The 56159-nt window shown below is 66.3% G+C and carries 52 protein-coding genes, 4 pseudogenes and 1 riboswitch (1 of these 57 running past the window's edge); of the genes and pseudogenes, 33 read left to right on the top strand and 23 right to left on the bottom strand.

Annotated elements, in window-relative coordinates:
- The 3 genes from ACP26O_RS16325 to ACP26O_RS16335 all read left to right on the top strand — a co-directional run bounded on the left by ACP26O_RS16325 (position 1) and on the right by ACP26O_RS16335 (position 3367).
- Positions 1-1551, top strand: a complete 1551-nt coding sequence (locus ACP26O_RS16325; RefSeq protein WP_175663784.1) for a sensor domain-containing diguanylate cyclase — start codon at positions 1-3, stop codon at positions 1549-1551.
- A 256-nt stretch (positions 1552-1807) separates the two neighbouring features.
- Positions 1808-2083: a hypothetical protein gene (locus tag ACP26O_RS16330; RefSeq protein ID WP_105831075.1), complete on the top strand. Its 276-nt coding sequence runs from the start codon at positions 1808-1810 to the stop codon at positions 2081-2083.
- Positions 2084-2329: 246 nt separating this feature from the next.
- The gene (locus ACP26O_RS16335) at positions 2330-3367 is read left to right on the top strand and encodes a succinylglutamate desuccinylase/aspartoacylase domain-containing protein (RefSeq protein ID WP_175663783.1); all 1038 of its coding nucleotides are present in this window, start codon (positions 2330-2332) and stop codon (positions 3365-3367) included.
- A gap of 9 nt (positions 3368-3376) precedes the next feature.
- Here the strand turns inward: ACP26O_RS16335 and ACP26O_RS16340 are convergent, their stop codons facing one another.
- Complete coding sequence (locus ACP26O_RS16340; protein ID WP_425100461.1) at positions 3377-4435, bottom strand: hypothetical protein; 1059 nt, start codon at positions 4433-4435, stop codon at positions 3377-3379.
- 240 nt (positions 4436-4675) lie between these two features.
- On the opposite strand from ACP26O_RS16340, the gene ACP26O_RS16345 reads away from it, so the two are divergent.
- The 7 genes from ACP26O_RS16345 to ACP26O_RS16375 all read left to right on the top strand — a co-directional run bounded on the left by ACP26O_RS16345 (position 4676) and on the right by ACP26O_RS16375 (position 12751).
- Positions 4676-5599 (top strand): recombination-associated protein RdgC, encoded by a 924-nt coding sequence (locus ACP26O_RS16345; RefSeq protein ID WP_175663782.1) that lies wholly within the window; start codon positions 4676-4678, stop codon positions 5597-5599.
- 308 nt (positions 5600-5907) lie between these two features.
- Complete coding sequence (locus ACP26O_RS16350; RefSeq protein ID WP_175663781.1) at positions 5908-6468, top strand: GNAT family N-acetyltransferase; 561 nt, start codon at positions 5908-5910, stop codon at positions 6466-6468.
- Between the two features lie 66 nt (positions 6469-6534).
- Positions 6535-7476, top strand: a complete 942-nt coding sequence (locus ACP26O_RS16355; protein WP_175663780.1) for an ABC transporter substrate-binding protein — start codon at positions 6535-6537, stop codon at positions 7474-7476.
- Positions 7477-7515: 39 nt separating this feature from the next.
- Positions 7516-8565 (top strand): LLM class flavin-dependent oxidoreductase, encoded by a 1050-nt coding sequence (locus ACP26O_RS16360; protein ID WP_175663779.1) that lies wholly within the window; start codon positions 7516-7518, stop codon positions 8563-8565.
- A gap of 7 nt (positions 8566-8572) precedes the next feature.
- Positions 8573-9931, top strand: coding sequence for an LLM class flavin-dependent oxidoreductase (locus ACP26O_RS16365; RefSeq protein WP_175663778.1), 1359 nt, complete (start codon positions 8573-8575; stop codon positions 9929-9931).
- Between the two features lie 59 nt (positions 9932-9990).
- Positions 9991-11775, top strand: coding sequence for an amino acid ABC transporter permease/ATP-binding protein (locus ACP26O_RS16370; RefSeq protein WP_175663777.1), 1785 nt, complete (start codon positions 9991-9993; stop codon positions 11773-11775).
- A gap of 34 nt (positions 11776-11809) precedes the next feature.
- Positions 11810-12751 carry an ABC transporter substrate-binding protein gene (locus tag ACP26O_RS16375; protein ID WP_175663776.1) on the top strand — a complete coding sequence of 314 codons (942 nt, stop codon included), beginning with the start codon at positions 11810-11812 and terminating at the stop codon, positions 12749-12751.
- Between the two features lie 110 nt (positions 12752-12861).
- Here the strand turns inward: ACP26O_RS16375 and ACP26O_RS16380 are convergent, their stop codons facing one another.
- Positions 12862-13956, bottom strand: coding sequence for an LLM class flavin-dependent oxidoreductase (locus ACP26O_RS16380; protein ID WP_175663775.1), 1095 nt, complete (start codon positions 13954-13956; stop codon positions 12862-12864).
- Positions 13957-14008: 52 nt separating this feature from the next.
- Positions 14009-14974 (bottom strand): aliphatic sulfonate ABC transporter substrate-binding protein, encoded by a 966-nt coding sequence (locus tag ACP26O_RS16385; protein ID WP_175663774.1) that lies wholly within the window; start codon positions 14972-14974, stop codon positions 14009-14011.
- Between the two features lie 371 nt (positions 14975-15345).
- Here ACP26O_RS16385 and ACP26O_RS16390 point away from each other — a divergent pair, with 371 nt between their 5' ends.
- The 3 genes from ACP26O_RS16390 (at position 15346) to ACP26O_RS16400 (ending at position 18633) form a co-directional block, all read left to right on the top strand.
- On the top strand, positions 15346-16263 hold the full coding sequence (locus tag ACP26O_RS16390) for an alpha/beta hydrolase family protein (RefSeq protein WP_175654742.1): 918 nt from the start codon (positions 15346-15348) through the stop codon (positions 16261-16263).
- Positions 16260-16691, top strand: coding sequence for a MarR family winged helix-turn-helix transcriptional regulator (locus tag ACP26O_RS16395; protein WP_011658874.1), 432 nt, complete (start codon positions 16260-16262; stop codon positions 16689-16691). The genes ACP26O_RS16390 and ACP26O_RS16395 overlap by 4 nt, the downstream gene beginning before the upstream one ends.
- Positions 16692-17190: 499 nt before the next feature.
- On the top strand, positions 17191-18633 hold the full coding sequence (locus ACP26O_RS16400; RefSeq protein WP_175663773.1) for a sialidase family protein: 1443 nt from the start codon (positions 17191-17193) through the stop codon (positions 18631-18633).
- A 64-nt stretch (positions 18634-18697) separates the two neighbouring features.
- Here the strand turns inward: ACP26O_RS16400 and adhP are convergent, their stop codons facing one another.
- Positions 18698-19726, bottom strand: coding sequence for an alcohol dehydrogenase AdhP (gene adhP, locus ACP26O_RS16405; RefSeq protein ID WP_426356354.1), 1029 nt, complete (start codon positions 19724-19726; stop codon positions 18698-18700).
- A 439-nt stretch (positions 19727-20165) separates the two neighbouring features.
- On the opposite strand from adhP, the gene ACP26O_RS16410 reads away from it, so the two are divergent.
- The 7 genes and pseudogenes from ACP26O_RS16410 (at position 20166) to otsA (ending at position 27683) form a co-directional block, all read left to right on the top strand.
- The gene (locus ACP26O_RS16410) at positions 20166-22250 is read left to right on the top strand and encodes a TonB-dependent receptor (RefSeq protein ID WP_244098962.1); all 2085 of its coding nucleotides are present in this window, start codon (positions 20166-20168) and stop codon (positions 22248-22250) included.
- A 324-nt stretch (positions 22251-22574) separates the two neighbouring features.
- On the top strand, positions 22575-23243 hold the full coding sequence (locus tag ACP26O_RS16415; RefSeq protein ID WP_244098961.1) for a hypothetical protein: 669 nt from the start codon (positions 22575-22577) through the stop codon (positions 23241-23243).
- 10 nt (positions 23244-23253) lie between these two features.
- Entirely contained in the window at positions 23254-23805 is a 552-nt protein-coding gene (locus tag ACP26O_RS16420; RefSeq protein ID WP_175663771.1) for a PAAR domain-containing protein, read from the top strand.
- Positions 23792-24469 (top strand): M35 family metallo-endopeptidase, encoded by a 678-nt coding sequence (locus tag ACP26O_RS16425; protein ID WP_175663770.1) that lies wholly within the window; start codon positions 23792-23794, stop codon positions 24467-24469. The genes ACP26O_RS16420 and ACP26O_RS16425 overlap by 14 nt, the downstream gene beginning before the upstream one ends.
- Positions 24466-24954: a hypothetical protein gene (locus tag ACP26O_RS16430; RefSeq protein ID WP_244098960.1), complete on the top strand. Its 489-nt coding sequence runs from the start codon at positions 24466-24468 to the stop codon at positions 24952-24954. The genes ACP26O_RS16425 and ACP26O_RS16430 overlap by 4 nt, the downstream gene beginning before the upstream one ends.
- 336 nt (positions 24955-25290) lie before the next feature.
- Positions 25291-25727 (top strand): annotated as a pseudogene (locus tag ACP26O_RS16435) (methyl-accepting chemotaxis protein); the annotation flags it as partial.
- A 549-nt stretch (positions 25728-26276) separates the two neighbouring features.
- Positions 26277-27683 (top strand): alpha,alpha-trehalose-phosphate synthase (UDP-forming), encoded by a 1407-nt coding sequence (gene otsA, locus ACP26O_RS16440; protein ID WP_006753584.1) that lies wholly within the window; start codon positions 26277-26279, stop codon positions 27681-27683.
- A 91-nt stretch (positions 27684-27774) separates the two neighbouring features.
- Here the strand turns inward: otsA and ftsH are convergent, their stop codons facing one another.
- A complete protein-coding gene (gene ftsH, locus ACP26O_RS16445) occupies positions 27775-29742 on the bottom strand; it encodes an ATP-dependent zinc metalloprotease FtsH (RefSeq protein WP_175663769.1) in 1968 nt (655 codons plus the stop codon).
- Positions 29743-30173: 431 nt separating this feature from the next.
- Here ftsH and ACP26O_RS16450 point away from each other — a divergent pair, with 431 nt between their 5' ends.
- Positions 30174-31838, top strand: coding sequence for an acid phosphatase (locus tag ACP26O_RS16450; protein ID WP_175663768.1), 1665 nt, complete (start codon positions 30174-30176; stop codon positions 31836-31838).
- A 455-nt stretch (positions 31839-32293) separates the two neighbouring features.
- On the opposite strand, the gene ACP26O_RS16455 is transcribed toward ACP26O_RS16450, so the two are convergent.
- Both ACP26O_RS16455 and ACP26O_RS16460 read right to left on the bottom strand, forming a co-directional pair.
- Positions 32294-34159, bottom strand: a complete 1866-nt coding sequence (locus ACP26O_RS16455) for a phosphoenolpyruvate carboxykinase (GTP) (protein ID WP_175663767.1) — start codon at positions 34157-34159, stop codon at positions 32294-32296.
- A gap of 527 nt (positions 34160-34686) precedes the next feature.
- A complete protein-coding gene (locus ACP26O_RS16460; protein WP_244098959.1) occupies positions 34687-34899 on the bottom strand; it encodes an SDR family oxidoreductase in 213 nt (70 codons plus the stop codon).
- A 21-nt stretch (positions 34900-34920) separates the two neighbouring features.
- On the opposite strand from ACP26O_RS16460, the pseudogene ACP26O_RS16465 reads away from it, so the two are divergent.
- Positions 34921-35151: pseudogene (locus tag ACP26O_RS16465) on the top strand (EthD domain-containing protein); the annotation flags it as partial.
- Between the two features lie 52 nt (positions 35152-35203).
- Here the strand turns inward: ACP26O_RS16465 and ACP26O_RS16470 are convergent.
- The gene (locus ACP26O_RS16470) at positions 35204-36790 is read right to left on the bottom strand and encodes an isocitrate lyase (protein WP_105831094.1); all 1587 of its coding nucleotides are present in this window, start codon (positions 36788-36790) and stop codon (positions 35204-35206) included.
- 385 nt (positions 36791-37175) lie between these two features.
- On the opposite strand from ACP26O_RS16470, the gene ACP26O_RS16475 reads away from it, so the two are divergent.
- The 4 genes from ACP26O_RS16475 (at position 37176) to ACP26O_RS16490 (ending at position 39734) form a co-directional block, all read left to right on the top strand.
- Positions 37176-37697: a YbaK/prolyl-tRNA synthetase associated domain-containing protein gene (locus tag ACP26O_RS16475; protein ID WP_175663766.1), complete on the top strand. Its 522-nt coding sequence runs from the start codon at positions 37176-37178 to the stop codon at positions 37695-37697.
- Positions 37694-38332, top strand: a complete 639-nt coding sequence (locus ACP26O_RS16480) for a helix-turn-helix transcriptional regulator (protein WP_175663765.1) — start codon at positions 37694-37696, stop codon at positions 38330-38332. Before ACP26O_RS16475 ends, ACP26O_RS16480 begins: the two co-directional genes overlap by 4 nt.
- 48 nt (positions 38333-38380) lie before the next feature.
- A complete protein-coding gene (locus ACP26O_RS16485) occupies positions 38381-39355 on the top strand; it encodes a threo-3-hydroxy-L-aspartate ammonia-lyase (protein WP_175663764.1) in 975 nt (324 codons plus the stop codon).
- Positions 39356-39485: 130 nt separating this feature from the next.
- Complete coding sequence (locus ACP26O_RS16490; RefSeq protein ID WP_175663763.1) at positions 39486-39734, top strand: hypothetical protein; 249 nt, start codon at positions 39486-39488, stop codon at positions 39732-39734.
- Between the two features lie 54 nt (positions 39735-39788).
- Here ACP26O_RS16490 and ACP26O_RS16495 read toward each other — a convergent pair whose 3' ends face one another.
- Positions 39789-40082 carry a hypothetical protein gene (locus ACP26O_RS16495; RefSeq protein WP_244098957.1) on the bottom strand — a complete coding sequence of 98 codons (294 nt, stop codon included), beginning with the start codon at positions 40080-40082 and terminating at the stop codon, positions 39789-39791.
- Between the two features lie 226 nt (positions 40083-40308).
- A riboswitch (cobalamin riboswitch) is annotated at positions 40309-40501 on the top strand.
- Between the two features lie 209 nt (positions 40502-40710).
- Between ACP26O_RS16495 and ACP26O_RS16500 the strand changes: the two genes are divergently transcribed.
- The gene (locus tag ACP26O_RS16500; RefSeq protein ID WP_175663762.1) at positions 40711-42639 is read left to right on the top strand and encodes a TonB-dependent receptor domain-containing protein; all 1929 of its coding nucleotides are present in this window, start codon (positions 40711-40713) and stop codon (positions 42637-42639) included.
- 62 nt (positions 42640-42701) lie between these two features.
- Here the strand turns inward: ACP26O_RS16500 and ACP26O_RS16505 are convergent, their stop codons facing one another.
- Positions 42702-43340 carry a LysE family translocator gene (locus ACP26O_RS16505; protein WP_175663761.1) on the bottom strand — a complete coding sequence of 213 codons (639 nt, stop codon included), beginning with the start codon at positions 43338-43340 and terminating at the stop codon, positions 42702-42704.
- 114 nt (positions 43341-43454) lie between these two features.
- Between ACP26O_RS16505 and ACP26O_RS16510 the strand changes: the two genes are divergently transcribed.
- Both ACP26O_RS16510 and ACP26O_RS16515 read left to right on the top strand, forming a co-directional pair.
- A complete protein-coding gene (locus tag ACP26O_RS16510; protein ID WP_175663760.1) occupies positions 43455-43916 on the top strand; it encodes an Lrp/AsnC family transcriptional regulator in 462 nt (153 codons plus the stop codon).
- 63 nt (positions 43917-43979) lie between these two features.
- Complete coding sequence (locus tag ACP26O_RS16515) at positions 43980-44378, top strand: VOC family protein (RefSeq protein WP_175655407.1); 399 nt, start codon at positions 43980-43982, stop codon at positions 44376-44378.
- Between the two features lie 50 nt (positions 44379-44428).
- On the opposite strand, the gene ACP26O_RS16520 is transcribed toward ACP26O_RS16515, so the two are convergent.
- From ACP26O_RS16520 to ACP26O_RS16530, 3 genes are read right to left on the bottom strand one after another with little or no spacing between them, the layout of a single operon-like run.
- On the bottom strand, positions 44429-44776 hold the full coding sequence (locus tag ACP26O_RS16520; protein ID WP_175663759.1) for a copper-binding protein: 348 nt from the start codon (positions 44774-44776) through the stop codon (positions 44429-44431).
- 37 nt (positions 44777-44813) lie between these two features.
- Positions 44814-45605, bottom strand: a complete 792-nt coding sequence (locus ACP26O_RS16525; protein ID WP_175663758.1) for a DUF2182 domain-containing protein — start codon at positions 45603-45605, stop codon at positions 44814-44816.
- The gene (locus tag ACP26O_RS16530; protein WP_011658900.1) at positions 45602-46246 is read right to left on the bottom strand and encodes a DUF1326 domain-containing protein; all 645 of its coding nucleotides are present in this window, start codon (positions 46244-46246) and stop codon (positions 45602-45604) included. Before ACP26O_RS16530 ends, ACP26O_RS16525 begins: the two co-directional genes overlap by 4 nt.
- 272 nt (positions 46247-46518) lie before the next feature.
- On the opposite strand from ACP26O_RS16530, the gene ACP26O_RS16535 reads away from it, so the two are divergent.
- Positions 46519-47682 (top strand): MFS transporter, encoded by a 1164-nt coding sequence (locus tag ACP26O_RS16535; RefSeq protein WP_175663757.1) that lies wholly within the window; start codon positions 46519-46521, stop codon positions 47680-47682.
- 23 nt (positions 47683-47705) lie between these two features.
- Here ACP26O_RS16535 and ACP26O_RS16540 read toward each other — a convergent pair whose 3' ends face one another.
- From ACP26O_RS16540 to ACP26O_RS16550, 3 genes are all read right to left on the bottom strand, one after another.
- On the bottom strand, positions 47706-47954 hold the full coding sequence (locus tag ACP26O_RS16540; protein ID WP_012366135.1) for a hypothetical protein: 249 nt from the start codon (positions 47952-47954) through the stop codon (positions 47706-47708).
- Between the two features lie 275 nt (positions 47955-48229).
- The gene (locus ACP26O_RS16545) at positions 48230-48760 is read right to left on the bottom strand and encodes a transferase hexapeptide repeat family protein (protein WP_175663756.1); all 531 of its coding nucleotides are present in this window, start codon (positions 48758-48760) and stop codon (positions 48230-48232) included.
- Positions 48761-48763: 3 nt separating this feature from the next.
- Positions 48764-49168: an FAD-binding protein gene (locus tag ACP26O_RS16550; protein WP_175663755.1), complete on the bottom strand. Its 405-nt coding sequence runs from the start codon at positions 49166-49168 to the stop codon at positions 48764-48766.
- Between the two features lie 107 nt (positions 49169-49275).
- On the opposite strand from ACP26O_RS16550, the pseudogene ACP26O_RS16555 reads away from it, so the two are divergent.
- Both ACP26O_RS16555 and ACP26O_RS16560 read left to right on the top strand, forming a co-directional pair.
- Positions 49276-49407 (top strand): annotated as a pseudogene (locus ACP26O_RS16555) (SDR family oxidoreductase); the annotation flags it as partial.
- 113 nt (positions 49408-49520) lie between these two features.
- Complete coding sequence (locus ACP26O_RS16560) at positions 49521-50318, top strand: alpha/beta fold hydrolase (RefSeq protein ID WP_105831109.1); 798 nt, start codon at positions 49521-49523, stop codon at positions 50316-50318.
- 176 nt (positions 50319-50494) lie between these two features.
- Here ACP26O_RS16560 and infA read toward each other — a convergent pair whose 3' ends face one another.
- From infA to ACP26O_RS16590, 6 genes and pseudogenes are all read right to left on the bottom strand, one after another.
- Positions 50495-50758 (bottom strand): translation initiation factor IF-1, encoded by a 264-nt coding sequence (infA, locus tag ACP26O_RS16565; RefSeq protein ID WP_006751842.1) that lies wholly within the window; start codon positions 50756-50758, stop codon positions 50495-50497.
- 461 nt (positions 50759-51219) lie between these two features.
- Positions 51220-51423, bottom strand: a complete 204-nt coding sequence (locus tag ACP26O_RS16570) for a cold-shock protein (protein ID WP_006751843.1) — start codon at positions 51421-51423, stop codon at positions 51220-51222.
- Positions 51424-51763: 340 nt separating this feature from the next.
- Positions 51764-51901, bottom strand: a pseudogene (locus ACP26O_RS16575) (VOC family protein); the annotation flags it as partial.
- Positions 51902-52123: 222 nt separating this feature from the next.
- Complete coding sequence (locus ACP26O_RS16580) at positions 52124-52540, bottom strand: type II toxin-antitoxin system VapC family toxin (RefSeq protein ID WP_006753827.1); 417 nt, start codon at positions 52538-52540, stop codon at positions 52124-52126.
- Complete coding sequence (locus tag ACP26O_RS16585; RefSeq protein WP_105831267.1) at positions 52527-52763, bottom strand: FitA-like ribbon-helix-helix domain-containing protein; 237 nt, start codon at positions 52761-52763, stop codon at positions 52527-52529. Before ACP26O_RS16585 ends, ACP26O_RS16580 begins: the two co-directional genes overlap by 14 nt.
- A gap of 251 nt (positions 52764-53014) precedes the next feature.
- On the bottom strand, positions 53015-54217 hold the full coding sequence (locus ACP26O_RS16590; protein WP_244098955.1) for a glycosyltransferase family 87 protein: 1203 nt from the start codon (positions 54215-54217) through the stop codon (positions 53015-53017).
- 227 nt (positions 54218-54444) lie between these two features.
- Between ACP26O_RS16590 and ACP26O_RS16595 the strand changes: the two genes are divergently transcribed.
- Entirely contained in the window at positions 54445-55671 is a 1227-nt protein-coding gene (locus tag ACP26O_RS16595) for an acyltransferase family protein (protein ID WP_175663754.1), read from the top strand.
- 12 nt (positions 55672-55683) lie between these two features.
- Here the strand turns inward: ACP26O_RS16595 and ACP26O_RS16600 are convergent, their stop codons facing one another.
- A protein-coding gene (locus tag ACP26O_RS16600; RefSeq protein WP_320206266.1) for a hypothetical protein crosses the window boundary here: on the bottom strand, positions 55684-56159 show its 3' portion. Its footprint extends 178 nt past the window's final position; the window shows 476 of its 654 coding nt (coding positions 179-654); its start codon lies beyond the right edge, outside the window; its stop codon occupies positions 55684-55686.

Raw genomic sequence — 56159 nt, forward strand, 5'->3', positions numbered from 1 at the left:
ATGGCAGTCAAGGCGCGCCTCCTGAACGCCGTTCTCGCCACTCCCCCCAGCGGCAATCACCGCGTGACGGCCGCACTGCGTCCGTCGATGCTCGGCACGCTGTTCGAGGACGTGCGCCCGATGGCGCTGTCCGGCGTCGCCAGCGCGTTCGTCGCGGCGATCGCGCTGATCCGTCTGCAGCAACTCTGGTGTTTCGTGTGGCTCGTCGTCGACGTCGGCTTGCTCGCCGCGCGGCTCGCAATTGCACGCGCGTATGCGGTACGCCGTGCCGCCGGCAACGATCGCGCCGAATACTTCGCGCGGCACTATGCGCCCGTGTCGCTCGCCGCATGCTTGTTGCTCGGTCTCGGCGTGATGGGCTGCGTGGATGCGTCCGATGCCGAGCTCGGCACGCTGTCGGTGATGGTCGCCGGCGGCGTGTTCGGCGGGATCGCGTCGCGCAATTCGGCGCTGCCGCGGCTCGCGATGACGCAGGTCACGCTCGGCGTGCTGCCGATCGGCGTCGGCGCGCTGCTGGCCCGCCGGCCCGACGCGTGGCTGCTGCTGCCGCCGCTCGTGATCTATCTCGCGGCGATGCGCACGGTCGTGCAGCGCCATTACCGCGTGCTGGTCGCGTTGATCGCCGCGCGCCAGCGCAACGCCGAGCTCGTCGCGCGCTTCGATGCCGCACTCACCTACATGCCGCACGGTCTGTGCATGATCGACGGCGAAAGCCGCGTGATCGTCGCGAACCGCCGCACCGCGCAGCTGTTCGGCTCGCCGCGCGAGATCATGCTGGACACCCCGCTGCCCGACGTGATCGCGGCGCTCGGCGCGAACGCTGAGACCGATCCCGGCCAGACTGGCCTCGCCGCGCAGTGCGCGGTGTGGCTGAACCGCGACGAACCCGTGCCGCTCGACATCGCGCTCGCCGACGGTCGCCAGCTCGAACTGACGCGCCATCGCGTCCCGGACGGCAACGCGGTGGTCATCGTCGAGGACGTCACCACGCGCCGCCGCGCCGAGCAGCACATCCGGCATCTCGCGCGGCACGATGCGCTGACCGGCTTGCCGAACCGCCACGAACTACATGCGGAGCTCAGGCGCAGGCTCGCGCATCGGCCGCGCATGCCGAGCCCCGCGCTCGCCGTCATGTATCTCGACCTCGACGGCTTCAAGGCGATCAACGACCGGTTCGGCCACCAGGCCGGCGACGAAGTGCTCACGCAGGTCGCCGAGCGGCTCGGCAAGACGCTGCCGCCCGGCGAGCTGGCGGCTCGCATCGGCGGCGACGAGTTCGTCGTCGCGATCGACGACACGACGATGCAGGCGTGCTCGATCCTCGCCGCGCGCATCATCCGGCAGATTTCGGCGCCGTACACGCTGTCGATCGGCGCGACCGTCAGCCTCGGGATCAGCATCGGCATCGCGCTCGATGACGGACACGGCTCGCCCGACGAACTGATCCGGCAGGCCGACAGCGCGCTATACGACGCGAAGTCGGGCGGCAAGGGGATCTACCGCTTCTATTCGGCGGGAAGCCGCCGCGTGGCGCCCGCGACCGCGAACTGAGCAAGCGCGTCTCCGCATCTCCGTTCATTCCAGCGATTCATTTCCGAAACGCGTTGCATGGGCCGACCCATGTGCGCATGTGTTTCGCCACGCGCGGCCATGTCACGTGACGTGTTCCGTAACATCGGCCCGCGCCGCGCGCCCCGTTCGCCGCAGAAGCCCGCACGATCGCGGCGGTGCGCTGCGGCGCGCGGCATTTCGTCGCTGGCACCCTTATTGCTCCTTGACTGTGAAACACGACGTCGGGGAGCCCAACATGAATACCGTCGAAGTCATCAGCCGCGCGGAAACGATCGATCCACTGGACGTGATCGACGGCGCCGCGCTGATCCGGCGGCTCGTCTCCGAGCACCGGCCGCCCGCCGTCCGTGAGGCCGCGTGCGTCGACAGCCCGCCGCTGACGCTATACGGCGCATTTCGCCAGGGCATCACCGATCACGCGGCGCGGCGCGCGAATCCGTATCGCGCCGGCAGCCGTTTCTGGGCGCTGTGGGAAGAAGGCCGTATCGAAGCTGAAACGTCGGGTCGCTGACGCGAGCACGCGCGCCGGCCCTGTCGCGGCAAGGGCTGACGCGCAACCCCGCGTGCGCGGACGACCCGCTGATACGCCGGCATGCGTATCAGCGCTGCAACATCGCGGGCGGCCGCTCTGGTTGCGCATGTCGCGCCTTCGCGCGCAGGCCGGTCGACGTTGTGCGCATCGCCTGCCCCGCGTCCCGCCGCGCGACGGCCGTTTCCCGATAAGATGGCAGACTCCCGTTCTTCGAACGATGTCGCCATGACCGCCTCCTCTTCGTCACACCGAAATCCCATCCACTGCGAAATCGATCTCGATGCGCAAGGCAAGCATGCGGGCTACCTGCGCCTGCCGCATTCCGTGCATCGCTCCGCGTACGGCTGGCTGCCGATCCCGATCGCGTCGATCCGCAACGGCGACGGCCCGGTCGCGCTCGTGATGGCCGGCAATCACGGCGACGAATACGAAGGCCAGATCATCGTGTCGCAGCTGATCCGCGAGATCGACCCGGAGATGGTCAGCGGGCAACTGATCCTGCTGCCGATGGCGAACTTCCCCGCGGCCGACGCGGGCCAGCGCGTATCGCCGCTCGACGGGGGCAACCTGAACCGCAGCTTCCCCGGCGACCCGACCGGCACGCCGACGCAGATGATCGCCCACTACATCGAGCATGCGCTGCTGTCGCGCGCGCAGTATCTGGTCGACCTGCATTCGGGCGGCAGCTCGTTGCTGTACCAGGGCGGCAACATGCTCGCGATCGACCCGCTCGACGACGACGAGGCAGAGAAGCTCAACGGGCTGCTCGTCGCGTTCGGGTTGCCGAACGCGCTGCTGCACGCGCCGAACCCGGTGCATTCGGCCTCGGCCGCACGGCGACAGGGCGCGATCTCGATCGTCACCGAACTCGGCGGTGCGGGCATGGCCGATCCGTCGCTGATCCGGCTCGGCCGCCACGGGCTGCTGCACTACCTCGGCCATATCGGCCTGCTGCACGGCGCGCTCGTGCCCGACGCGCCGCCGACCGTCACGCGCTTCCTGCGTGTCGACGGCGATCGCCACTTCGTCTATGCGTACGAGCGCGGGCTGTATGAACCGCTCGTCGAACTCGGCGACCAGGTGAAGGCCGGACAGCCGGCCGCGTGGGTGCACTTCCCCGATACGCCGCTGCGCGAACCGGTGCTGTATCGCTTCAAGGGCGACGGTGAAGTGGTGTGCAAGCGCGTGCCGGCGCAGGTGCAGCGTGGCGATTGCCTGTTTCAGCTGGCGGAGGCGTCGACGCCGCCGCGTGTCATCGCGTGATCGCGACCGTCAGCCGGGTGACTCATTTCCCTGCCCAGCACCGCATTGATGGCAATGCGGGAAGAAGAAGAAATTCCGGCCGCCGCATTCGCAGACATTGAAAAGCCGCAATCCGCAATGTACGCAGAACGTGGAATCGCCGCCGCCGAGATTCCATTGTTTGTCGCATGACGGGCAGCGCTTTTTTTCGAGTGACCGAACGGCTTTTTCGTATCCGATCGTGCGCGCGCGTGCGCCCTGATCCTGCTGCAATTCGAGCCGTTTGCGTTCGGCATAGCGCTGAAATGCCTTCATCATGTAAAGGCCGGCGAATACCGTGAGCGCAATGCCGACCAGAACCCGGACATAGCCGCCAAAATTCGGCAGGTACGGAACCAATTCAATGAAAAACGCGCTCAGTGCAAACAGGCCAAAACCATACACGAAAGGCCAGTAGCGCACCTTGCGGTAGCGGATGAACAGCCAGATCGCAACCAGCAGTATCGGTAACGTCAGCGCCAGCCGAAGCCCGAACACTTGCATCTCGTAGTGCCGTGTTGCCTCGTCGAAGCGCCGTTCGGCTGCTGCGTTCGCTTCGGCGATTTGCGTGTCCACTTGAGTCTGCTGCGAGCTCAGTGCCCGTTGCTGGTCGCCGATCGCATCGATCTGATGCTGCCAATTGACCACCACGGCCTGGAGCGTATCAAGCTTGTGCGTTCTGGCCAGAATGTCCGGGTTCCTCGCGCTGTCTCCTGTCACCGAGCGGGTTGCCAGCCAGTTGCGGAAACTTTCCTTCTCGGCCGCGTACTCCTTCGCGGCGCGGCCGCGTGCCACTTCCATTGTGTCGGCCTTCTCGACAAGCGCGTCGTGCTGCGCCTGCAGACCGCGCCGCGCCGCGTCCAGCCGCGCCTTTGCCTGAGTATCGGCGAATTGCTCGATGACCGGCGGACCGCCGCTCGGCGCGAACGCCATGTCGCGGATCACCAGACCGCCGAGCATGTTCAGAAAGACCGCGAAGATGATCGCAATTGCCCATGACGCGAGTCGCAGGAGCCGCGCTGGACTGGTCAGGCCGTCGCCGGAATTCATCATTATTTTTTGCCCTCTGTTGGAATGGCATTCATTGTCGCCAATCTCGATACCGCCTTCAATTGGCTCTTTCTCGTCGATTTCAGCCCGGCGCCGTTCCGATGCTGCATGTCGACGTTGAACGGCCCGCCATTCGCGCAGCGGCTCTGCGTCGGCGATCTTCGCGACGTTGTCGAACGATTGGACTTGGCCGGCAACCGTCACCGTCAGATAGAATGATGCGCTTTGCCCGCCCCCCCTATGTGGTTCAAGAACCTTCAGCTTCACCGTCTTCCGGCACCTTGGGCCGTGACCCCCGACCAAATGGAAAAATGGCTGGCGCCCCACGCGTTCCAGCCGGGCAGCAGCGTCGAAATGCAGCGCGTCGGATGGGCTTCGCCGCGTGACGACGGCGCGCTCGTGTATTCGATCAACCGGCAGATGCTGCTGCTGTTTCGTGCCGAAAAGAAGCTGCTCCCGGCATCGGTCGTCAATCAAGTCACCAAAGCGCGTGCGCTTGAACTCGAGGAGCAGCAGGGTTTCAAGGTCGGCCGGAAACAACTGCGCGAACTCAAGGAGCAGGTTACCGACGAACTGCTGCCGCGCGCGTTCAGCATTCGTCGCGATACCCGCGTGTGGATCGATACGGTGAACGGCTGGCTCGTCATCGATGCGGCTGCACAGGCACTTGCCGACGACGTTCGCAGCCTGCTCATCAAATCGATCGACCCGTTGCCGCTCGCCGGTGTTCATGTGGCCCGTTCGCCGGTGGCAGCGATGACGGACTGGCTGCTGTCCGGCGAGGCGCCGGGCGGCTTCACCGTGGACCAGGACGCCGAGTTGCGCTCGAGCGACCAAGGGGGCGCCACGGTGCGCTACGTCGGCCACGCGCTGGAGGCGAACGACATGCGCCGGCACATCGAAACCGGCAAACAATGCACGCGCCTCGCGATGACCTGGGATGACCGGATCTCATTCGTGCTGACACCGTCGCTGACGATCAAGCGTGTCACGCCGCTCGACGTGATCAAGGAGGCGGCGGATCCCACTGCGCAAAATGACGATGAACGCTTCGACTCGGATTTCACGCTGATGACGGGGGAATTGGGGCGGATGCTGACCGATCTTGTCGATATCCTGGGTGGCGATCGGCACGACTCGATTCATCAGGCGGCAGCAGCCTGACTTCGTCGTCGTCGCGGGCCCTCGCCCCGCGACGGCGGGGCGTCGCGCTGACGCGCGTTCGTCCCACCCCACTCCCGCTGCAAGCCTTCTGACCTCCGCCGCGAAATCCTTATCGAAATTGCTTCGTTCGTCTTTGCCGGCCGCGCCGCTAACGTGTTCCAAACGGCGGCGGCACGCCGGATGTCTCGCAGGATTCCGAGCGGCCGCCGTCATCACGACAACCGCGTCGCGATAACGGAACCGACCGGACGGGCCGTGTGCCCCGCCCCCGCCAGGAATGTCCGCATCGCGCGCCCTTCGCGATGCCCATGGCCACGAACGACCGCATCATCGACACGACACCGCTCGATGTCCGCGCCCAGCCGCTGATCGACGCGCTGATCGACGAATACGCGACGCGCTACGACGCGTACCGCCCCGACAGCCGCGCGTCCGCCCGCGACGAGCTCGCGCGCTACCCGGCCGAGCAGTTCGCGCCGCCCGAAGGCGCGTTCGTGCTGCTGCTGCGCGACGGCGAAACGATCGGCGGCGGCGCGTTCAAGCGCTACGACGCGCAGACGGCCGAACTCAAGCGCATCTGGACCCGCGCGGACCTGCGCCGCCAGGGGCTCGCACGCGTGATCGTCGACGCCCTCGAGCAGCGCGCCGCGCAGCAGGGCTACCAACGCGTGTACCTCACCACCGGCTTTCGCCAGCCCGAAGCGTGGGCGCTGTACGACCGCACCGGTTATACGCGTCTGTTCGATTCGTCGATCGACCCCGAAGCGTATTTCCACCTGCGCTTCGGCAAGGATCTCGCCGATCCGTCGCGCACGTCGACGCTCGCCGATCTGTGGGCGCCGCTCCCCGAACCGGTGCTGCCGCGCTGAACCGGCCGCTTCTTCCGACTCCGCTTCCCTCGACACACAACGACACGACAACGACAGGACGCATCCATGCCACGAGCCGTACCCTTCACGCCGCGCGTGCTGCGCACACTAGCCGCCGCGCTGATCGCCGTGACCGCGATCGCCGCGGCCGCCGCGACCTTCGACCTGAGCCCCGAGCAGCGCGGCCGCCCGCGCGGCACGGCCGATGCGGCCGTCGAACGCGCGGTGCCCGCGTCGTTCAAGTTCGCCGAAGCCGGCACGCTGACGATCGGCGTCGCGCCGAGCCTGCCGCCGATCAGCTCGTATGCGACCGACGCGCGCACGGTGATCGGCTTCGACGCGGACGTCGGCCAGCTCGTGTCCGACAGCCTTGGCCGCAAGCTGAAGATCGTCCCGCTCGCGTGGGCCGACTGGCCGCTCGCGCTCGAATCGGGGAAAGTCGACGCGGTGATCTCGAACGTCACCGTCACCGAAGAGCGCAAGCAGAAGTTCGATTTCTCGACCTACCGCAAAGACCAGGTCGGCTTCTACGTGCGCAACGACAGCAAGATCCAGTCGATCCGCGAGCCGAAGGACGTCGCGGGGCTGCGCATCGTGACCGACGCCGGCACCAACCAGGAAAAGATCCTGCTCGCGTGGGACCGCGAGAACGTCGCGCACGGCCTGAAGCCCGTGCAGGTCCAGTACTACGACGACCAGGCGATGCGAATCGTCGCCGTGCAGTCGGGCCGCGCGGATGCCGTGTTCAGCGTGAACTCGGTGCTCGCGTACCAGAGCGCGCAGCAAGGCAAGACGCGGCTCGTCGGCGCGATCAGCGGCGGCTGGCCGCGCACGGCCGACATCGCGATCGCGACACGCCGCGGCAGCGGGCTCGCCGATCCGCTGACGGTCGCGCTGAACGGGCTGATCAAGAACGGCCGCTACCAGCAGATCCTGGAGCGCTGGAACCTCGCATCGGAAGCGATCGACCAGTCGCGCACCAATCCGCCGGGCTTGCCGAAGATCTGAGCGCCCCCTTCCACGCGTTGCGCAGGAACGCCGAACACCATGTCTTATTCGCTTTCATTGCTGGATAAAAGCCCGATCGCCGACGGCACGACCGCCGCCGACGCGCTGCGCTTCACGACGACCCTCGCGCAGCGCGCGGAACAGCTCGGCTACGAGCGCTTCTGGGTGGCCGAGCATCACGGCGCGCCGGGCTTTGCGAGTTCCGCGCCCGAAATCGTCGTCGCGCACCTGCTCGCGCACACGTCGCGCATTCGCGTCGGATCGGGCGGCGTGATGCTGCAGCACTACAGCCCGTTCAAGGTCGCCGAGTCGTTCAGGCTGCTCGCCGCGCTCGGGCCGGGCCGCGTCGATCTCGGCATCGGCAAGGCGCCCGGCGGGCTGCCGCTCACCACGCGCGCGCTGCAGTGGTTTCACGACAAGGCGAACAAGCCCGACTTCGCGGGCCAGCTCGCGGCGCTCGACGCGTTCCTCGGCTGGGGCGTCGCCGAAGATCATCCGCTCGCCGGCGCGGTCGCGCTGCCGGTGCCGCCGCACGCGCCGGAGCGCATCCTGCTCGGCGGCTCGCCCGACAGCGGCGCGCTCGCCGCGCGCCACGGCTGGCGCTTCTGCTACGCGGGGCACTTCAACGGCGACGACGCGAACCTCGAGCGCTCGCTCACCGCGTATCGCGACGCGGGCGGCACGCGCGCGCTCGTCGCGCTGTACGCGGTCGCCGCGCCGACCCGCGACGAGGCCGAGCAGCTGATCGGGCCGCTGAAGATCTTCCGGCTGCAGTTCTCCGGCGGTCAGAGCTTCAACCTGGCGAGCGCGCAGGCCGCGGCGGAATTCGCGCGGCAAAGCGGCGCGTCCGACTACCGAATCGACGAGCTGCGCCCGACCGTGCTGGCCGATACGCCCGAGCGCGTGCATCGCGCGCTCGACGCGCTGAGCCGGCGGCTCGACGTCGACGCGTTCGTGATCGACTCGCCGGTGACCGATTACGCGGCACGGCTCGCGTCGGCCGAATGGCTCGGCGGCGCGCAGTCGATCACGCCCGTGCAGGCGGCCCTTTCGGCCGAACGTTCCCTTTACCCCGACCAGAACGCGTGACGCCCCCATGACGACCCGACGATCGATTCCCTTCGGCCTGATGCTGCAAGGCGCAGGCAGCCACATGAACGCCTGGCGGCACCCGAGCAATCCGCCGGACGCGAGCATCAACCTCGACTTCGCGATCGGCATCGCGCGCAAGGCGGAAGCCGCCGGCATCGCGTTCGCGTTCGTCGCGGACGGCCTCTACATCAACGAGAAGTCGATCCCGCACTTCCTGAACCGCTTCGAGCCGCTGACCGTGCTGTCCGCGCTCGCGGTCGCGACGAAGAAGATCGGCCTCGCGGGCACGATCTCGACGTCGTACAGCGAGCCGTTCACGGTCGCGCGCCAGCTTGCGTCGCTCGACACGATCAGCGGCGGGCGCGCGGGCTGGAACGTCGTGACGACGCCGCTCGAAGGCACCGCGAAGAATTTCGGCAAGGCGCATCCCGAGCACGCATTGCGCTACGAGATCGCCGACGAATACCTCGACGTCGTGCAGGGGCTGTGGGACAGCTGGGACGACGACGCGTTCGTGCGCGATCGCGCGACCGGGCGCTTCTTCGATCGCGACAAGCTCCATACGCTCGACCATCACGGCCGCTTCTTCCAGGTCGCGGGCCCGCTGAACATCCAGCGCTCGCCGCAGGGGCAGCCGGTGATCTTCCAGGCCGGCTCGTCCGACACGGGCATCGGGCTCGCGGGCAAGTATGCGGATGCCGTGTTCACGCATTCGCCGTCGCTCGACGAAACGGCCGCGTTCACGCGGCGCGTGAAGCAGAGCGCGGTCGAGCACGGGCGGCAGCCCGGCGACGTGAAAATCTTCCCCGGCGTCGGCCCGATCGTCGGCCGCACGGCCGCCGAGGCGGAAGACAAATATCAGGCGATCCGCGACCTGCTGACGATCGACGAGGCGCTCGCCTATCTCGGCCGCTATTTCGATCACCACGATTTCACGCAGTACGCGCTCGACGCGCCGTTCCCCGAACTCGGCGACCTCGGCCGCAACAGCTTTCGCTCGACCACCGACCGGATCAAGGCCGACGCGAAGCGCAAGCAGCTCACGCTGCGCGAGACGGCGCTCGCCGTCGCGACGCCGCGCCCGAACTTCATCGGCACGGCCGAGCATGTCGCCGACGAGCTGATCCGCTGGCACGACGCCGGCGCCGGCGACGGCTTCATCCTCGGCTTCGCGGTGCAGGCGCAGGGCGTCGACGACTTCGTCGACCTCGTGATTCCGGTGCTCGAGGCACGCGGCCGCTACAGCCGCGACCTGCCGGGCAGCACGCTGCGCGACCACCTCGGCCTGCCGCGCAAGGCGAGCCGCCATGCGGCGCCCGGCGCGGTGCAGAAACAGGACGACGCGGCCGAAGCGCACGCGTGACGCCGACGCGCCGCCACACGCGGCGCGTCCGACCGACCCGATCGAGGACCTTCACCGACATGAGCGACACGACCCATCTCGGCGGCGCACTGCCGCCGCTTCCTTCGTCCCGCGTCCGCGACGCCGGCACGCGCCTGCGCATCGTGCCGGCGCGCCACCGCTCGCGCACGGCCGGCACCGTGCTCGCGCTCGTGCTGATCGCGCTCGCGCTGCATTCGATCCTCGGCAACCCGCAATGGGGCTGGCCGGTATTCGCCGAATGGTTTCTGTCGCCGCCGGTGCTGTCCGGGCTCGCGCGCACGCTGGTGCTGACGCTGCTCGGCGCGGTATTCGGCTTCGCGCTCGGCGCGTTCGTCGCGCTGGCGCGGCTGTCGCGTTCGCGTCTGCTCGCCGCGAGCGCGTGGACCTTCGTGTGGCTGTTCCGGTCGATTCCGCTGATCGTGCTGCTGCTGATCCTCAACAACCTCGGCTACCTGTACGAACACGTGCGGCTCGGCGTGCCGTTCACCGACATCGTGTGGTTCGACACGCCGACCACCGACCTGATCAGCCCGTTCCTCGCGGCCGTGCTCGGCCTCACGCTGAACCACGCGGCGTTTTCCGCCGAGGTGATCCGCGGCGGCATTCTCGCGGTCGACCAGGGGCAGCTCGAAGCAGCCGCGGCGCTCGGCCTGCCGCGCGGCCGCCAGACCACGCGGATCGTGCTGCCGCAGGCGATGCGCGCGATCCTGCCGACCGCGTTCAACGATCTCATCTCGCTCGCGAAAGGCACGTCGATGGTGTACGTGCTCGCGATGCCCGAGCTGTTCTATACGGTGCAGGTGATCTATCGCCGCAATCTCGAAGTGATTCCGCTGCTGATGGTCGCGACCGTCTGGTACCTGATCATCCTGACCGTACTGTCCGCGCTCCAGGTTCAGGTCGAGCGCCACTACGCGCGCGGGGCGTTGCGCAACCCGCCGCCGTCGGCACTGACGTTCGTGCTGGCGCGCGTCGGTGCGCTGTGGCGGCGTGCCGCGGCACGCCACGCGACAGCCACCGCAACGGCACGTGGCGACGCCGCGGCAGCGCCGGTGCCGAGCGTCGGCGGCGAAGTCGCTGTGCACAACGTATCGAAGCAGTTCGGCATGCAGCGCGTGCTCGACAACGTGTCGTTCGTCGCGCCGCGCGGCAGCGTGACGGCGATCATCGGGCCGTCCGGGTCGGGCAAGTCGACGCTGCTGCGCACGATCAACCATCTCGAACGCGTCGACGACGGCTTCATCGATATCGACGGCGAGCTGATCGGCTATCGGCGCGACGGCGACGTGCTGCACGAGCTGAAGGAGCGCGACGTGCTGAAGCGGCGCACGGCGGTCGGTATGGTGTTCCAGAACTTCAACCTGTTTCCGCACTTGACCGTGCTCGAGAACCTGGTCGAGGCGCCCGTCGCCGTCGCGGGCGTCGCGCGCGAGGCCGCCGAGCGCACCGCGCGTACGCTGCTCGCGCGTGTCGGCCTCGCGGATAAAGCCGACGCCTACCCGCGCCAATTGTCCGGCGGCCAGCAGCAGCGCGTCGCGATCGCGCGGGCGCTCGCATTGCGCCCGAAGGTGCTGCTGTTCGACGAGCCGACGTCGGCGCTCGATCCCGAACTGGTCAACGAAGTGCTCGACGTGATCAAGGAACTCGCGCGCTCGGGCACCACGCTCGTGATCGTCACGCACGAGATCGGCTTCGCGCGCGAAGTCGCGGACAACGTGCTGTTCATGGAGCGCGGCCGCGTCGTCGAATCGGGGCCGCCCGCCGTCGTGCTCGACGCGCCGGCCCATCCGCGCACGCGCGCGTTCCTGTCGCGGGTGCTGTGATGCACGCCGCTCCCCAGCTGCGAGGCGACCGACGATGATCGACCGACGCCAGTTCATGACGGCCGCGCTCGCGGCCGCATTCGGCCTGCGCTGGCATGCAGCCGATGCGGCCGCTGCAGCCACCGCGACGGCGGACCTCGATCCGCGCCAGAGCGGCCGGATCCGTGCGTCGCGCGACGATGCGGCAATTCGCGCGGCCGGCCACTACCGCTGGGTGCGCGACGGGGCCTTCACGGTGGCGATCTCGCCGCATGCGCCGCCGGTGTCGACCTACGCGACCGACGCGCGCACCGTGGTGGGCGCGGACCCCGACTATGCGCAGCTCGTCGCGGATGCGCTGGGCCGCACGCTGCGGCTGGTGCCGATCGCGTGGGCCGACTGGCCGCTCGGGCTCACGTCCGGCAAGTACGATGCGGTGATCTCGAACGTCGGCGTGACCGAGCAACGCAAGGAGAAGTACGACTTCACGACCTACCGGCTCGGGCTGCACGGCTTCTACGTGCGCAACGCGAGCCCGATCGCGAGGATCGCCGAACCGAAGGACATCGCGGGCTTGCGCATCATCACGGGCGCGGGGACGAGCCAGGAGCGCATCCTGCTCGAATGGAGCCGGCGCAATGTCGCGCAAGGGGCGAAGGCGACCGAGCTGCTCTATTTCGACGACGATGCGGCGGCACGCGTCGCGCTGCTGTCGGGCCGCGCGGATGCCGAGCTGAACCCGAACGCGTCGCTCGCGTACGAGGCCGCGCGCGACGGCAAGATCCGCCGGGTCGGCGTCGTCAACGCGGGCTGGCCGGCGAATGCCGATGTCGCGATCGCGACGCGTCGCGGCAGCGGGCTCGCGCCCGCCCTGACGCTCGCGACGAACACATTGATCGACAACGGCCGCTACGGGCAGGCGCTCGCGCGCTGGGGGTTGCAGAGCGAGGCGCTCGCGCGTGCGCAGACGAATCCGCCGGGGTTACCGTCGTTCTGATTCGACGGGCCGATGCATCGATGCACTGACGCATCGGTACAGGAAATGAAATCGCCCCGGCGGTCCGCGAGCGACATGCCAGAGCGAGACGAAGAATCGGCCGTCGTCTCCTAGGCCGTCACCGACGCATCCTCCCGGTCGAGTTCCGCGATATGCGCGTGAATCGCCGGAATCAGATCGCGCCCATAGGCCAGCGCATCGTCGAGCGGATCGAAACCGCGTATCAGGAACGTCGACACGCCGAGCCGGTAATACGCGCCGAGCGCACGCGCGACTTGCTCGGGCGTGCCGACGAGCGCAGTCGAATTCCAGCGTGCGCCGGTCAGGTTCGCGACGCCCATCCACAACCGCTCGTCGAGCACGTCGCCCTGCGCGGCCGCGGCCATCAGCCGCTGCGAACCGGCATTCTGCGGCGCGTGGCCATCGATCGGCTGGCCGTGCGCGAGCCGTGCCGCGCGCACGCGCGCGCGGATCGCCTCGGCCTTCTCCCACGCGGCGGCTTCGGTGCCTGCGACGATCGGCCGGAACGACACGCTAATGCGCGGCGCGCGTCCGAACGGCGCCGCGGCAGCCCGCACGCGCGCGATCTGCTCGCGCACCGCGGCGAGCGGCTCGCCCCACGTCATGTAGACGTCCGCGTGCTGCCCGGCCACCGCCAGCGCCGCCGGCGACGAGCCGCCGAAATAGATCGGCACGTGCGGCCGCTGCGCGCTTTTCACGAGAGGCGACGCCCCGCGCAGCCGGTAGAACGCGCCGTCGTGATCGACCGGCGCATCGGCGAGCCAGATGCGTTTCAGCACGTCGAGATATTCGCCGGTGCGGCGGTAGCGCGCGTCGTGCGGCACGAAATCGCCGTCGCGCTGCAGGTCGGTATCGTCGCCGCCCGACACGACGTTCAGCGCGAGCCGGCCGCCGCTGAATACATCGAGCGTCGCGATCTGCCGTGCGGCGGCCGACGGCACGATCACACCCGGCCGGTGTGCAAGCAGGATGCGGATCCGTTCGGTCGCGGCGGCCGCGAACGAAGCGACGATGAAGCCGTCCGCCGCGTTGCTGAAATGGCCGACCAGGATCTGGTCGAAGCCGGCGGCTTCGTGCGCCTGCGCGAAGCGCCGCACATAGTCGGGCTGGACGGCGGCGCCGCCCGGTACGTCGACCTCCGCGCCGGGCGTCGCGGTGATCATGCCGATGATGTCGATAGGCATGTCGGGCTGTCCTTCTGGTGGGGAATCGGAATGGGCGGGCTCGGCGGCACCGTCACTGCGCGGCGGCGCTCTTTTGCGCGGGCGCCGCGAACGCGCCCGCATACGAGCGGTCGAGCAGTTTCGCCGTGTCGTACGCGGCCGGAATCACGCCGGCCTTGTGCAGGAAATCGGCGGTGTTCTGCGCATCCTTCGCGGCCGTGTCGTCGACGGGGCCCACCCGCTGGTGCGCGTTGTCGAGCCAGCGGTACGCGACGTCCGGCTCGAGCTTCGCGCGCTTCGCCCACAGGTCCGCGTACTCGCGCGGATGGCTGTCGACCCACTGGCGTGCCGCGACCACGCGCTTCAGGAAATCGGTGATCTCCGCGCGCTTGCCGGTTGCCGCCTGCTCGTTCGCGGCGACGAAGCTGAGTGCGGGCATCAGCCCCTGCGCGGTCGTCACGGCTCGTGCGCCCTGCCGCAACGCGAGCGTGCTGACGAACGGTTCCCACAACGACACGGCGTCGACCGAGCCGTTCGCGAGCGCGTTGGTCGCATCGATCGGCATCAGGTACGCGTACTTGACGGAATCCGCGCGCAGGCCAGCGTGTTCGAGCGCGCGCAGCACGAGCTGCTGGCTCCACGCGCCGCGCCAGACCGCGATGGTCTTGCCCTGCAGGTCGGCGACGGTGCGCACCGGCGAGTGCTTCGGCACGAGGATCGCGACGCCGTCGAGGCTCTGCCGCGACACCGCGACGACCTTCACCGGCGCGCCGCGCGCGGCCAGCGTGAGCAGCGCGGAATCGCCGAGAAAGCCGATGTCGATCGCGTTGCCGTTCAGGCTCTCGGCGACGGGCGCGGCCGCCTGGAAGTGCTTCCACTCGATCGTGTAAGGCAGGTCCTTCAACACGCCGGACGCCTCCATCGACGCCTGAATGTTGAAGTAGTTCTGTTCACCGACGCGCAGCGTGACGGTGTCTTTCGCGATGCCCGGCTGCGCGGCCAGCGCGAGCAGCAGCGCGGTAACGATTCGGCTCAACAACGTGATCTCCCCGGAGGTTGGCGGGCAGCCGCGCGACGGCGGCGCCCTTGGGCCCGCGTGGCCCGACGGCCCGCGGACAGGATGGAACCGGTGAAGATACGTCGATGCGCTTCATGAGACAAACGCAATATTCTGCTTTGCAAAGATGCAAATTGTTTATGGAACGTGCGGCCTTTTCCGTTCCGGCATCGAATGGCATTACCGGCCCGTACCCAGCCGCTCACGGTTCCGAAAAGAGGTCCGTGCCGCCTCGTCCCGCATTCAGCCCGCCAGGAAGTCGTTCGAATGATTCCTCGATAGATATTTCGTGCGCGAAATAATTCCCGCACTATATTTCGCATACGAAATAACTGCCCGGCACGAGGACTGCCATGACGCCAGAACCCATCGAGTTTTCCGCCGCCGACGGCTACCCGCTGCGTGGCACGCTGTGGTCGCCGGACGCGCCGCCGCGCGCGCTGGTGTTGATCCATCCGGCAACCGCCGTGCCGGAGCGGCTGTATGCGGGCTTCGCGCGCTTCCTGACCGAACGTGGCTTCGCGGCGCTGACCTACAACTATCGCGGCATCGGCGCGTCGCGGCCCGCGCGGCTGAGCGCGCTGCAGGCGCGCATGCGCGACTGGGTCGAGCTCGACGTCGGCGCCGCGATCGCGTGGGCGCGCGAGACATACGAAGGACTGCCGCTGCTGGCGGTCGGGCATAGCGTCGGCGGGCATGCGATCGGGTTGTCGGCCGGCACCGCGCACCTGCGCGCGGCCGTGCTCGTCGCCGCGCACGCGGGCAGCACGCGGCTGATTTCCCGCGCGGCGGAGCGGCTGAAGGTACGGCTGATCCTGCGCGTGCTCGGCCCGCTCGCGTCCGCGCTGCTCGGCTACGTGCCCGGCAAGCGGCTCGGGCTCGGCGAGGATCTCCCCGCCGGCGTGTTCCGCGAATGGAGTCGCTGGACCACGCTGCCGCGCTACTTCTTCGACGATCCGACGCTCGGTGCGGCCGAGCGCTTCTCGAAGCAACAGTTGCCGATTCTCGCGCTCGGCTTCGACGACGATCCGTGGGCGAACCCGCCCGCGATCGACCTGCTGGTAAGCTACCTGACCCGCGCGGCCGTCGAACGCCGCCAGATTGATCCGCACGCCGCGGGCAGCGGGCCGGTCGGGCACATGGGCTTCTTCCGCAGCCGGCCCGGCGCCGTGCTGTGGCCCGCGGTCGCCGACTGGCTCGCGCAAGCGCTCGACACGCCGCGCGAGGCGGGCCGCCCGTCCCTTTCCATTGCTGCCGGGAACCAAGCTTGAGCGAAGACCGACGACTATTTTTCCTGTTGAACATCGGCCAGCGGCGCGTGCAGCGCTGGGTCGACCGCAAGGCCGAAACCGATTCGCGCGCCAGCGCCGCGCAGGCCGGCGTGCTGTTCTGCCTCGCGAAGCAGGATGGTGCGCTGATCGGTGAAGTCGGCGCGGCGCTGCAACTGGCGCCGTCCGCGATGACGGGGCTCGCCGACCGGATGGCGAAGGCCGGCCTGCTCGCGCGTCATGCCGATTCGGACGACGGGCGCGCCACGCGCCTGTTCCTGACCGACGAAGGTCACGCGGCGCTCAAGCGTGCGCGCGTGGTGTTGCGCGAGTTGAACGGCAAGCTGTGCGACGGATTTTCCGACGCGGAACTCGACGTCGTCGCGCGCTGGCTGCACGCATTGCAGGACCGCTTTCCGGCGGAGCGCTGAACGGCGCGCGCAACGCATCACGTCAGTCACGCTACATCACATCGCCTCGATACGTCACGCCCCGCACGCCGCGATCGAAAGCGATTGCGATTCGCATTTTCGCTTCGTTTTCCGCACCAATATGGCGGCAAATTTTGCGTTCCGGATGTGCCGCTTCGGCAACGCTTTCCGGCTACGCTCTGTTACAAAAAATTGCCTCCCGCGCCGCATGGGGATCGCCTACATTGCAATCCACTTTGCTGCATTCGCCGTATGCACCGACCTGCCTTCCTGTCGGGTCCGCATTGCAGGCTCTACCCGACAAGCAATGAAAACGAAGAGGAGTCTTGACCGACGTGCTGGCGGCATCCAGCACACGCGGATTGCGATGACCGAAACGGCTTCCTGAACGACCCGACCCGACGCGTTGCACGGCACCCTTTGTCGCTGCGCACCGATGCGCGTCGCGTCGTCGTGCCGTGCCCGGCCATCGCCGCCGCATGTCAACGAGGAGTAGTCCATGCGACGCACGATCGTGTCCCACTCGCTTGTCACCCGCCTGTCCGCCGTGATGGCGATGGCCGCCGCCGCGGCGGCGCACGCCGAACCCGTGGTCGTGTCCGGCCCGAGTCCATTCGCCGCCTGCACCATCGGCGGCCCCGGCACGAACTACGTGAACGCCGAGGTCGAACCGTGGCTGTCGGTCAACCCCGCGAACCCGACCAACATGATCGCCGTGTGGCAGCAGGACCGCTGGTCGAACGGCGGCGCCCACGGGCTCGTCGCGGGCTACACGTTCGACGGCGGCGCGACCTGGGCGCGCACGCCGCAGCCGTTCAGCGCATGTGCGCCGGGCGGGCTCAAGTACGAGCGCGCGTCCGATCCGTGGGTATCGTTCGGGCCGGACGGCACCGCATACTCGGTGTCGATCTCGTTCAACCAGTCGAACAACAGCAATGCGGTCGGGGCTTCGGTATCGACCGACGGCGGACAGACATGGAGCAGCCCGGCCGTGCTGATCGCGAACGACGAGCCGACGACGCAGTTCTTCAACGACAAGGAATCGGTCACTGCAAATCCGGTGAAGGCCGGCACCGCCTATGCCGTGTGGGACCGCCTCGAGCTGCCGAACGGCAACCCGTACGCGAACCTGCACACGGCGGCCTACCGCGGGCCGACGCTGTTCTCGAAGACGGTCGACGGCGGCAAGACGTGGACCAAAGCGAGGGTCATCGTGCACGTGCCAGCGCGGCAGCAGACGATCGGCAACCAGATCGTCGTCGATCCGAAAACGGGCACGCTGTACAACTTCTTCGACCTGATCCAGCCGCCGTTCAACAAGGCCGCCGGCAAGGTCGCGTTCATCAAGTCGACCGACGACGGCGCGACCTGGACGCAACCGCGGGTGATCGCCGGACTGCAGACGGTCGGCGTGACCGATCCGAACACCGGCGAACCGGTGCGCACCGGCGACATCATTCCGGAGCCCGCGATCGATCCCGCATCGGGGCAGCTCTACGTCGTGTGGCAGGACAGCCGCTTCAACGGCGGCAAGTACGACGAGGTCGCGCTCTCGACGTCGAAGGACGGTGGCGCGACCTGGAGTGCGCCGCTGCAGGTGAATACGCCGACCGGGCGCCCCGCATTCAATCCGTCGGTGCGCGTCGACAATGCGGGCTCGGTGATGGTGACCTACTACGACTTCCGCGATCTGCAGGCCGGCAACACGACCACGCTGCCGACCGGGTTCTGGCGCAAGATCTCGCATGACGACGGCGCCACGTTCGCCGACGAGCGGCGCGTCGGCGGCCCGTTCGACATGAAGCTCGCGCCGAACGCTGAGGGCTTCTTCATCGGCGATTACCAGGGGCTCGACGTGCTGCCGTCGTCGTCGTTCCATCCGCTGTTCGTACAGACCAACAGCAACCTGACGAACCGCACCGACGTGTTCTTCGCGCCGTGATGCGCGCGTGAGCGCCGCGCTGCCGCGACGTCCCCCGCGTCGCGGCAGCGTGCCCGAATGCGCGTCAATGCATGTCGGTCAGCACGACGCGACCGTCGATCCTGCCTTCGCGCAGCCGCGCGAATATGTCGTTGATGTTGCCGAGCCGGTCGCGATGGATATGCGCGCGCACCAGACCATCCGCCGCGAAATCGAGCGATTCCTGCAAGTCGCGCCGTGTGCCGACGATCGAGCCGCGCACCGTGATGCCGTTCAGCACGGTCGAGAAGATCGGCAACGGGAAATCGCCGGGCGGCAAGCCGTTGAGTGCCACCGTGCCGCCGCGCCGTACCATCCCGAGCGCCTGCGCGAACGCGCTGCGCGACACGGCCGTGACCAGCACGCCGTGCGCCCCGCCGATCTCCTTCTGGATGACCTTCGCCGGATCGTCGGCCGACGCATCGATCGTCAGCTCTGCGCCAAGCTGGCGCGCGAGTTCGAGCTTCGCGGGGGACACGTCGATCGCCGCGACGTGCAGGCCCATCGCGCGCGCATATTGCACGGCCACGTGGCCGAGCCCGCCAATGCCCGAAATCGCGAGCCACTGGCCCGGACGCGTGTCGGTGACGCGGATGCCCTTGTAGACCGTCAGGCCCGCGCACAGGATCGGCGCGATCTCGTCGAACGCAACCTGCGCTGGCAGAAGGCCGACGTAGTCGGGATCGGCCAGCACGTATTCGGCATAGCTGCCGTTGACCGAATAGCCGGTGTTCTGCTGCCCGTGGCAAAGGGTTTCCCAGCCGGTGTGGCAGTACTCGCAGTGACCGCATGCCGTGTAGAGCCAGGGCACGCCGACGCGGTCGCCCTCGCGTACGTGCGTGACGCCGGCCCCGACCGCCGCGACGACGCCTACGCCTTCGTGTCCGGGAATGAACGGCAGCGTCGGCTTCACGGGCCAGTCGCCGTCGGCGGCATGCAGGTCGGTGTGGCACACGCCCGACGCCTTGATGTTGACGAGGATCTGGCCCGCGCCCGGCGTCGGGATCGGCACTTCCTCGATGCGCAACGGTTCGCCGAACGCGTGTACCACGGCCGCTTTCATTGTTTGTGTCACGGGTCGCTCCTGGGTGGTCGATGATCCGGCCAGTATCCGGACTCGAAACCGGAGCGCCTTGATACGCATCAACGGGGCGGGAAACGCGCGCGATGGTGGCGCATTCGTCGCGGGACATGCGGCGCGGGCGGCCGGTGTCGGTACCGGTGCCGGTTTGACGGCCCGCTTCCGCTTTCGCAGCCATTTCGGCCGTTTGTCGGAAACCCCGCGGGACGCCGCCGTTTCGCTTGGAATTCGAGATGATATAACATATCATTTCGCGATCTCGTCCACCTGAAGTACCTGGACCCGTTCCATCCGGGTGGCCGAGTCATGTCCGGACGGGTCATAGCGGGGCCACTACGCGCCGCTGACGCAACAATATATCGTATCCATTCGTGACCTGCATGGCTCGCTTTCCGACCCACCAATCCAACCAATCCCAACCGATTCACCAACCATGCGCGACCTCCCTCGTCTACCGCTTCGCCCGCTCTCGCCCGTTTCGCTGATGCTGTTCGCCGTCGTCGCGCACGCGCAGACCGATACGGCCGCCCCATCGACGCCAACCCTGACGCAAGCCACGCCGCTCGCGCCGATCTTCGTGACCGCGAACCCGCTGGGCGACACCCAGTTGATCGCACCGACCGCGCAACTGTCCGGCGACGCGCTGACGCGTCGCCAGGCCGATTCGCTCGGCGAGACGCTCAACGGCCTGCCCGGCGTGTCGACCACCACCTACGGGCCGATGGTCGGCCGTCCGATCATCCGCGGGATGGACGGCGACCGGATCCGGCTGCTGCAGAACGGCGTCGCTGCCTACGACGCATCGTCGCTGTCGTACGACCACGCGGTGCCGGAGGACCCGCTGTCGATCGAGCGCGTCGAGATCGTGCGCGGACCGGCCGCGCTGCTGTACGGCGGCAACGCGGTCGGCGGCGTCGTCAACACGATCGACAACCGGATTCCGCGCGAGGCGATCGAAGGCGTGACGGGTGCGCTGGATGCGCGCTACGGCGGCGCGAACTCGGTGCGCGCGGGCGCCGCGCAGGTCGAAGGCGGCAACGGCCGCTTCGCGTTCCATGTCGACGCATTCGACCGCGAGGCCAGCAAGTTGCGGATTCCCGGCTATGCGCGCAGCGGCGCGCAACGCGCGATCGACGGGCCCGACACGCCACAGCCGTACGGCAACGTACCGAACAGCGATGGCCGCGTGCACGGTGGCGCCGCCGGCGCGTCGTACACGTGGGCCGACGGTTTCGCGGGCCTGTCGTACAGCGGCTACGAGTCGAACTACGGTTCCGTCGCCGAGGACGACGTGCGCCTGCGGATGCGCCAGGAACGGCTTGCGTTCGCGTCCGAGGTGCGCAACCTGAGCGGCCCGTTCACGAAGCTGAAGTTCGACTTCGCGTACACCGACTACCGCCACAAGGAAGTCGACAACGGCGAGACGGCGACCACCTTCCGCAACCGCGGCTACGAAGCGCGCATCGAGGCGCGGCATCGCAGGATCGGCCCGTTCGAAGGCGCGATCGGCGTGCAGTTCGGCCGGAACACGTTCTCGGCGCTCGGCGACGAACTGCTCGTGCCGTCGACGCGCACGAACAGCGTCGCGCTGTTCGGCCTCGAGGAATGGCAGGTCGACCCCGCGCTGAAGCTGAGCCTCGGCGGGCGCTTCGAGCACGTGAAGGTCGATCCCGATCCGGCCGGCGTCGAGAAATTCGCGGGCGCGCAGCCGCGCGACTTCAATGCCGGCAGCGTATCGGCCGGCGCCCTCTTCTCGCTGACGCCCGTGTGGTCGGTCGCGGCGAACGTCGCCTACACGGAGCGTGCGCCGACCTTCTACGAGCTGTACTCGAACGGGCCGCACGACGCAACCGGCCAGTTCCTGATCGGCAACCCGAACGCGTCGAAGGAAAAGGCCGTGTCGACCGACCTGTCGCTGCGCTATGCGAGCGGCCCGAACCGCGGCAGCGTCGGGGTGTTCTACAACCGCTTCTCGAACTACCTGACCGAGTACAACACGGGCCGCGTCGTGGACGACGACGGCGAACCGATCGCACCCGGCGCCGATGGCTCGCTCAACGAAGCGATCTATCGCGGCGTGCGCGCCGAGTTCTACGGCGTCGAACTCGACGGCAAGTGGCGCGCGTTCTCGCGGCGCGGCCATACGGTCGATCTGGAACTGACCGCCGACTACACGCATGCACGCAACGTCGACACCGGCCAGCCGCTGCCTCGCATCGCGCCGCTGCGCGCGACGCTGGCGGCCGACTACGGTTATGGTCCGTTCGGCGCGCGCGCGCAGGTCACGCATGCGTGGTCGCAGCACCGCGTGCCCGACAACGACTTTTCGACGGACGGCTACACGTCGCTCGGCGTGATGCTCACGTACAAGTTCCGTGTCGGCGCGACACACTGGCTCACGTACCTGCGCGGCGACAACCTGACGAACCAGGAAATCCGCTACGCGACCTCGGTCGTGCGCGGCTTCGCACCTCAGGGCGGCCGCAGCGTGATGGCCGGGTTGCGCACGACGTTCTGATCGCCGGACGGCCCGCGGCGCTGGCCGCGGGCCGTCCGGCGCGAATGCGCCCGCCGCAAATTTCCCGTTTTATCGGCCATGACCGCACCGCCATCGCGACGCATGCCGACCCCGCATATCGAATCCTTCCTCAATTCGTTCGCAAGAAAATTCCGTTATTCGCCCATAAATCGAAACGGTTCGCAGCCAGGAACTAATCTAGTTGCTACATAGCGCAGTCCTCTCAAAAGGAAAAGAGATTAAATAATCAGACTCATCCTATAGACGAATCTAATCCTGTCGGCGAATGTCTGGGGCACGTCAATACATAAGGTATCCAAGCCTGTGACAGAAAAAGAACATGCCGATTGTCCGTACTTCCTGCATTCATCGATCCACCTTCACGCGATGGTGCAACAGCTACACACGTCGCCGAACGATGAGCCGGATGCAGTTAGCCCCAGATACAGCGGCAACATGCAAATGCTGTTGGTCCGCACGCCGGATCCGTGCATTTCCACCTACCTGTCGCCCCTTGATGCGGTCATTGGGTCCCGAGCGCTCATGCGTGACGACGGCCACTTTTGGCCGATCGACTTTCGGCAAGTCGATACCCGTCGTTTCATAGAACAGCAAGGCCGTTTGTTGGTCGCCGTGAACTATGCCTATGGGGCGTCCGAGGGGCGTCTGGTCGCGTCCGATACGGGGCACCCCTTGATGGTCAACTTCTCGTCGTGGTTCGATGTGCCAGTCGAGCAACGCGATCATTTCGCGATCCGATTCGACGATAGCGCGACCGAGCAAATCGACGACATCTATCGGCGCGCAGGGCTTCCAAGGTTTGCCGAAACGCTTGACATGATGCGGACGTGGACCGCCGAAGAGATAGCCGACGCAGAAGCCGAAGCCCTGGCATGCATGCCACCTACAGTCACCGTCGCAGGTGCGGCGGTCGATCAATACGCGATCTATGACCCCGAATCGGGCGAATGGATCATTACCAACTTCGATTGAGGAAACGACTATGAGCCGACGGGCAGTCAGGAACGGCGACCCCACGACAACAGGCGGCATCGTCATTGCTGCTTCGTCAACGATGACGAATCATCGAAAGAAGGTTGCCCTTGATGGTGACAACGCGACATGCGGAAATTGCGAAGGGACGTTCCTGATAGTTGGGGGCGCACACCGCATGACCAATCGCGGACGTTGCATTGCGTTGGATGGCGATCACGTACTCTGTCCGTGCGGGCAAAACCGCCTGATCGCAGGCAGCGATAGCACTATCTTTTATGGCGGCGGAGGCGGTCACAATACGGCGATGCCGTTCTTCGGTAACGTTGCATACTCTCCCGAGCGATACGAGCCCGCACGGGGCACCCACGATGAACAATACGTGTTGCGCGACGCACACAACGGGCAACCGCTCGCCAATATCCGCTATCGTATCCGTCTATCCTCCGGAAAGGTCTTTACTGGCGTTACAGACGCTACAGGTCACACGCAGCGCGTTTCATCCGCGTATGCGGAGTCGATCAAATTCGAGATTGCGAGGAACAGAAATGCCGAATCCTGACGACGACTATGTGTTGGTACACGACACGGCCACGACGAACACGACGCCCGGCTCCAAGGTGTATGTCGATATCAACACGACACCGATTTGCCCGAACATGAGCAATGAAGATTTTAGAAAGACCGTCATGCGCGCTCGCGATCATGCCGTCCGCCTGATTAACGCCCGCATTGTAGGGCTAGCGCGATGGGACGTAAGCGAACAAGCGCGCGTCACCACCTATTTTGGGCGTGCTAATGCACAGATTCGCAGCACGTTATCTTCCGGCCTTCCCCGATTGCGTTCCGCGATGCAAGAGTTAGTGCCAGAAAAAATTGTTCGATGGGACAGCACGACCAGCAGGAATCTATCTTGTGCAGTCACACCCGACAGTGGCCAAAACCGTGCGGCCGTGTGCAAACCCGACTCCGACAAACGAGTCATTGCCATCTATTCTGCATTTTGCGGCGACCCGTTTGGCGATCTTCGCCGCGAAACGCAAATAAAAACCCTGATTCACGAATGCACCCACTTCACCGACACATTCAATTCAGTTGATGCAATGTATGGAAACTCAGAAATCGGAATGAAGATATTTGCCATGAATAACCCTGAAATCGCCATCACGAACGCGGACAGCATCACAGGGTACGTCGCAACTTTTGACATAAAGATAGAAAAATGAACATAAATTCACTAAAATCAGCCATTTACCTGTTCATAGTGCCCATACTCCTATCTGGCGCTGCGAGTGCATGCACGATAGGCGAAACAGCGGCGCTACATTTTCCATTCAACACAACCACACTTTCCAATGCCGACAGAGTAGCGATAGCGAATAAGGCCATCGAGGCGAAAAGATGGCCAAATGTTGAAATCCGAGCAATAGTAATTGCAGGCGCTTATTTTCAGGAGAGTAATATCGAAAAACTGAAGAATATTCGCGCAATTAACGTTAAATATTATTTACTCGAACTCGGCATCAGTGCCGAAAATATCTATATCGACAAACGAACATTTACCGACGAAGTGGCCTCGAAGCGCCCCGACGGCTCAATCGACATTCAACAGGTGATCGTCGAATTTACGCCGATATGTAAAGGTAGCTGCGCATGGATGTGTGACGATCCCCGAGTGACGCCGCACAGCAGACTCATCAATATCTATTGATCCGCTTAGGGCCGCGCAATGCGGGCCCGCTTCCTCCAGCCCTTCCAGTACCGCCACTCACGATTGGTAGAGGATGCACGTCATCGCCATGACGCTAACGTGGACCATCGGAAGCTGGGTTGCCCTTATTCCTTGTCGGCATCACGAACGGTTCTACCGCCGGAAAAGCAAATGGCTCGCTCGATGGCGGGCCTTGTTCATGCTGCTGTCGAGCCCACTTCACGCGGCGTTCGCGGTGAAGGGAATTACATTCGTATCAACGCGCTCGACGCCGAAAACATAGTCCGCCAATTGTTGTATCAACGGCGCGCGTTCCTCAATCAACGGGTTTCGCATGCGAACGAGGTGCGCAGTCTCGCGCAGCGCTCGTCGACGGCGGCGAAGGAATCAAGGAACTGATCTCCGCGTCGGTGCAGACGATCCAGAACGATTCCGCGCTCGCGGGCGAAGCCGGCAAGACGATGTCGGACGTGACGCAGGCCGTCGCGCGCGTCACCGACATCATGGGTGAAATCGCGGCGGCATCGGCCGAACAGAGTCGCGGCATCGATCAGGTGAATCTGACGATCACGCAGATGGATGCGACGACGCAGCGGAACGCGGCGCTCGTCGAACAGGCCGCGGCCGCGTCGAAATCGCTCGAGACGCAGGGCCGCGAGCTGTCGCAGACGGTGTCCGCGTTCCGCATGCCGGCCGGCGAAGCTGCGACGTCGGCGCATGCGCGCACGCGGGCGGCCGGCAACGCGTCGCACTGGCAGGCGGCTACCGCGTAACGCGATCGCGTGTCGTGCAAGACATGATGCGCGGCCGCGCGATCCACGAGGCCGGCTGCGCATCGCGCGCGGCGTGCGGCGGTCGTTACGCATGCGAACGCGTCTCGCGATACGCTTCACGGGTTCACGGCACGCATCGTCGCGCTCGCATCAACGACGCGCGCCGCAGACGATTCGCGCCATCCCGATCGACATCGCGGGCGTGACCGACGACCCTCGATTCCCCGCGCCTGCAATCCCCGCTCTCTTCCCTCCGCTCCCATTGCCCACACGCCCGCCGCCCCACTGCGCAATTTTCGGTCCCGCCCGCCCAACCCGCGCACTGACGCGCATCGCGCCCGACGCGAGGCCGCGTTGATCTCGGTCATGCACTTTTAAATCAGCCGAATGACGAGTATCCTAAAAAAGCACTCCACGTTCGGACAGCGAATCGCGTGCCCCTGATTCCCGTCCGTTCGTATCGCGGCCCCATCGCGCCTCGCGTCGATGGCGGCGTCCGCTTCACGCCCTGGCCGCACGAACCTTCCCAAACTATTCGCAGGAGAGCTGGTGAGCCGACTCGTCGTCGTATCCAATCGCATCGCAGATCCCCGTAAAGCCGCGGCCGGCGGGCTGGCCGTGGCCGTGAAAGACAGCCTGCAGGAATCAGGCGGCGTCTGGTTCGGGTGGAGCGGCAGGCTGCGCGGTGAAGACGAACGTACCGCCCAGGGCGACGACGTGCAGATCCAGAACGTCGGCGGCATCCAGCTCGCGACGATCGATCTCGATCCGCAGGATTACGACGCGTACTATCTCGGCTACTCGAACAACGTGCTGTGGCCGGTGTTCCACTACCGGCTCGATCTCGCGCAGTTCGACCGGCGCTTCGCGGACGGCTACCGGCGCGTGAACCAGCTGTTCGCGCGCAAGCTGAGCACGCTGCTGCGCCCCGACGACACCATCTGGGTCCACGACTACCAGCTGATCCCGCTCGCCGCCGAGCTGCGCGCGATGGGCTGCAGGAATCCGATCGGCTTCTTCCTGCACATTCCGATGCCGCCCCCCCCGATCATGGCCGCGATTCCGGAGCACGAGTGGCTGATGCGCTCGCTGTTCGCGTACGACCTCGTCGGCTTCCAGACCGAATCGGACCTGCTGCACTTCGAGCACTACGTCGAGGCGGAAGCCGGTGCCGCACGGCTGCCGGACGGCCGCCTGCACGCGTTCGGCCGCACGCTGTCGGCCGGCGCGTTCCCGATCGGCATCAACGTCGACGAATTCGCGGCGCTCGCGGAGAATCGCGACGGAATCGACATGTTCGAGCGGATGCGCGACGAGTATTCGCGCCGCCAGTTGCTGGTCGGCGTCGACCGGCTCGACTACACGAAGGGGCTGCCGCAACGCGTGCATGCGTTCCGTCAGCTGCTCGAACAGTATCCGGAGAACCGCGATCGCGCGACGCTGATCCAGATCGCCGCGCCGAGCCGCGAGGATCTCGGCGCGTACGACGACCTGCGGCGCGAGATGGACAGCCTGTGCGGCGCGATCAACGGCGACTACGGCGAACTCGAATGGATGCCGATGCGCTACATCCACCGCACGGTCGCGCGCAAGCGCCTGCCGGGCCTCTATCGCGCGAGCCGCGTCGCACTCGTCACGCCGCTGCGCGACGGGATGAACCTGGTTGCGAAGGAGTTTCTCGCCGCCCAGGACGAAGCCGATCCGGGCGTGCTCGTGCTGTCGCGTTTCGCGGGCGCGGCCGAGCAGCTGAAGCCCGCGCTGCTCGTGAATCCGTACGACACGCAGGGCACCGCGCAGGCGATCCAGCGCGCGCTCACGATGCCGATCGAGGAACGCCGCCAGCGTCACGACGCGCTGATGGCGATCGTGCGCAAGACCGACGTGCACTGGTGGCGCACGCGCTTTCTCGACGCGCTCACCGAAGCCGCGGAAGTGGCCGCCGCGACCGCGTCCTGACGCACGTTCTCACATCGGTCGTGTCGCGGTCGAGCGCCGCAGCGCTCACCTTCTGCACCGCCACCGGAATCGGAATGCGTTCATCCCCGCTTCAGCGCTCCGGTTCGCGCGGCGGCCCGCATGCGACGAAATCGTGCTCGGCCGCCGACGCCTGCCCCGGCGCATTCGCGCCCGTGCACGGCCCGCAATCTATCATGGAAGGCTCGGACGCAGGCACCTCGCGCCCGTCGATCAGCGCCTGCAACGCGTCGCGTTCCAGCACCTCGCACGCGAGCAGCCGTCGCGCGATCCGCTCGAGCGCGTCGCGACGTGCGCCGAGCGTCGCCGCGACGCGCGCATGCGCATCGGTCAAGAGCGTATGCACCTCGTCGTCGATCACGCGCGCGGTATGCTCGCTGCAGCGGCCCTCGCCCGCATGCCACGCGCCCGGTATGCCGCTGCGCGCTTCGCCGTCGTCGAAACTCATCAACCCGATCTTCTCGCTCATCCCGTACTGCATGACCATGTGGCGCGCCATCGCGGTCGCGCGTTCGAGATCGTTCTGCGCACCCGTCGACACGTCGCCGAACACGAGTTCTTCCGCGACGCGGCCACCGAGCAGCGCATCGATCCGATCGAGCAGTTCGCTGCGCCGCAGAACGTAGCGATCCTCGGTCGGCACCTGCTGCGTGTAGCCGAGCGCGGCCACGCCCCGCGGAATGATCGACACCTTCTTCACCGGGTCGCAATACGCGCGGCTTTCCGCGACGAGTGCATGGCCGGCCTCGTGATACGCGATCGTCAGCTTTTCCTGCGCGTTCATCACGCGGCTCTTGCGCTCGAGGCCCGTCATCGCGCGATCGATCGCTTCGTCGAAATCGTCCATCCCGATCGCCGGCTTGCCGAGGTCGGCCGCATGCAGCGCGGCCTCGTTGACGACGTTCGCGAGATCGGCGCCGACGAAACCCGGCGTGCGCGACGCGAGTTCGCCGAGGTCGACTTCGTCCGCGAGCTTCACGCGCTTCACATGCACGCCGAGAATCTGGCGACGCCCGTTCACGTCGGGCCGATCGATCGCGATGTGACGGTCGAAGCGGCCCGGGCGCAGCAGCGCCGGATCGAGAATCTCCGGCCGGTTGGTCGCGGCCATGATGATCACGCCCGTGCCGGCCTGGAAGCCGTCCATCTCGACGAGCAGCTGGTTGAGCGTCTGCTCGCGCTCGTCGTTGCCCGACATCGGGCCGACGCCGCGCACCTTGCCGAGCGCATCGAGCTCGTCGACGAACACGATGCACGGCGCCTTCTGCTGCGCCTGCTCGAACAGGTCGCGCACGCGTGCGGCGCCCACCCCGACGAACATCTCGACGAACGCCGAGCCGCTGATCGAGAAGAACGGCACGGCCGCTTCGCCGGCCACCGCGCGCGCGAGCAGCGTCTTGCCGGTGCCGGGCGCGCCGACCACGAGCACGCCCTTCGGGATCTTGCCGCCGAGCCGCTGGTAGCGATCGGGGTCGCGCAGGAACGCGACGAGTTGCTGCAACTCGGCTTTCGCTTCGTCGATACCGGCGATGTCGTCGAACGTGATGCCGGTTTCCTGCTGTACGTACACGCGCGCGCGGCTCTTGCCCATCCCGGTGAAGTCCTGCAACCCGCCGCGCCTGCGCAGCATCATGTTCCAGATGAACACGAACGCGACGAGCGGCACCAGCCACGACGCGAGCGACGTGATCCAGCCGGTGTCGGACGCGCCATGAAAACGGACGCCGGCCGCGCTCAGCGCGTCGATCAGTTGCGGGTCGGTCACGCGGTTGGTGGCGAAGCGCGGCGGCGTGCCGCCCGCCTTCACGGCCGCGACTTCGGATGCCGGCAGCATCGCGCCGGCCTGCGGCATCTTCAGCGTGCCGACGATCGACGTCGAACCGATCTCGAGATCATCGACGAGCCGCGCGGCGACGAGCCGGTGGAAATCGCTGTACGCGATCATCGTCGTCTCGGGCCGCAGCATCAGCAACTGCGCGGCGAACAGTACGAAGAAGCCCGCCGCGATCAGTAATCCTGCGTAGTCGAATTTCTTGTCCATGGCATCGAGCCGGCCGGTCGCGCCGTGCGGCGCGCGCTTAATGCGTACCCGCGCGCCCCGCCGGCGCGCGGTATCCGCAGCTACGCGCGCTCACGGACCGCATCCGCGCCATCGTCGCCTCGTTTCGTCGCATGAAAGACACCGCGAACACGCTGCATGGCAGCGCTCGCACGGACATCGCGCCGAAGCGCACAGCCCGTGATTCCAGTCTAGTTCGCGCGCAGGCGTCTCGCATCGTCCGACCAACGCCTTTCACCCACGCGGCGAGCCGCGTTATAGTCGCGTTCGTGACATTTGTATGACAGTTGGCCTCGCCCCGCGCAGCACCCCGCCGGGTGCGATGCCGGCTGTTGCGTCCGTCCCGCGTCGCGGCCAGCCTGTGCGACGCTGCCGCGCATCGAACGACAATCACCCATCGAGGAGCACACGACGTGAACGACACCCCCGATCGCCCCGACGACCTTCCCGTTGATCCCGACCGCCGCCGCATGCTCGGCGGCCTCGCCGCGCTCGGCGCGGGCGTCGCGCTCGGCGGCTGCGAGACGACGCCGGGCAGCGCGCCGCCCTCCGCCGCCGACCTGCGGATCGACGACGCGCTGCGCCGGCAGGTGCGCCACATCGTCGTGATCTATGCGGAGAACCGCAGCTTCGCGAACCTGTACGGCGACTTCCCCGGCGTGCGCCATCCGCTGAGCGAGGTGCGGCCCGAGGATGCGCGGCAGCTCGATCGCGACGGCAAGACGCCGCTGCCGGTGCTGCCGAAGATCTGGGGCGGACTCGTGCCGCGGGCGCAGGAAGTGGACGGCAAGCGCTACGCGATCGCCGAGCGCGACATCGACAAGCTGCCGAACGCGCCGTTCCGGATCGCCGATGCGCAAGGCAAGCCGCTGCCGAACGGCGTGATCACGCGCGACCTGTGGCACCGCTTCTACCAGAACCAGATGCAGATCGCGGGCGGCCGCAACGACCAGTTCGCCGCGTGGGCCGATTCGGGCGGCCTTGTGATGGGCCATTACCGCAATTCCGCCGACACGCTGCGGCTGTGGAACCTCGCGCGCCAATACACGCTGTGCGACAACTTCTTCATGGCGGCCTTCGGCGGCTCGTGGCTGAATCACATGTTCCTGATTTCCGCGCAGCCGCCGATCTATCCGGACGCGCACAAGCATCCGCACGCGGCCAAGCTGCTGTCGAAGGTCGACGGCGACGATCCGACCGGCACGCGGCTGACGCTCGCCGCCGATTCGCCGGCGTCCGCGCTCGACGGCCCGCCGAAGTTCGCGGTCGACGGCCCGCTGACGCCCGACGGCTACGGCGTCAATACGATGGCGCCGCCGTACCAGCCGAGCTACGTGCCGCCGGCCGATCCGGGCAACGCCGCGTATGCGGACCCGGCCGACCATCGCGTGATCCCGCCGCAAGGCCATGCGACGATCGGCGACCGCCTGTCGGAAAAGAACGTCGACTGGGCGTGGTACAGCGGCGCGTGGCAGTACGCGCTCGAGCACCGCGACACGGGCATGGTTCCGGATTTCCAGTACCACCACCAGCCGTTCAACTACTTCGCGAACTACGCGCCGGGCACCGACGCACGGCGCAAGCATCTGCGCGACGCCGGCGTCGGCGACGAGCCGTCGACCAACCGCTTCATCGCCGACATCGACGCGGGCCGCCTGCCGGCCGTCACGTTCTACAAGCCGCAGGGCAACCTGAACATGCACGCGGGCTATGCGGACGTCGAATCGGGCGATCGCCACATCGCGAACGTGATCGAGCATATCCGCCGCAGCCCGCAATGGGCCAACACCGTGATCGTGATGACGCACGACGAGAACGGCGGCTGGTGGGATCACGTCGCGCCGCCGGCGGGCGATCGCTGGGGCCCCGGCTCGCGCATTCCCGCGCTCGTGATCTCGCCGTTCGCGAAGAAGGGCTACGTCGATCACACGATGTACGACACGAACTCGATCCTGCGCTTCATCAGCCGCGTGCACGGGCTCGCGCCGCTCGACGGCGTCGCCGCGCGCGACAAGGCGTTCGCGTCGCGCGGCGCCACGCCGCCGGGCGATCTGACGAACGCGCTCGATCTCGGCTGACGATCCACCGACGTCCTTGAGACGACGACGCCCCGGTGCAACACAGTTGCCCGGGGCGTCGTCGTTTTCCTCGCGATGCTAGGCGGCGCTGCGCAGCGCCTCGCTCGCCGAACGCGCGGCGTGACGGCCGGCCTGCCGGCCGAAGAAGGTCGCGTCGGCCAGCGACAGTCACGCTCGACTTCCTCCCATGTCTCGCCGGCCGCCGCGATGCCGATCCGCGCGATCGCGAGCGGCGCCTGTATGAGCCCGACCCGGCCGATGTCGCGCTGCTGCGCTACCGGCGCGGCGACGTGCAGCGCGCGGTCGATGAAGTGGTCGCGCAGTGCGGCGTGTAAGAGCGCGTTTAACGTACACGCCAAACTGAAAACGCGGCGCAAAACGACGACGTCCCGCCGCCGGCGTTGGATGCCGGCGGCGGGACGTCGATGCCGCTACGTCGTGGTCGATGCGGCGCGTCAGCCGCCGATGCGCTGTTCGATCTTCTTCATCGTGTCGGTCAGCTCGGTCGGCAGGCGCAGCTTCAGCATGTCGAACAGCGCCGCGTGCAGCTTCAGCTCCTCGCGCCATTCGTCGGCGTTCATCGACGTCACCGCCTCGAACTGCTCGCGCGTGAAATCGAGCCCTTCCCAGTGCAGGTCGTCATAGGCCGGCGACACGCCGAACGCATGTTCGCCGCCGCCGCCGTTGCCTTCGAGGCGATCGAGCATCCACTTCAGCACGCGCATGTTCTCGCCGAAGCCCGGCCACACGAACTTGCCGTTCGCGTCCTTGCGGAACCAGTTCACGCAGTAGATCTTCGGCAGCTTCGCGCCCGTGCCTTCGAGCTGCTTGCCGATCTTCAGCCAGTGCGCGAAATAATCGCTCACGTTGTAGCCGCAGAACGGCAGCATCGCGAACGGGTCGCGGCGCACGATCCCTTGCTGGCCAACGGCCGCGGCGGTCGTCTCCGAGCCCATCGTCGCGGCCATGTACACGCCTTCGACCCAATCGCGCGCTTCGGTTACGAGCGGCACGGTGGTCGAGCGACGGCCGCCGAAGATGAACGCATCGATCGGCACGCCGGCCGGGTTCTCCCAGTCCGCGTCGATCGACGGGCATTGCGATGCGGGCGCCGTGAAGCGCGAATTCGGATGCGCGGCCTTGCGGCCGGTTTCCTTGCCGATTTCCGGCGTCCACGCGTTGCCTTGCCAGTCGGTCAGCTTCGCGGGCGGCGTGTCGGTCAGGCCTTCCCACCACACGTCGCCGTCTTCCGTCAGCGCGACATTCGTGAAGATCACGTTTTCCTTCAGCGTCGAGATCGCGTTCGGATTGGTCTTGACGCCGGTGCCCGGCGCGACGCCGAAGAAGCCGGCTTCCGGGTTGATCGCGTACAGGCGGCCATCGCGGCCGGGCTTCAGCCACGCGATGTCGTCGCCGATCGTCGTGACCTTCCAGCCGTCGAAGCCCTGCGGCGGAATCAGCATCGCGAAGTTGGTCTTGCCACACGCGGACGGGAACGCCGCCGCGACGTGATACTTCTTGCCGGCCGGCGACGTCACGCCAAGGATCAGCATGTGTTCGGCGAGCCAGCCCTGGTCGCGGCCCATCGTCGACGCGATGCGCAGCGCGAAGCATTTCTTGCCGAGCAAGGCGTTGCCGCCGTAGCCGGAACCGAAGCTCCAGATCTCGCGCGTCTCGGGGAAGTGCACGATGTACTTGACCGGGTTGCACGGCCAGCGCACGTCCTTCTGCCCCGCGTCCAGCGGATGGCCGACGCTGTGCACGCACGGCACGAAATCGCCGTCCTCGCCGAGCACGTCATAGACCTCGCGGCCCATGCGCGTCATGATCCGCATGTTCACGACCACGTACGGGCTGTCGGACAGCTCGACGCCGATATGCGCAATCGGCGAGCCGAGCGGGCCCATCGAGAACGGCACGACGTACAGCGTGCGGCCGCGCATCGAGCCGCGGAACAGACCGTTCAGCGTCTCGCGCATTTCTTCCGGCGCGATCCAGTTGTTGGTCGGGCCGACGTCGTCGGGCGATGGCGTGCAGATGAACGTGCGATCCTCGACGCGCGCGACGTCGGACGGATCGGATTGCGCGAGATACGAGTTCGGCCGCTTCTCCGGGTTCAGGCGCGTGAGCGTGCCCTGATCGACCATCGCCTGGCAGAGCGCATCGTATTCCTCCTGCGAGCCGTCACACCACACGACGCGTTCCGGCTCCGTGAGCGCCGCGATGCGCGACACCCACTCGATCAGTTTGCGATGCTTGACGAATGCCGGGGGAGCGATCAGCGCGCTGTGCGTCGCTTCGGCCATGCTGTTATGCGACATGGAAATGTCTCCAGATTATTGGAAGGGGATCGGGGATGCGGGGCGAGCCCGCCAGATGGGGGAATGCGGTCGGAGCGCAGGTTGAAGCGACGCGCAAGGCGGGACGCGCGAGCGGAGCGCGTGTCGATGCCGCGATGCGGGCGAGAGAATGTGATGTCTCGTATGAGCGTGCGAACGCGAGTTTCGCCATGCAAGCAACCTGCCGTACAACTCCATGCCGGCCAGCATACCATCGCCGTTATTGGGCGGGCGTTGCGTTGCAACAAGAAACAATTGTGACGACGCGTCGGCATGCCGCTTGCCGGCCGGTCCCTTTTATTGCGTTGACGCATTCGCTTTGGGGACGAAACGGCTCGAAACGTCCGTCCGGCAAGGGTTTCGCGAACGCGGAAAAATCGGCGCGACGCGTTCGCATGCGCTGCCCCCGAACGGGCAGCGGCCGAATTGGCGTTTTCGCTACTCAGGCAAACCCTGAATTAGGTTGCGCACACAAACATCCATCGCGAACGCGTTGTGTGCGCCACCGCTCAAAGCGACGCGCCGGGCAATCCGGGGTAATACGCGCCTGCCGCCATCCGGCCGTCGACCGCCATCTCGGCGCCGTTGCAATACGACGCTTCGTCGCTCGCGAGGAACAGCGTCGCGCGCGCGATTTCGTCAGGCAAGCCAACGCGTTGCAGCGGCACGTGCGTGTAGTGCTTGTCGACTTCGTCGAGCGGTGCGCCGGTCGGGTTCGACATCGCCGTGTTCACGCCGCCCGGATGGTGCGCGCGCTCACGCATGCGGCGCGCGGCTACGACGCGATCGTGGAGGAATGCTTCCCGGCTGCGGCGATGACCGATCCGTACGCGTTCTTCGATGCGGTCGGCGACGAGGAGAAGTTCCAGCGCAACGTCGCGCAGATGATGGACAGCTGCGGACGCTTCGTCGATTTCGACAAGATCGACGTGGTGCCGACGAGCCAGTACGTCGTGAAGGCGGTGCGCGGATAAAAAAACGCCAACCCGCGCTGAACGGGTTGGCGTCGTGCCGCGGGTACGACGATTACGAGAACTGGTTCATCGTGTTGTCCTTGCCCGCTGCCTTCAGCGCTGCTTCGCCGCTGAAGTATTCCTTGTGGTCGTCGCCGATATCCGAGCCGGACATGTTCTGGTGCTTGACGCACGCGATGCCCTGGCGGATCTCCTTGCGCTGCACGCCGGCCACGTAACCGAGCATGCCCTGGTCACCGAAGTATTCCTTCGCGAGGTTGTCGGTCGACAGCGCGGCCGTGTGGTACGTCGGCAGCGTGATCAGGTGGTGGAAGATGCCTGCTTCACGCGACGCATCGGCCTGGAACGTGCGGATCTTCTCGTCGGCGAGCGTGGCCAGTTCGGTCTGGTCGTACTCGACGCTCATCAGCTGCGCGCGGTCGTAGGCCGACACGTCCTTGCCCGCTGCCTTCATCGCGTCATACACCTGCTGACGGAAGTTCAGCGTCCAGTTGAACGACGGGCTGTTGTTGTACACCAGCTTCGCGTTCGGGATCACCTTGCGGATTTCGCTGACCATGCCGCCGATCTGCGCGATATGCGGCTTTTCGGTTTCGATCCACAGCAGGTCGGCGCCGTTCTGCAGCGACGTGATGCAATCCAGCACGCAACGCGCTTCACCCGTGCCCGAGCGAAACTGGAACAGGTTGCTCGGCAGGCGCTTCGGACGCAGCAGCTTGCCGTCGCGCTTGATCACGACGTCACCGTTGCCGAGCTGGTCGGCCGACAACTCTTCGCAGTCGAGGAACGCGTTGTACTGGTCGCCCAGGTCGCCCGGCGTGTTGGTCACGGCGATTTGCTTGGTCAGGCCGGCGCCGAGCGAGTCGGTACGGGCGACGATGATGCCGTCGTCCACGCCCAGTTCCAGGAACGCGTAGCGGATCGCGCGGATCTTCGCGAGGAAGTCCTCGTGCGGCACCGTGACCTTGCCGTCCTGGTGGCCGCACTGCTTCTCGTCGGACACCTGGTTCTCGATCTGGATGCAGCACGCGCCCGCTTCGATGAACTGCTTGGCCAGCAGGTACGTTGCTTCGGCATTGCCGAAACCCGCGTCGATGTCGGCGATGATCGGCACGACGTGCGTCACGTGGTTGTCGATCTTTTCCTGGATCGCGGCCTTGGCAGCCGCATCCTTGGCCGCATCCAGCTCGCGGAACAGGCCGCCCAGCTCACGGGCGTCGGCCTGGCGCAGGAACGTGTACAGCTCGCGGATCAGCGCGCTGACCGAGGTCTTTTCGTGCATCGACTGGTCCGGCAGCGGGCCGAACTCCGAACGCAGCGCGGCGACCATCCAGCCCGACAGGTACAGGTAACGGCGTTCGGTGCTGTTGAAGTGCTTCTTGATGGAGATCATCTTCTGCTGGCCGATGAAGCCGTGCCAGCAACCCAGCGACTGCGTGTACTTGGTCGGGTCCGCATCGTACGCGGCCATGTCGGCGCGCATGATCTTCGCGGTGTAGCGGGCGATGTCCAGGCCCGTCTTGAACTTGTTCTGGGCGCGCATGCGGGCAGCCGATTCCGGATTGATGGCATCCCACGCGCTGCCTTGCTTCTCCTTCAAACCAGCCACTGCCTTGATGTCGTCTTGATATTGGGACATGTCTATCTCCTGGGAACGAAGCGCATTTGAGTAAAGGGTTCAGCGTGCCCGCTCCGTGTGACGAAGCGAACTGCATGGACTTAATAGTAACGCTGCCCGGTTCCCTTTCGGCCAACTCTTATATAAGACATAAGATATAAATTCCGCTTGTTTTTCAATGAGATAAGCGCGTGTTTTTGCGATGCAAAACAAGTTTTCAAGCGGCGGGACGGCCACGCGCCGGAAATTCGACCGGCTTTCCGCGATATGAAACGATCTTTCGGCAGTTGGTGCGACGACAGACGGGGCGATCCATGCTCCGGGCTTTTGCCACGCACATGACAAAACGTCTATACTTGGACAATCCATCGACGGCGCCGAACGCGCCCCTCCTGCCCGGAACGACATGAGCGACTACCCCGTTTTCGACGCGCTGTGCGAGCTGCTGACGACCTCCGGCGCGCGGTTCCGCGTGATGGAGCACCCGGCCGAAGGCAAATCCGACGTGATCGCCGCGATTCGCGGCACGCGTCCCGAACAGGGCGCGAAGGCGATGCTCTGCACGTTCAAGGACGGCGGCGACGCCACCGCGCTCGCGGTGATCCCCGGCCACCTGAAGATCGATTTCCGCAAGGTCGCCGACGCGCTCGGCCGCCGCAAGGCGACGCTCGCGCCGCCCGAACTCGCGGCAGCGGTCACGCGCTGCGTGATGGGCGCCGTGCCGCCGTTCGTGTTCGACGCGAACGTGACGCTCGTCGTCGACCCGGCGCTGATCGAACTCAACGACGAAATCGCGTTCAACGCGGGCCGCCTCGACCGCTCGGTCGTGCTCGACGCGTCCGACTACGTGCGGATCGCCCGCCCGCTGCTGGCCGACATCACGCGGCCGGAAGCCGCCAACGCGCCCGCGCTGCAGGCCAACGCATGACCACGCCGCGCCCCCGACCGCAACTGGAGCAGGCATCGCTGATCGAGCAGGTGCTGCGCATCGCCGAAGGGCTCGGCGCAATGTTCGCGCCGTTCACCGAGGTCGTCGTGCACGACCTGCGCACGCCGGAACACGCGATCCTCGCGATCCACAACAACCTGTCGGGCCGCGCGGTCGGCGATCCGGCGACCGAACTCGGGCTCGCGCGCATCGAGGACGACGACTACCCGCAGGTGCTCACGAACTACGCGAACCGCTTCGCCGACGGCCGCACCGCGAAAAGCACGTCGATCGGCATCAAGGATTCGAGCGGCCGCTACGTGGCCGCGCTGTGCCTGAACGCGGACGTCACGCTGTTCCGCGGCTTCCAGGGCATGCTGAACCAGTTCTGCAGCACCGAAGGCGAACCTGTCGCAGAAACGCTCGACCCGGCCGGCGCGGACGCGATCCGCCAGCGCATCGATGCGTTCGCGACGCGTCTGGCAACCACGCCGCGCGAGCTGAAGACCGACCAGCGCCGCGAGCTGATGCACGCGCTGAAGGCGGACGGCTTCCTCGAGGTGCGCCGCGCGATGGAAATCGTGTCGCAGCACCTCGGCGTGTCGCGCGCGACCGTCTACAACGATGCGAAATGATGCGCGCCCTGCTGCCCCATTGAACGACCCTTCCGACGAGCGACCTTCATGAACACTCCGACCCTCCCCACCTACGACGACGTCGCGGCCGCCGCGGCACGGCTCGAAGGCCACGCGCACCGCACGCCCGTGATGACGTCGCGCACGATCGACGAAGCGCTCGGCGCGCAGGTGTTCTTCAAGTGCGAGAACCTGCAGCGCATGGGCGCATTCAAGTTCCGCGGCGCGTTCAACGCGCTGTCGCGCTTCGACGCGACGCAGCGCCGCAACGGCGTCGTCGCGTTCTCGTCCGGCAACCATGCGCAGGCGATCGCGCTGTCGGCGCGCATCCTCGGCATTCCGGCGACGATCGTGATGCCGCAGGACGCGCCGGCCGCGAAGATGGCCGCGACGCGCGGCTACGGCGGCAACGTCGTGACCTACGACCGTTACACCGAGGACCGCGAGCAGATCGGCCGCGAGCTTGCTGAGAAACACGGGCTCACGCTGGTCCCGCCGTACGACCATGCGGACGTGATCGCGGGCCAGGGCACGGCGGCCAAGGAACTGTTCGACGAGGTCGGGCCGCTCGACGCGGTGTTCACGCCGCTCGGCGGCGGCGGCCTGCTGTCGGGCACGGCGCTCGCGACGCGCGCACTGTCGCCGCACGCGAAGCTGTACGGCGTCGAGCCGGAAGCCGGCAACGACGGCCAGCTGTCGTTCCGGTCCGGCTCGATCGTCCATATCGACACGCCGCGCACGATCGCCGACGGCGCGCAGACGCAGCACCTCGGCAACCTGACGTTCCCGATCCTGCGGCGCGACGTCGACGACATCCTGACCGCGACCGACGCGGAGCTCGTCGACTGCATGCGCTTCTTCGCGACCCGTATGAAGATTGTCGTCGAGCCGACCGGCTGCCTGTCGTTCGCGGCCGCACGCCGGATGAAGGATGAACTGAAGGGCAAGCGCGTGGGCATCGTAATCAGCGGCGGCAACGTCGATCTCGAGAACTTCTGTACGCTGGTGTCCGCCTCCGCATGACCGTCGTGGCGCGCGGATGGCGTGGATGAATATCCTGTCATCCGCGTGCCGCCGCTTCTTCACGGCGCGTTAAGTTTCGCGCTCTAGACTGATTAGGTGTCCCACATTCAGTCGTGAAGAAGGAGTCGTCATGAACACGCACGCGATCGTCGCCGCCGCCCTCGCGGCGGCGTCTCTTTCAGCGTTCGCTCAACCGGGCGTTACGTCATCCAGCCTTCCCGCCACGTCGCCGCACGGCTCCGTCGCGCAGGCCACCCACCGTTCGCCCGCCGCGCTGCCGCCCGCCGGCTTCGTGCTCGCGAAGATCGATCAGAACAATACGCCGCCCGATCGCGGCGGCGATCCCAACGGCCGTACGCGCTCCGGCTCGCATATGTAAAACGTGAGCCGGCCGCGTCGGAGGGCCGGCCCCTATCCCGACATCACAACGACATCACAACGACGGCAGCGACGGATCGCGTGCGGCGAGGATATCCGCGGTGCGCCGCTGCAGCACGGCGTCGATCGTCTCCGGTTGCGGAATCAGCCAGTAACGCCCGTCTCGAATGCCATCGAATACCAGCGCAGCGAATGCGTCGGGCGTGAGCCCGCGCGCGTTCAGCATCGCGCGCATCGTATCGACGAAGCCCTGCACTTCGGGCCGGTCGTGCGCGGCGCCGAACGGGTCGTTGAAGATGCCCGACTGCACCGGGCCCGGCGCGAGCAGCGACAGCGGATCGCCGCGCATCTCGGGTTCAGCGGCGAGGCAGCGTTCCGGCGGGCGTTCGTGCGATGGACGGCATCGCGCCGAGCCGGTTCCGGCGCGATTGCAGCGCCGCCGATGTTCCGTTTCATCAGACGTGAAGGCGGTTCGATTGCGCCAGAAAGAAAGGACTTCGAAAGCATTCGGCGAACACTGACGTTTTTTCGCATCCCGTCGGTCGCCGACGATTGACGCGCCGGAGCGCTCGCCATTACGCTTGCGCGCTGATGGTTCCCGGGAACGGGATCAAAAGGGAACGCAGGAGAGGCCGTGCCTCGAATCTGCGGCTGCCCCCGCAACTGTAAGCGGCGAATCCGCGCCACCCCACGCCACTGGGAAACCGGGAAGGCCGGCGCGGATGACGACCCGCGAGCCAGGAGACCTGCCATCGACCCGAGGTCCAAGCAGCCGCACCGGGCGGGGTGTCCCGATGCGCCAGCACCGCTTTGGCGGTTGCCCCGTTGCATGGACGGCCCGACCTCAGGACCCTTCAAATGTCCAACCTTTCCGCCTCCGCTTCCACGCCGGAAGCGTCGCGCCGTTGCGCCGCCGTCATGCGCGGCGTCTTCGCGCGCGCACGCCGTACCTGCAACACGCTCACGCCCGCCGCCTCATGAATCTTCGCCACCTTCTCGCCACGTCCGCCGCCACCGCGCTGCTCTCCCCGATCGCCCACGCCGCCGGCGATACGACAATCACGCAGCCGCGCCCGTCCGCGGACGGCACCGACCTGCCGACGATCGCCGTGACCGACACGCGGCATCTGCCCGAATCGTTCGACCAGCGCTATGCGACGACGCAGGTGCTCACGCGCGCCGATCTCGACCGGCTGTCGCCGAGCGAGCCGAGCATCACCCAGGCCCTCGCGATGCTGCCGGGCGTGACCGTCTCGCAGACCGGCGGCCCTGGCTCGTCCGCGTCGGTCAGCATCCGCGGCTCGTCGGCCAGCCAGGTCGCGGTATTCATCGACGGGATCCGGATCGGCTCGCCGACCACCGGCATCGCGCCGTGGGCCGACCTGCCGACCGAAGCGTTCGAGCGCGTCGAAGTGATTTCGGGGCCGGCCGCCGCATCATTCGGCGCGAACGCGATGGGCGGCGTCGTGCAGCTGTTCACGCGCCGCGCCGCCGGCCAGCCCAACCAGACGAGCGTGTCGTTCGGCGGCGGCTCGAACAAGACCTTCGACACGCAGTTGCGCACGTCGGGCACCGTGCCGTCGACGGGGCCGCTGGCCGCGCTCGGCGGGCTCACCTACTCGCTTGGCCTGCACTCGTACAACACCGCCGGCATCGACGCGACGCGGCCCGTGTTGCCGTACCACGAGGACGGCCGCAATCCCTACCACGCGCAGGATCTCGATGCGCGCCTCGGCTACGCGCGCGATAACTGGTCGATCTCGACGTTCGCGCTGTATCACCGCTCCGATTTGTCCTTCGACAACGCCGGCTATGCGAACCGCGAACTCGATCATCAGCTGACGACCGGCATCGCGTTCCATCTCGACATTACGCCCGACACGCAGTTCGACCAGTCGTTCGGTTATGCGAACGACCGCCAGTTCCTGTATGCGAGCGACCCGGCCATCCGCACTGACCGGATCGACTCGCAGCGCATCAGTTCGTCGACGTCGCTGACCCATCAGACGCACGGCTTCCACCTGTTCGGCCTGCCGCTGTCGGGCGAGACGAAGGTCGCGTACGACTTCACGCGCGAGCAGGCGTTTCTGCCGATCGATGTGCCGGACGGCGTGCCCACGCGCAACGATTCCGCGTTCTCGCTGCATCAGTCGGCGACGCTCGGCAGCGTGACGATGTTCGTCGCGGGCCGTCACGAGATCATCGCGGGGAAAGCCGTGAACACCGGCAACGCCGCGTTGTCGTGGGCGATCACGCCAGTCTATACGGCACGTGTGTCGTACGGCAATGCGTTTCGTCTCCCGACGTTCAACGACCTGTACTACCCCGGTTACGGCAATCCGAACCTGAATCCGGAGCGCAGCGATTCGGTCGAAGCCGCGCTCGATGCGAACACCGCGTACGGCACGTTCAGCGCCGCGATCTACGACACGCGCGTCAACAACCTGATCGCGTACAACCCGGCGACGTTCTCGCCGATGAACATCGGCCGTGCGCATATCCGCGGCATCGACCTGTCGTACAAGGGCACGCTCGGCCGCACGACGCCGGTGAGCATCGCGGTGGGGATTCTCAATCCGCAGGACGAAACCAACGACAGCTGGCTCAGCCGCCGGCCGCGCCAGACGGTCAGCGTGAACATCGACCACACGTGGGACGAACTGCACCTGCATGCACTGAGCACCGGCGCGTCGTTGAACTACGGCGGCACGACGTTCGACGATCCGGCCAACGCCACGTATCTGCCGTCGTATCTGACCGTGAACCTGCGTGCGTCGTACAAGATCAATGCGCACCTGACGGTGTCGGCGACGCTGTCGAACCTGTTCGACCGTCAGTACGTGACCGCGTACGGTTACAACACGCTCGGCCGCACTGCGTTCGGCAAGGTCAGCTATACGTTCTGATTGGGGCGGTCGCGGGCGTCGGTGCGGACAGGTTCGAGCGTTCGATCGCACCGCGGTGCGCGTCAGGACCACACGACGCCGTGTACGCCCGCAATCAACTGGATCGCGCCGAACACCGCGATCACGACGGCCGACACGCGCGACAGCCCGTGCATGAACGTGAGCGGCATCTTCGTGCGCAACGCGGCGGTCGCGCTGCTCAGGCACAGCCACCACGTCGCGGAACCGACGAACACGCCGGCGACCATCAGCGCGACGGTCGGCCCCATCGCATCGTCATGCGTGCCTGTCAGCGGGCCGAGTGCTGCGAAAATCCCGACGAACGACAGGATCGTCATCGGATTCGACAGCGTCAGGCCGAAGGTCGTCAGGAAATCGCGCAGCACAGTCGTGCGCGGCAAGTCGCGCTGTGCCGCCGATGCGGCCGGCGCCTGCCGTGCGATGGTCCAGGCCAGCCACACGAGGAACGCGCCGCCGCCGATTTTCAACGCGACGGTCAGCATCGGAAACGCAGTGACGATGCCGGCGACGCCCAGCGCGCCGAGCAGCCCGTAGATCGCATCGGCGCACGCAGCGCCGATGCCGGTGGCGAATCCCGCGTGAAAGCCTCGGCTCAGGCTGCGCTGGATGCACAGCATCCCGATCGGGCCGACCGGCACCGCGATCGACAATCCCATCACGACGGACTTGATGAACAACATGGCCGGCTCCTCGCGATTTCCCGTGGCTTCAACCGCATCGTAGGGAAAGTCCCGTCGCCGCTGAAGGCGGTTTTTAAGGAAAAATGGCGGCTTCACCTTAAAAACTCTACCGCGATGGACGAACTCGACTGGAAGGTACTCGCGCTGCTGCAGGCCAACGGCCGCATCAGCTACACGGAACTGGCACGTCAGGTTCATCTGTCGGTGCCGGCGGTGACGGAACGCGTGAAGCGCCTCGAATCGGCCGGCGTGATCGACGGCTACACGGCGCGGGTCAATCCGGCCGCGGCCGGGTACCCGGTGAGCGCGCTGATCGGCATCACGGTGCCGCAGCCGGCGAAGGCGAAATTCCTGAAGCTGCTCGAGACGATTCCCGAAGTGGTCGAGTGCCATCACGTGACGGGCGCGGATTCCTACGTGATGCGGTTCGTCGCAGTCAGCATGGCGCACCTCGAGCAACTGATCGAGCGCATCAACCTGTACGGCGAAACACGCACGTCGATCGTGATGTCGACGCCGCTGCCGGCGCGCGGGCTGGCGCGTCCGGCGGGTGCGAGCAAAGGTACTCGGGGGTGACACGATGCCCTGCGCCGAGCGATGCTGTGCCACGCGCACCTTGCACGAACCGGACAACCTGCCATGTCAGTGATCGGACTCAATCATTACAACTTGCGCGCGGATCGGGCGACGCTCGATACGCTGCGCGATTTCTACGTGAACGTCGTGGGCCTCGAGCTGGGATATCGTCCGCCGTTCCAGAGCGCCGGCTACTGGCTCTACGCTGGGGCGCAGGCGATCCTTCACCTGTCGCAAGCGCGGCCCGGCGAGGTACGGCCATCGCACGTCGTCAATACGTTCGACCATATGGCGTTTTCATGCGAAAACGCCGCCGACATGGAACGGCGTCTCACCGATGCGCAGGTTCAGTACTCGCGCAGATACGTGCCGCTCACGCGCCAGCTCCAGCTCTTTTTCGCCGACCCGGCCGGCAATGGCGTCGAGTTGAACTTCGCCGAGCCCGACCGCGATTTCCGGTGACGAATCGTCGTTGAGCGAACCGGCGGCTGACGCTTGTCACCAGACGCGCATCACGGCCGTTTCACAAGCGTCACGATCGTAAGCGTGCCGTTCACTCGTTCGACCCTAACCTTGACCTTGTCACCCACGTGCAGCGAATCGATCATCGCCGGGTCGCCGGCCTTGAATGCCATCGTCATCGGCGCCATCCCGACGTTCTCCAGCGCGCCGTGCTTCAACGTCACCATGCCGTGCGCCGCATCGATCCGTTTCACTTCGGCGTCGGTCAGCGCCGCATCCGACGCGGACATCTTCATGTCGCCCATGTTCATCCCGGACATGCTGTCGGCCGCGCGCACCGGCGTCGCCACGACGGCCATCGCACCAAGAATGGAGATGACGATGCATCGGATCTTCATCGGGATTCTCCCGGCTGCGGCAAATGACGAATGCGCGCTACACCAGCAACGTCGCGACCGCCCACGCAATCAGCACGACGCCCAGCACACGGCCGATGCGCTCGCCGCCGGGCAGCACCTTTTCGACCAGCACGAACAGTGACAACGCAACAATCCACACGACGTTCATCACGCCGCCGACGAACAGCAGCGCCATCAGCAGCCAGCAACAGCCCACGCAATACGCACCGTGGCGCACGCCGAGCAGGAAGCTGCCCGTGATGCCCGGCCGCCAGTACGTCGTGAGGAACCGAACCGGTGACCGGCATTGCCGCAAGCACGCCTGTTTCAGCGGCGAAAACTGGTAAATGCCGGCCAGCGCGAGGACGATCGCGGAGAGCACAGCGCTCTTCGACCACAGCATCATCCCGGAGATCAGGCCGGCAGGCTGCAGCAGCATCTGCAGCACGGCCGCGACGACCGAGAACGCGAACCACGATGCCAGATAGCCGGCCAGCAGGAACGTCGACGTGAATGCCGATCCGGCGCCCGCAGGATCGTGATGCCGCAGCACGCGCCGGTACAGCAGCACGAGCGGTGCCGCGCCGGGCGTCATCATCGCGATCATCATCACCCACCACATCAGGATCACGGTCGCCAGCGACGGGGCCATCGCGCCCATGTCGTCGGCCAGCCGATGCGGGAACAGTGCGACCGCCGTCATGTCGAGCGCCGACATGCCGGTGCCGGCCCCCGTCCACAGGTAGGCCCAGCACGCGCCGGCGAGCGCGGTCAAGCCGAGCAGCGTGACGACGCGCTCGCGCCCGAGGACATCGTCGACGGGGATCATGCCGTGACGCGATGCCGGATCAGCCCGTGATTGTTCAGATGCAGTCGTGCGAACTGCGCGTAGCTGCCCTTGAGATCCAGCTCGATGTTGCCGTGCGACCGGCCGGTACCCGAACCGATCTCGGCCAGCTCGTATTCGAAGCCGTGCGGCAGGTCGATCCGTGCGCGATGTTCGGCGCCCGTCACCGGATTGCGGATCGGTTCGCCGACGATGTCGAACACGCCGTCGACGCTGATCCGGCCGCGCCGCGCATCGACATCGACGTCGAACTCGATCTTCGCGAAGATCGGATCGTACGCCTGCTCGAGCGTCGACGCGAACACGGAGAACATCGTCGCGAATGGATCGGTATCCTGACCGGTCATGATCTTCAGCACGGCCTCGCATTGCGCGGGGCTTGCGCGATTGTCGACGATCGGCTGACAGCGGCCGTGGCCTTCGTGAATCGGCCCGGGCCACTGGAACACGACCGCGATCCGCACGCCGTCGAGCACCACGTCGCCGTAGTGACCGCTGTCGATCGAAATCGCACCCATTGCTTCGCAGTTGCCATGCGTCGGCAGCGAATTGAACTGGCAGGGACAACCGTATGAGCAATTGCAGTTCATTAGTTCGGTTCCCTGAATCTCCCACGGCGTCATGGCTTCACCTCGCTCGGTCGGCGATACGTAACGTTTCGAATCTAGTGCACCCCACGGGGGAAAGCAAAATAAGTGCGATGCGCGTCGAATGTCGGTAAAAACGGCGTCCCCGCGGCGCGCAATGACACGTGCAATCGAGCGTGTTCGGGCCATGTCGGACAAAAGCCGATGCCCTTGTTGCATCGCCACGAATGCGGGCATTCCGCATCGGTCCTGGTCCATACTGTCTCGCAATCGACCACTCCCCGACCGTCGTCGCGCGGTTGGCTGTCATGCGCGTTCATAGTGCATTGCTCTTTCTCGTCGGCACCCTGCTAACCGCGGGCGGCTACGGCGCCACGTTCCTGCTGTCGATGCGTTTTCGCATGATCGGCGGCAGCGATCTCGATACCGGCGCGGCCCTGGCCGCCGCGACGGTCGGCACCTTCGCCGGCCTGTCGGTGGTCGGCTGGTTCTCGCGGCAGATCGGCGCCGCGCGAATCGCCGCGTTGTCGTCGCTGTGCATCGGTGCCGGCATCGTGGGTTTCGCACTCGTCGGACGTGCGCCGTCGGCCGACTTGCTGTCCGGCTTCCTGGTCGGCTTCGGCTGGGGCGCGTTTCATCTGGCCGCGCCGATGTCGCTCGCTGAACGCACCAGCGGCGCCGCGCGAAACGTATGGTTCTTCCGCTCGTCCACCTTCCAGATGACGGGCATCGGCGCAGCGCCGGCATTTGCCGCGTATGCGATGCGGGTGCTCCACTGGTCGATCGACGACACGCTTTACGCGGTCGGCGCGCTGTGCGCGCTCGCGTCGCTGATGCTGGAGGCGTTCGGCCGCCTGTGCCCGCGCCCGGCCGCCGCCGCGTCCGGCGGCCGCTGGGTGCGCGACCTTCGCGCCATCTCGCGCACGCGCGCGGCCGTGCCGATCGCGATGATCGCGCTCGGCACCTGCGTGTTCTCGGGCCTGATGACGTTCCAGATGTCGTTCATGCAAGGCACGCAAGCGCGCCCGGGCACATTCTTCAGCCTTTACACGGTGACGGTCGTGACCGCGCGCTGGCTGCTCGGCAAATGGGTGCGAATGGCGCGTCCGGAAATCGCGACCAAAGGATTGCTCGTGACGATGTTGCTCGGGGCGCTCGCGATGTTCGGCGCGTCCGCGCACGCGTCGTTCCAGTCGATCGCGGCGGTACTGCTCGGCGCCGGCTACGGGCTCGTGTACCCGGTCATTCAGGCGCAGGCGCTCAACGATTGCCCGCCCACGCAACAGCACGGCGTGCTCACGTGGTTCGTCGCGTCGTATTTCATCGGCACGTTCGGCTTTCCGTCCGTCGGCGGTTGGGTGATGGTGCACGCCGGCAAGGGGGCGTTGCTGATGCTCATCGCGAGCTGTGGTTTCGCGGCGCTGTCGCTCGCATTCCTGCACGACCGGCCGGCGGCCGCGCGCATGCAATGAGCGGCAGCGCGATGCCGCGGCGGCTAACTGGATTTCTTCGGCGCGCGAGCGACGGAGAACCACGCCATCGCCGCGCCCGCGACCCACGCGCAGGTCACCAGCAGGTCGAAGTCCATCATCGCCTCGAAATTCGCACTGTTCTCGAAGCTGCAATGCCGGCCGTGAAGGAATTCGATGCAACCGCTGACGACCCACTGGACGTGCATGAATACGTGATAGACGGCGAAGGCCGAAGCGATGACGGCGACGCGCAGGGGTATAGTCGTTTTCATTCGGCGCCGGAGGCGGTAGGCTGATCTGACGCCGATCTTAAGACAACGACGCCGCATCAGGCAATCGATCCCGCGCGAACGTCATGACCGGCATGCACGATAGCGAATCGCCATCCGCATAAACCCCGAGAAAATCGATGTCCGAACCTCACACGATCGTGCTGATTGTCGATCCCGAATACGGTGAGCGGATTCGTGCGGTTGTCGCGGGCGTTCGGCACGTGTGGGTCGTGACGTGACATGACCTGAACGATGCGGCCGTCGATGCGCGCCGCTTACGCGTCGTCGATCTGCCGGAGCGTCTTCAGGCAATCCACCGCGAGCTGCTGATAGACCCGCGTGCCATTCGCCTTCGCCGCGATCTCCGCGTCGCTCAGCCGCCGCACCACGCGCCCCGGCACGCCCGCGAGCAGCACGCCGCGCGGCACGTCGTAGCCGGCCGTCACGAATGCGCACGCGGCGACGATCGTCGTCGCGCCGATCATCGCTCCGTCCATCACGACCGCGTTCATCCCGATCATCGTGTCCGGTTCCAGCGTCGCGCCGTGCACGATCGCACCATGGCCGATGTGGCTGTTCATGCCGAGCCGGCACGTCTCGCCGATGCCGACGTGCAGCACGCAACCGTCCTGCACGTTGCTGCCGTCGTCGACGACGATCGTGCCGAAATCGCCGCGCAGGCTCGTATGCGGGCCGATGTAGCAGCGCGGGCCGATCGTCACGTCGCCGATCACGACCGCGCTCGGATGAACGTACGCAGATGGATCGACGCGCGGGCGCATGCCGTTGAATTCGAACAGCGGCATCGCTCAGAGCACCGCGGCCGCTTCGGGCACGAGCGTGAACAGGTCGCCGACGAGGCCGTAATCGGCCACGCTGAAGATCTGCGCTTCGGGATCCTTATTGATCGCGACGATCACCTTCGAATCCTTCATGCCGGCCAGATGCTGGATCGCATCCGAGATGCCGACCTCAATGTACAGCTGCGGCGCGACGATCTTGCCGGTCTGGCCGATATGGTAGTCGTTCGGCACGTAGCCAGTGTCGACTGCGGCGCGCGATGCGCCCAGCCCGGCGCGCGACATTCTCGTCGAACTGGGCTGGCAACGGCTCGTCGGCGGGCAGGAGGACATGATCGAGGATGCGGCGCTGACGATGGTTCGGGCTCGGGCGGTGGCGGCGTAATCACCCGACCCGACCGTATCGGGCGGCATCCCCCGATACGGCTGCAGTCACGCGGAACGGGGCGCGATGCGCCCCGTTTCTCTTCTGTAGTCGCGCACAAACGGCGTAAACGGCCGGCCGTCGGCCGGCGTCGGCAGCCAGTTCGACGGCCTTCGGCCGCGTGGGCGAGCCCGACGACATCGGGCCGATGATCGCGTCGCTGCTGTCGGACGACAACCGCTGGGTGAACGGGCAGCGCATCGAGGTGTCGGGCGGAATGGCGCTCTGACTGTTGACTTTCGCCGATCGGCCCGATACGATCGATGCACTTTCAAGACGCCCTCCCGGTCCGCCGGGAGGGCGTTTCGTTTTGGTTCGCCAACCAAAAGGAAATCCCTTGAAATGACCCGTATCGACACCCTCGCCTCTCGTCCGAACAGCGGCCTCGGCTACCTGCAGCACGGCACGGGCCCCGAATGCGTGATGGTCATGCACGACTGGCTCGGCGACCATACGAACTACGCGGCACTGCTGCCGTATCTCGACCAAGCGGCGTTCACATACGTGTTCGTCGACCTGCGCGGCTATGGCGAATCCATCCACCTGACCGGTGCCTGTACCATCGACGAGATTTCGGCCGACTGCCTGGCGCTCGCGGATCGCCTCGGCTGGCAGCGCTTTCACGTGATCGGCCATTCGATGACCGGCATGGCGACACAACGGCTCGCCGCCGACGCGCCATCGCGCATCAAGAGCGCGATTGCCGTGTGCCCGGTGTCAGCGGCCGGCAATCGCCTGAACGACGACGCGCGCGCATTCTTCGCGAGCACGGCCGTCAATGACGATGCGTTTCGCCGGCTCGTGCGATTCGTGACGGGTGGATTGTCGGCGCGCTGGGCCGATTTGAAGTTGCGGCAGAACCGCGAACGCGTGGCGCCGGATTACCGGCTCGCGTATCTCGACATGCTGACCGGAACGGATTTCGTCGACGACATACGCGGGCTCGACACGCGCTTTCTGGTGATCGTCGGCGACAAGGATCCGGGGCTCGACGAAGCGGCGATGCAGGCGACGTTTCTGGCGTGGCATCCGAACGCGCGGCTCGTGACGATACCGAATTGCGGGCACTACCCGATGCAGGAATGTCCGCCGTATTTTGCGATGATCGTCGAGGATTTCCTGCGGGACGCGGCCCCTTGAGCGTTGCGCACGCGCGGTGGCCGGTAAAGGCGGGGCTGGCCGCCGCGGCATGACGACGCCGCCGACGACCGGTGAACGGCACGCGATGTGTCGTCCATCCTATTCGTCCGGCCTGATCGGCCGGACGGGATTCGATCAGCGAGCCTGTGCTGCCTGCTTGCGCCGATCGTTGCCGATTAGCGACGCGGTTGCCCGCTGCGCGGCGGACGCGTCGAATTCGCGTCCTTGTGACGGAAGTTGATGCGCCCCTTCGTCAGGTCGTACATCGACAGTTCCAGCGTCACACGATCACCCGCGAGAATGCGGATGTGGTTCTTGCGCATGCGGCCCGACGCGTACGCGCCGACCACAACGCCGTTTTCCAGCGTGACACGGTATTTGCTGTCCGGCAGCACTTCGTCGACGATTCCGTCCAGTTCCAACAGTTCTTCTTTTGCCAAACCAATTCCTCCAGAGAAGGTAAATGACCGCGGCCACGGCGAGCTCACCGGCGCCGTGGCCCGCAACGGGACGGCCGCCGGCAGGATGCCGGGTTTCAATTCGTTCAGACGGGCGACGGGCCCATCTTGCAGTCGGAGCCCGGCGCATTGCGGCGGTCGGGCGGTCAGTGGCGGCGGTGCGATCAGCACCGCGCAAAGTCGGGACCGTGCCATGTGCGGCATGGCGACGGCCTACGGGTTGCAGCATGGGCCGCTGGCGACGCGGCGAGCGCTTCGCGAGGGCGTTGAATCGCACGTCGTACGGACCTGCGATGAATGAGGGAAGCACACGACCGATGCATCGTGTATACCGCGATGCATCGGTCGTGTGCGTCGGAACGCGCAGGACACCGGCTTGGGCCGGCATCCGCGCGAGCTCCGTCCGGCAGCGGCCGCCATTCGGCGGCCGGTGCCGACACGGCTTACTGCGGCGTGATGTTCGACGCTTGCAGGCCCTTCGGGCCACGCTTCACTTCGTAGCTGACTTTCTGACCTTCGGCCAGGGTCTTGAAGCCCGTGCCGCGAATTTCAGAAAAATGGGCGAACAGATCGTCGCCGCCGTTGTCCGGGGAGATGAAACCAAAGCCCTTGGTTTCGTTGAACCACTTGACGGTACCGGTATCCACAAATACTTCCTTAATACGATTGAGAACAGCGCCCGCAACGGGCACAGAAAGAATCAAAGAGGGAGAGACCAACGACTGCCGCACAATGTGCAGTGCGGCCAATGATGAGCAATCGAACTTCTTGAAGACTTCGGTCTCGGACACTACGCGGTACCGGCCGATCCGTCAAGCTCTTTTCGATGCGGCGCACGCACGCGCCAGCGTGTCCGCCTTGCCTGGCGGGCCTCTGCGGCAATCGGGAGGGAGTAACGATTCCCTCCCCTTTTTCTGCCGCGCGCCGCCGTTACAGCGGTTCGAACACGTGATGCAGCGCCGGCGGTGTCCCGCCGTCGCCGATCGGCTCGTCCATCTTCAGGTACAGCGCGCCGTCGGGCGCGTCTAGCGCTTGCATGCCCAGCCTGTCTTGCGCGTAGCGGCGCCACGCGTCGACGCGGGTCGCCTCCACGACGACGTAGCCGAGCGCACGGACATCGATCATGTCGGCCTCCGCCAGGTTCAGAATCCGTTGTTCGTGAAAGGATTCTGGCCAGTCGGGGGAGGCGTCACATCGTCTGTTGGGACGAGAGGCGGAGGGGATTTGGCGGGGAGTTGGTGGAAATCGGGGCGCGGAGGCGCGCCCCGCGTAAGCCCGGTGGAACGGGCTATGCGCGACGGAGAATGCGGGAAGCTGGGCGGGTTGCCGCGATGCGCGCGACTTCGATCAATCGAACGGGTTCAGCAGCCGGACGCCGGTGCGAGCGAAATCGTCGACATTGCGGGTAACGACCGTCAGATCGTTGATCAGCGCGGTGGCCGCGATCAGGTGATCGAGGGCGTGCGCCGGATCGGGCACGCGCAAATGGCCCCACATCTGCGCGGTCTCGATATCGACCGGCAGGATGTTCGACGCATAGCCGGACAGGATCGTCGCCATCCATGCCTCGAGCGCCGACGCCTGCGGATGATCGCCGCGATGGCGGATCAGGTCGACGCCGCGCCGCAGTTCGGCCACCGTCACGACCGACAGGTAAAGCGGACTCGCGTCGGCCTCCGCCTGCCTGAAGAACGCGCGCACGCCGCGGTTGGTTCGCTTGCCCTTTCTGATCTCGCTGATGACGTTCGTATCAATCAAAAACACGCCTGACCTCGCCGGAATCCTGAACACGTTGGAAATCCGCGTCTTCGCCGACGTCCGGCATGCTCATCAGCACGTGCGCGAATGTCCGTCGCTTCGGCCGGCCGAGCGCCTCGGCCAGAATGGCCCGATGTTCGGCCTCGGCGCTCCTGCCGTTGGCCGCGGCCTGCTCGCGCAGGCTCTGAACGATACTGTCATCCACGTTACGCACCAGAAGATTTGCCATAGGTACCTCCATCCAGATTGCTATCAATGATAGCGCCGCGACGGTGAATTGCAAGCATTGCTATCATCGGGACGACCAGATGGAAGACGGAAGTCGGCGCGGGCCGGCGGCAGCAGGCGACAGAAGGTCTCTCGTTCCGCCGCTGGCCCGACGCGTCGAGCTGCTGTCGTGCACGGTAAGCCGAATCGAGGCGATGAAAAAGACGGCCGAATGGCCATGCACCGGCGGGCGGCCGACGCAGATGCGCGTCGTCAGGCGCGCAATTGCGTCGAATCCGACGCGCGCCGTACGACCATCACCAGCACCGCCATCAGGACCGCGGCCGCAACCGGCCACATCGTGCCGGCGATGACCGAGGCGAACGCCTGGGCGGGCGCGATCCACGCGAGTGCCAGCACGACCGATTCGAGCCGGTTCGGCCGAACGTTCCGGCAGTCGAGCAACAGGAAGGTCAGCGGCAACACCAGCCACAGCAGGTCGTAATACATGTAGTACGGCTGCGCCAGCAGCGTCGCCGCGGCCAGTGCCGCCGCGCGCAGTTCGAAGCGGGCCGCGCGCCGCGTCCAGACGTACACGACGGCCGCGGCGGCAGCCACCGCGACGCACATCTGCACGCCGTACGCGAGCTGGACCGACAGGCCCGCGGCCCGCGCGCCCCCGACCATCGACGGCATGCCGCGCCACAGCGTCTCGCCGTGCTCGACCACACCGCGGTTGAAGACGGGCAGGAACGCAAGAAACGCGCTCCACGCCTGCAATCCGAACACGGCCACCGAGGTCGCGACGATCGCGGCACTGAACAAGCCCGCCGACACCAGCGCTTTCCAGTGCCGCCCGCAGATCAGCGCCAGCGGGAACAGCACGCCGTATTGCGGCTTCACGACCAGGATCGCGATGAAGGCGCCGGCGATGACCGGACGCGATCGCAACAGCAGCAACGCCGCTGCGGCCGCCGTGACGGTCAGGAACGCGTTCTGCATCGAGAGCGCGGCGCCGATGAAGCCCGGAAATGCGGCCACCACCATCCGCCACTGACCGTCGAGCGGGCGCGTCAGCCGCGCGACGACGGCCGCGTAGCATACGATCGCCAGTACGCCGAACAGCACGAGAGCGGGCACGAACGGCAGCAGGCCGAACGGGATGACGACGAGCAGGAAGGTCGGCGGATACGGCCAGGGCGCGAAATTATCGAACGGCCGGAGCGCGGCCTCGATCGGCTGGATCCATTGCGGCGAGAAGATCGCCGTCGGGCCGTGCTCCAGCGCGACCCGCGCCGTCGCCCAGAATATCGCGAAGTCCGACCCGACCATTGGCGCGGACCGGTCGTGCAACCCGTAATAGCGGATCGCCCAGACGACGAGGAACAGCAATTGCAACACGAGCGCCGCCGCGGCATACGTTGCGACACGCCGCGCATCGACCATGCGATCGTCCGACCCGCGTATCGTCTCCATCGCCCACCCCGCGCCTTGTTGTTCCAGTGAAGTACCCGATGACACCCGCCGCATCGAAACATCATGTTGCATCTCCATGCGGCACGCCGTCGTGACCGTTTGATACCATCGACGCACAAGACCGGCGATCGAACGCCGCACCACGCGCGCAGAAGACCTTGCATCGACGCGGACCATCCGTGCCTGAAATCCCGATCCAAGCGATCCAAGACACGAGACGCCCTTCAGTGGACCTGATTACCCCTTCTCTGGATACCCTGTTTTCCCCGACTCCCGACAAGCTCTACTTCCCGGCCTGCCTTGCGGCCGTCGCGATCATCGCGTGGCTCGTCGCGAGGCACGTACCGTTCTACCGGTCGGCCGTCGACAAATCGCTGTCGATGCGCCATCCCAACCTGGACGGATTCCGCGGCATCCTGGCGACCTCCGTCGTCTTCCATCACTTCGCGTGCAACCAGGGCTTGCTGTCGACCGGCGTCTGGGGCGCCCCCTCCGACTTCCTGCGCAATCTCGGCACGATTCCCGTCGCGCTGTTCTTCATGGTCACCGGGTTCCTGTTCTGGGAACGCGCGTGCAGGGGCACGTTCGACGTGCGGAGCTTCTTCGTCGGGCGCGTGCGGCGCGTCGCCCCGCTTTATCTCTTTTACGCGATCGTCATCGTCGCCTGCACGCTGTACTGGTTTCCCGGCAATGTCGTCGACGCGCCGATCCGGTTGCTGGCCGATCTGCTCAAAGCCGTTTCGCTCGGCTGGTTCGGTGCTTTCCCGGTCAACGGCGCGGAACACACCGGCTATCTGAGCGGCGTCTGGTGGACGCTCGCGTACGAATGGCGGTTCTACGTCGCGATTCCGTTTCTCGCGTGGTTCGTTGCGACGCGCGCGTGGCGCAAGCTGCTTGCGCTCGCGATCGTCACGTTCTGCGCCGCGCTGTTCGGGCCGCCCGGCGGGATGGCCCTGCTGTTCGCGTTCGGCGCGCTGGCGTTCGAGGCATCGCGACATCCCGCGATCCGCTCGCTGCTCGGCACGAAATCGGCGGCCACCGTCGCGCTGCTGATTCTCGCCGTCGCCCCGTATCCGGCCGAACGCTACTCGATCGAGGGCGCGTTGCCGCTGCTCCCCGTGTTCCTGTGCGTCGCGTGCGGGAACACGTTCTACGGCGTGCTCGAAACCCGACCGCTCGCGCTGCTCGGCACCGCCAGCTTCAGCATCTACATGCTCCACATGGCGATCGTGTACGCGATCGTCCGCGCGTTCAACAAGTTCGTTTTCCCGATCAATTCCGTTGACGACTCCGGCGTCTGGGCGCTGTCGTTTGCGTGCGCACTGGTCGCCGTCTTCTGTGCGCTGCTGACTTACCGCTACATCGAGCACCCGTTCCTCGCAAAGCGCAACGATGCGCGCCCGGCCCGCAGGACGGTTGAACCCGCACGCGAGCAGAGTACGGCCGCGCTGTGACGCGTGCGCGGCTCAGAATCGATACGAGATCCCGATCTGCAGGACCGGATACCAGCGATACCGCGACATCTTCCGATTCAGTTCGTCAAGGCCGCTGGAGACCAGAATCTGGCTCTTCTGCGGTCCGGCCGCGGCGGCCAGTGCCGGCGACAGCGTGTACGAGCTGCGCGGGATCCCGTATGCGACGCCGATGTCGGCGACGAAGCCGAGCCCTTTCGATGCCGGCCGATGCCCGTAGCCGATCCCGACATAAGGCATCACGGTCGGATAGCGCGCCTCGGCGACCGCATACATCCCCGGCAGCGCCGGGTAGCGCTTGCCGCCGAATACATAGGTACCGTTGGTGGGCACCGACACGCCACGGATCTCATCATCGTTGAAGCGCAATCCGAGCGTCGTACGAAAGCCGCTGCCGCGCCACGGAAAGATATCCGCATACAGGCCGCCTTGGCGCAGCTTGACGTCGTCCTTGTAGCGATTGCCGGCCA

Origin of the sequence: Burkholderia sp. R-40, from assembly GCF_049942845.1 — a bacterium.
In the GTDB taxonomy this organism is placed as follows: domain Bacteria; phylum Pseudomonadota; class Gammaproteobacteria; order Burkholderiales; family Burkholderiaceae; genus Burkholderia; species Burkholderia ambifaria.

What these genes read in the sequence shown, in the direction of transcription:
- ACP26O_RS16410 (WP_244098962.1), top strand. Translation starts at nt 20,166, where the DNA reads ATGCGCGACCTCCCTCGTCTACCGCTTCGCCCGCTCTCGCCCGTTTCG.
- ACP26O_RS16515 (WP_175655407.1), top strand. Translation starts at nt 43,980, where the DNA reads ATGTCAGTGATCGGACTCAATCATTACAACTTGCGCGCGGATCGGGCG.
- ACP26O_RS16365 (WP_175663778.1), top strand. Translation starts at nt 8,573, where the DNA reads ATGACGACCCGACGATCGATTCCCTTCGGCCTGATGCTGCAAGGCGCA.
- ACP26O_RS16495 (WP_244098957.1), bottom strand. Translation starts at nt 40,082, where the DNA reads ATGCGCGGCGATCCGCTGTCGCTGCTCGCGCCGGGCCCGGTGCAGTCG.
- ACP26O_RS16340 (WP_425100461.1), bottom strand. Translation starts at nt 4,435, where the DNA reads ATGAATTCCGGCGACGGCCTGACCAGTCCAGCGCGGCTCCTGCGACTC.
- ACP26O_RS16470 (WP_105831094.1), bottom strand. Translation starts at nt 36,790, where the DNA reads ATGTCCCAATATCAAGACGACATCAAGGCAGTGGCTGGTTTGAAGGAG.
- ACP26O_RS16330 (WP_105831075.1), top strand. Translation starts at nt 1,808, where the DNA reads ATGAATACCGTCGAAGTCATCAGCCGCGCGGAAACGATCGATCCACTG.
- ACP26O_RS16350 (WP_175663781.1), top strand. Translation starts at nt 5,908, where the DNA reads ATGGCCACGAACGACCGCATCATCGACACGACACCGCTCGATGTCCGC.
- ACP26O_RS16420 (WP_175663771.1), top strand. Translation starts at nt 23,254, where the DNA reads ATGAGCCGACGGGCAGTCAGGAACGGCGACCCCACGACAACAGGCGGC.
- ACP26O_RS16325 (WP_175663784.1), top strand. Translation starts at nt 1, where the DNA reads ATGGCAGTCAAGGCGCGCCTCCTGAACGCCGTTCTCGCCACTCCCCCC.
- ACP26O_RS16380 (WP_175663775.1), bottom strand. Translation starts at nt 13,956, where the DNA reads ATGCCTATCGACATCATCGGCATGATCACCGCGACGCCCGGCGCGGAG.
- ACP26O_RS16455 (WP_175663767.1), bottom strand. Translation starts at nt 34,159, where the DNA reads ATGTCGCATAACAGCATGGCCGAAGCGACGCACAGCGCGCTGATCGCT.
- ACP26O_RS16525 (WP_175663758.1), bottom strand. Translation starts at nt 45,605, where the DNA reads ATGATCCCCGTCGACGATGTCCTCGGGCGCGAGCGCGTCGTCACGCTG.
- ACP26O_RS16510 (WP_175663760.1), top strand. Translation starts at nt 43,455, where the DNA reads ATGGACGAACTCGACTGGAAGGTACTCGCGCTGCTGCAGGCCAACGGC.
- ACP26O_RS16585 (WP_105831267.1), bottom strand. Translation starts at nt 52,763, where the DNA reads ATGGCAAATCTTCTGGTGCGTAACGTGGATGACAGTATCGTTCAGAGC.
- ACP26O_RS16430 (WP_244098960.1), top strand. Translation starts at nt 24,466, where the DNA reads ATGAACATAAATTCACTAAAATCAGCCATTTACCTGTTCATAGTGCCC.
- ACP26O_RS16530 (WP_011658900.1), bottom strand. Translation starts at nt 46,246, where the DNA reads ATGACGCCGTGGGAGATTCAGGGAACCGAACTAATGAACTGCAATTGC.
- ACP26O_RS16500 (WP_175663762.1), top strand. Translation starts at nt 40,711, where the DNA reads ATGAATCTTCGCCACCTTCTCGCCACGTCCGCCGCCACCGCGCTGCTC.
- ACP26O_RS16550 (WP_175663755.1), bottom strand. Translation starts at nt 49,168, where the DNA reads ATGCCGCCCGATACGGTCGGGTCGGGTGATTACGCCGCCACCGCCCGA.
- ACP26O_RS16375 (WP_175663776.1), top strand. Translation starts at nt 11,810, where the DNA reads ATGATCGACCGACGCCAGTTCATGACGGCCGCGCTCGCGGCCGCATTC.
- ACP26O_RS16480 (WP_175663765.1), top strand. Translation starts at nt 37,694, where the DNA reads ATGACCACGCCGCGCCCCCGACCGCAACTGGAGCAGGCATCGCTGATC.
- ACP26O_RS16520 (WP_175663759.1), bottom strand. Translation starts at nt 44,776, where the DNA reads ATGAAGATCCGATGCATCGTCATCTCCATTCTTGGTGCGATGGCCGTC.
- ACP26O_RS16390 (WP_175654742.1), top strand. Translation starts at nt 15,346, where the DNA reads ATGACGCCAGAACCCATCGAGTTTTCCGCCGCCGACGGCTACCCGCTG.
- ftsH (WP_175663769.1), bottom strand. Translation starts at nt 29,742, where the DNA reads ATGGACAAGAAATTCGACTACGCAGGATTACTGATCGCGGCGGGCTTC.
- ACP26O_RS16425 (WP_175663770.1), top strand. Translation starts at nt 23,792, where the DNA reads ATGCCGAATCCTGACGACGACTATGTGTTGGTACACGACACGGCCACG.
- ACP26O_RS16485 (WP_175663764.1), top strand. Translation starts at nt 38,381, where the DNA reads ATGAACACTCCGACCCTCCCCACCTACGACGACGTCGCGGCCGCCGCG.
- ACP26O_RS16360 (WP_175663779.1), top strand. Translation starts at nt 7,516, where the DNA reads ATGTCTTATTCGCTTTCATTGCTGGATAAAAGCCCGATCGCCGACGGC.
- ACP26O_RS16355 (WP_175663780.1), top strand. Translation starts at nt 6,535, where the DNA reads ATGCCACGAGCCGTACCCTTCACGCCGCGCGTGCTGCGCACACTAGCC.
- ACP26O_RS16460 (WP_244098959.1), bottom strand. Translation starts at nt 34,899, where the DNA reads ATGTCGAACCCGACCGGCGCACCGCTCGACGAAGTCGACAAGCACTAC.
- ACP26O_RS16540 (WP_012366135.1), bottom strand. Translation starts at nt 47,954, where the DNA reads ATGAAAACGACTATACCCCTGCGCGTCGCCGTCATCGCTTCGGCCTTC.
- ACP26O_RS16370 (WP_175663777.1), top strand. Translation starts at nt 9,991, where the DNA reads ATGAGCGACACGACCCATCTCGGCGGCGCACTGCCGCCGCTTCCTTCG.
- ACP26O_RS16345 (WP_175663782.1), top strand. Translation starts at nt 4,676, where the DNA reads ATGTGGTTCAAGAACCTTCAGCTTCACCGTCTTCCGGCACCTTGGGCC.
- ACP26O_RS16560 (WP_105831109.1), top strand. Translation starts at nt 49,521, where the DNA reads ATGACCCGTATCGACACCCTCGCCTCTCGTCCGAACAGCGGCCTCGGC.
- ACP26O_RS16475 (WP_175663766.1), top strand. Translation starts at nt 37,176, where the DNA reads ATGAGCGACTACCCCGTTTTCGACGCGCTGTGCGAGCTGCTGACGACC.
- ACP26O_RS16535 (WP_175663757.1), top strand. Translation starts at nt 46,519, where the DNA reads ATGCGCGTTCATAGTGCATTGCTCTTTCTCGTCGGCACCCTGCTAACC.
- ACP26O_RS16490 (WP_175663763.1), top strand. Translation starts at nt 39,486, where the DNA reads ATGAACACGCACGCGATCGTCGCCGCCGCCCTCGCGGCGGCGTCTCTT.
- ACP26O_RS16505 (WP_175663761.1), bottom strand. Translation starts at nt 43,340, where the DNA reads ATGTTGTTCATCAAGTCCGTCGTGATGGGATTGTCGATCGCGGTGCCG.
- ACP26O_RS16400 (WP_175663773.1), top strand. Translation starts at nt 17,191, where the DNA reads ATGCGACGCACGATCGTGTCCCACTCGCTTGTCACCCGCCTGTCCGCC.
- ACP26O_RS16545 (WP_175663756.1), bottom strand. Translation starts at nt 48,760, where the DNA reads ATGCCGCTGTTCGAATTCAACGGCATGCGCCCGCGCGTCGATCCATCT.
- ACP26O_RS16335 (WP_175663783.1), top strand. Translation starts at nt 2,330, where the DNA reads ATGACCGCCTCCTCTTCGTCACACCGAAATCCCATCCACTGCGAAATC.
- ACP26O_RS16590 (WP_244098955.1), bottom strand. Translation starts at nt 54,217, where the DNA reads ATGGAGACGATACGCGGGTCGGACGATCGCATGGTCGATGCGCGGCGT.